Here is a 56988-nt window from a genome sequence, read left to right on the forward strand (position 1 = left end):
GTGGCGACCCGATACGACCGGTGCCCGAAGGTCTTCCTGTCAGCCATCGCTCTCGCCGCACTCGTCATTTACTGGCTATGAGTCCTGACCCTAGAAACGCAACGAACCCACCCAAGAAGACCCACCCCGGCAGAGAGAGGACTTCGGCTATCAGCTGCTGCCACCAAGCGGGATCGCTGGCGGAGCGAATATCATCGGCGGCCCCGACGAAACTCAAGACGCCGAAAACAGCCATGACCAGCAGGCCAAGAGTGGCCGATATGTATCTGAGGGGGCGGAACATTATCTTCATGCAAAGACCTTGCCCCAGTGTGGAGAAAAAGTGGAGTCCGCAAACAATCGGGCGCGGACAGCCGTTGAGCCTGTCGCCCTCCGGCCTTTCTGGGCGACGGTTCGTAGCCCAGAGGAACACGGTTCGCGCACAGAATATCGAGCGCAATCAAGGAGAAGATGGTGACCCCGGCAGGACTTGAACCTGCAACCTATCCCTTAGGAGGGGATTGCTCTATCCAGTTGAGCCACGGGGCCTAGTTTTCACCTTCATACGGTTCGGAACACGGTTCGCGCAAGGCTGCCTTTTCCCTAACCGCCTGTCTCTCCATCTTCTTTCGGCCCCGGACCCTCCGCTTAGGAGGGGGCTGCTCTATCCAGTTGAGCCACGGGGCCGTACAGCGCCTGACATAACCGCTCCGGCAGCCGCTGTCAGCCCGGAAAGCCACCGTTGGGAAAAGTCGCGGCGCGGTTGTGGCCGGCGGGTCGTTTGCGGCTTGGCGCCAGCCTGGGCCGGCGGCGGCGCATCGCGAGGCGGCGGCCGCATACTTTGCTTAGCCCGGCGTGCGCGCGAACTTGAACACCCTCGGCGGAGGGCCTAGTCTGGCCTCAGATCAATCGGGAATATCCAAGTGACCTCAGAGCATAACCGCCCGCTGACGCTTCGCGACGTGTCCGAAGCCTCGGGGGTTTCCGAGATGACGGTGAGCCGGGTGCTGCGCAACCGCGGCGACGTCAGCGCCGCCACCCGCGAAAAGGTGCTCGCCACCGCCAAGCAGCTGGGCTACGTGCCCAACAAGATCGCCGGCGCGCTGGCCAGCCAGCGGGTCAACCTGGTGGCGGTGATCATCCCCTCGCTCAGCAATATGGTCTTTCCCGAGGTGCTGAGCGCGATCAGCGCGGTGCTGGAAGAGACCGACTTGCAGCCGGTGGTGGGCGTCACCGACTACATGCCGGAAAAGGAAGAGCGGGTGCTCTTCGAGATGCTGTCCTGGCGGCCCTCGGGCGTGATCATCGCCGGGCTGGAACGTTCGGATGCCTCGCGCGCCATGCTCAAGGCCTCGGGCATTCCGGTGATCGAGATCATGGACACCGACGGCATTCCGATCGACGCCGCAGTGGGCATTTCGCACCGCCGGGCCGGACGCCAGATCGCCAAGGCGATCCTAAAGCAGGGCTATGAGAACATCGGCTTCATGGGCACCAAGATGCCGCTGGATCATCGCGCAAGGAAGCGCTTCGAAGGCTTTACCGAGGAACTGGCGCGCAATGGCGTCGAGATCATGGATCAGGAGTTCTATTCCGGCGGCTCGGCCCTGGCCAAGGGGCGCGAGATGACCAAGGCCATGATGGAGCGCTCACCGGATCTCGATTTCCTGTATTATTCCAATGACATGATCGGCGCTGGCGGGCTGTTGTGGCTGATGGAGGCGGGCTATGACATTCCCGGCCGCATCGGGCTGGCCGGCTTCAACGGGGTCGAGCTGTTGCAGGGGTTGCCGCGCCAGCTGGCTACGATGGACGCCTGCCGCCGCGACATTGGCACGCGGGCAGCGCAGATCCTGGTCGAACGGCTCGATGGTGGGGGCACCGAAGAGCGGGTCTTCGAGATGACGCCGACGATCAGTTTCGGCGACACCCTGAAGCGCTATTGACCGGACGCGGCGCAGGCCGGGCAGGGGGGCTCTGCCCCCGCCCTCGCAGGATTCCCCCGCGGTATCTTCGAACAGAAGAAGCCCCGGGCAGGTCTGTCACCTGCCGGGTCAGCGGGCCGCGATGCTGAGGCTCGACAACAGAACCGCCCGCCGGCTGTTTCTCGACCGGCACGGGCTGGCAGAGGCACCGGGCGGGCCGGGCCATGGCGCGGCGCTGGAAGCGGTGATCGGGCGGCTGGGTTTCGTGCAGCTCGATTCGATCAACACCGTCGCCCGCGCCCACGACCTGATCCTCTTTGCCCGGCGACCACGCTACCGGCCGGAAAACCTGGGCCGGCTGGTCGAGGGCCGGGCGTTGTTCGAGCATTGGACGCATGATGCGGCGGTCATCCCGATGGCGTTTTACCCGGCCTGGGCGCTGAAGCGCCGGCGCGATGCCGCGCGGCTGGCGCAGCGTTACCGGGTCTGGCAGCGGCATGAGTTTCAGACCGAGTTCGACCGGGTGCTGGCGATGATCCGCGAGCGCGGACCGGTGTGCAGCAACGATCTCGGCCCCGACACGCCGCGCAAGGCCGGCGGCTGGTGGGATTGGCATCCGGCCAAGACCGCGCTGGAATATCTCTGGCGCAGCGGCACGCTGGAGATCTGCCACCGGTCGGGGTTTCGCAAATTCTACGACCTGTCGGAGCGGGTGGTGCCCGAAGCGCTGCGCGCGGCGGCGTGGGACGAGGCGGAGACCGTGGCATGGCTGATGCGGGGGGCGCTGGCCCGGCTGGGCTTTGCCACCGCTGGCGAGCTGGCGGATTTCTGGGATATCGTGACCAAGGACGAGGCCCGGGCCTGGTGTGCCGCGGCCCTGGCGCGGGGCGAGATTGCCGAGGTGGCGATCACCGGCGCGGACGGGGCCGAGCGGGTGCATTTTGCCGCGCCGGAGGTGCAGGTCGAGGCCGCTGCCGCGCCCGAACCCGGCGGCCGCCTGCGGGTACTCAGCCCCTTCGACCCGGCGCTGCGCGACCGCAAGCGGGCCGAACGGCTGTTCGGCTTTCACTACCGGATCGAGGTCTTCGTGCCCGAGGCCAAGCGGCGCTATGGCTATTACGTCTTTCCCCTGCTTGAGGGCGACCGGCTGGTCGGGCGCATCGACATGAAGGCCGACCGCAAGGCCGGCGTGCTCAATGTCACCGCGCTCTGGCCGGAGCCGGGGGTGCGGTTCGGGGCCGGCCGCAGCGCCCGGCTCGAGGCAGAGCTGGCGCGGGTGGCACGCCTGGCCGGGGTCGCGCGGGTGGATTTCGCAGATGGTTGGCGGCGCGACAGCCAAGGGTGACCAGGCTGGCCGGTGTCATGCGCCTGTCACGCGGATCGGGTATCCGGGGCGTGTTATTGAGCCCATCCCCGGGACAAATTGTACTGGTCGTCATTTCGAGCATTTTCGGGTGGCCTATTCTGGCCCACCCCTTTCCCTGAGCCCTGTCAGCGCCTTGGCCCCGCAACGCTTTTACGGCAACCGGTCCCCTGACATCAAAACAGCCCCGCGAAAGAGGCTGTTTTGATCCCGCCTGCGGGCCGGCATTAGGCGGCCGAAACCGGCGCCTGGGGAGGAGACAAGAGCCGGGACAGGCGGGAAAGTTGATTTTACGTGGGTCTGCTATCCTCAAGTGTGCATGGGCGTGGCAGATCTGTCAAGAAAATCGCACCGGGCCACTGGCTTGGTGATTTATTTTCAAGCACTTGGCGCATTGGTGCCACAGAGGGGCCGCCCAAACCGGTTCAGGCTGCCATGTGGCGGGCGTCGGGCGCGCTATGCGCCGGTCGCAAGGCGGGGTTTCGGCGGTAACACTGGTCAAAATGCTGCACCTGCACAATATATCTTCCATGACAGCGTCACCCCGACGAGAAAAGGACAGATATCATGGCACAGCTCACGACCAATATCGCTGACACCCGGCCCGGCATCTTTGCGCGGATTCTGGATTTCCTGATCAGCATCAGCGAAAGCAACAGCCGCATGCGCCGCGTCAACTACCTCAACAGCCTGTCGGATGCAGAGCTCGAAGCCCGTGGCCTGCGCCGCGAGGACATCGTGCGTCACGTCTTTGCCGACGTCATGGCCTACTGAGCCGCGGGTCAGCTGACCGGTTTACTCAATGCACGGGCGCGTCCGAATGCCGGACGCGCCCGCATTTGTGAGAGATACGGGGCAAGTCGTTTGTCCGGGTCGGGGAACTTCGCCGAAATTGCCCAATTGCAGCAATGGGTCAGCACGATATCGGGCACGGTCATCCGCGCTCCCATCACAAACGGCCCGGCCACGCGGTCGGTCAGGCGGGCGAGATTGCGGGCATATTCGGCTTTCAGGCTTTCCTTGACGGCCGGCACGCGCTGATCTTCGGGCAGGACGAAACTGTGCCGGGCGGCGGTCCAGAGCAGGCTGTCCAATTCATCGAGCACGGCAAAGGTGACGGCATCCTGCCGGGCGCGCTCGAGGCTGCCGGCGGGGTAGGTGAGGGCGCCGTGTTTGTCGGCGAGATAGGTGAGGATGGCGGTGGAGTCGGTCAGCGCCGCATCACCGTCGAGCAGCACCGGGATCTTGCCCGAGGCTGAATGCGCCGTGACCTCTTCGGCATGCGGGCTGGCGGGCCGATGTTCATAATCCGCGCCCAGTTCCTCGAGCATCCAGAGCACGCGGAAGGTGCGGCTGGCGACGCCGCCGATCACGGTATACATGGCTGGGTCTCCCTCTGATCGTGGCGAGATTAGGCCCAGGCCCGACCGGGCCGCAACCGGTTTTCGCCCGGCCCGGGCAGGATGGGCCGCGCCAGGCTTCAGCGGCTGGCGCCGAGCATGGCAAGGCGGATCAGCATACGCTCGACCAGCGCCATGGCCGGCGCGTTCTGGCCGGCCGAGCGCAGTTGCAGATCGGTGTCGGTGAGCAGGGAGATCGCCTGATCCAGCCGGTGCGCGCCCCAGGCGCTGGCCTGGCGGGTCATCCGGTCGCGGCGCGGGCCAAAGATCGGCGGACGCATGGCGGCGATGCCGCGGGCGGCACCATCTGGATGGCTTGCGGCGGCATGCAGCGCGCGAAAGTGGCGCATCGCGGCGATCACCAGCCCCACGGGCTGGGTGCCCTGCGCCGCGAGCCGCGACAGCATCGGGCCGATTTCGCGGGTCTTGGCCTCGGCCACGATATTGAGCACATCGTCCAGTTCGGCCTCGGTCGAGGCCGGGGCGACGGCGGCCACATCCTCCGGTGTGACGGCGCTGCTGTCGCCGTGTTTGTAGAGCGCGAGCTTTTCCAGCGTCTGACGGAAATCGCCGGGATCGAGCGCGCGGGACAGCGTGGTGATATCTTCCATCGCGGCGCCTCCGACGGTCACGCCGGCGCGGTTCAGCTCGGCCTCGATCTCGGCGCGCGAAGGCGGATCATCATAGATCGCGGCGGCATAGGCGTTGGGATGGGCCTCGAAGGCCTTGCGGATTTTGGAGGTCGCCTTGAGCTGGCCGGCGGTGACGACGATCTGGGCATCGCCCTCGGCCCAATCCTCGAGCGCGGCCAGGATCGCCGGCGCGGCCACGTCGGTGGCCTCTTCGACAAAGGCGACGCGCGGGCCGGGAAAGAAGCCGATCGCCTTGACCGCATCGATCAGCAGCGTCGGTTCCTTGCGCAGATCGCCGCCGGGAATGCGGCTCAGGCGCATCTCGGCCTCACCTTCGGGGCCGATCAGCGCGGCGATCACCTCTTGCCGTTTCAGCGCCACGCGCATGCCGTCGGGGCCATAGATCAAAAGCCCGGTGCGGCGGGGATCGGGCTTGGCGAAATAGCCGGGGGCTTCGCGGGGCGAGAGTTTCATGGCTCAAAGATCAGGTGCAGCCAGCACCAGCTCCTGCACCACCCGATCGGCGAGGATCACCATCATCCGCTCTTCGGCGTCGCGCTTGGCCTGCAAGGTGGCAACGGTAGAGCCCGAGGCGGAATAGCCGGTGAAATGGCGCACGGTGTTGGTGTCGAGCACTTCGGTCTCGCCGGTGCGGCGCAGCGCATAGGTGACGCGGCCCAGCACCTGATAGCGGGTCAGCGCGCCATCGGAGGTGCTGGCCGAGCTCTCTTCGTTCAAACTGACGATCAGGTCGAGCTCATAGGGTGCCGACGCCCCGCCGGCGCCGAGACGTTCCTCGATCCGGCGGGTGACGAAATAGGCGTTCTGGCTGTCGGGTTCCTCGATGCGCAGGGCGTTCTGCAACCGGCTGGCGGCGCCGCTGGTGCCGTAGGCCGGCGCGAAACCGCAGCCCGCCAGCGTCACCGCGGCCGCCGCGCCGAAAAGCAGGCTGCGTCGGTCAGACAACCACATTCACGATCCGCCCCGGCACCACGATCACCTTCTTCGGCGCGCTGCCTTCCAGCGCCTTGACCACAGCGTGATGGCCGAGCGCGAGTTTTTCAACCTCTTCCTTCGAAGCATCGGTGGCAACGCTGATTTCCGCCCGCCGCTTGCCGTTGATCTGGATCGGCAGGGTGACGGCGTTTTCCACCAGCATCGCCTCGTCGGCCTGCGGCCATTCGGCCGCGATCACCAGCCCCTTGCCACCGAGCAGCGACCAGACCTCTTCGGACAGATGCGGCGTCATCGGCGCCATCAGCTGGGCCAGGGCGCGGGTCGACGCGCGTTTCGCCTCGCCGCCGGCCTTGGATTTGGCAAGCGTGTTGGTAAAGGCGTAAAGCCGGGCGATGGCGGCGTTGAAACCAAAGCTCTCGATGCCCAGGGTCACATCGCGGATCGCCTTGTGCATCTCTTTCAGCAGCGCCTCGTCCCCGGCCTGCGGGCCATCCTCGGAGGCGGCGGCGTCGCTGGCGATGCGGTGCACGCGGGACAGGTGGCGCGCGGCGGCCTCGGCGCCTGCGGCGGTCCATTCCACGTCGCGCTCGGGGGGTGAGTCTGACAGGACGAACCAGCGCGCGGTGTCGGCGCCGAAGTTGGCGACGATCTCGGCCGGATCGACGACGTTGTTCTTGGACTTCGACATCTTGGCCGACGGCACCACTTCGGCCTGCTCGCCGGTGGCGCGGACAACGACTGCGCCGTCACGCTCCTCCACATCCGCCGGGTAATGATACACCGGTCGGCCGTTGGCATCCCGGGTCTGATAGATCGCATGGGTCACCATGCCCTGGGTAAAGAGCGCGTTGAACGGCTCCTTGGCGCTTTCCGGCAGATGCCCGGTGATGTGCATGGCGCGGGCAAAGAAGCGCGAATAGAGCAGGTGCAGGATCGCATGCTCGATGCCGCCGATGTACTGATCGACGTTCATCCAGTATTGCGCCGCCGCCAGGTCGGTGGGCGTGTCGGCGTGCGGTGCGGTAAAACGGGCAAAATACCACGAGCTGTCGACGAAAGTATCCATCGTGTCGGTTTCGCGCTTGGCGGGCCGGCCACAGGCGGGGCAGGCGCAGTCGCGCCAGGTCGGGTGCCGGTCGAGCGGATTGCCCGGCGTGTCGAAACTGACGTCATAAGGCAGCTCGACGGGCAGGTTTTCCTTTTTCTCCGGCACCACGCCGCAGGCCTCGCAATGCACCACCGGAATCGGGCAGCCCCAGTAGCGCTGACGTGACAGGCCCCAGTCGCGCAGGCGGAACTTGGTCACGCCCTGGCCGACGCCGTTGTCCTCGCAAAAGGCGATGGCGGCGTCGATACCTTCTTCGCCGGTCTGTTCGGTCTCGCCTGCGAAGCCGCGCACATAGATCACCCGCTCCGATTTCGGCGGCACATAGGCCTCGCCGCCGTCTTCCGGCATGGTGCGGCCCTCGTCCTCGGCCGAGGCAAAGACCGAGGTCACCGGCAGCTCGTACTTGCGGGCGAACTCGAGATCGCGGGCGTCATGCGCCGGGCAGCCGAAGATCGCGCCGGTGCCGTAATCCATCAGGATGAAATTGGCGATATAGACCGGCAGATCCCAGGCGGTGTCGAACGGGTGGCGCACGGTCAGCCCGGTGTCAAAGCCCTTCTTCTCGGCCTTTTCCAACGCTTCCTCGGTGGTCGCGCCCTTGCGGCATTCGGCGCAGAAAGCAGCGATTTCGGGGTTGTCCTTTTCCAGCGCCCTGGCCAGCGGATGGTCGGGCGAAATGCCCAGGAAGGACGCGCCGAGCAGGGTGTCGGGGCGGGTCGTATAGACCTCGACCCGGTCGAAGCCCTCGGGGCCATCGGTGAGGCCAAAGGCAAACTGCAAGCCGCGCGAGCGACCGATCCAGTTCTGCTGCATCAGCTTGACCTTGGCCGGCCAGTCATCCAGCCCGTCGATGGCGTCAAGCAGCTCTTCGGCCATGTCGGAGATGCGGAAGAACCACTGCGTCAGCTCGCGCCGCTCGACCTCGGCGCCCGAGCGCCAGCCCTTGCCGTCCTCGACCTGTTCGTTGGCCAGCACCGTCATGTCGACCGGATCCCAGTTGACCACGGCGTTCTTGCGATAAACCAGACCCTGATCGAGGAAATCCAGGAACAGCGCCTGCTGCTGGCCGTAGTACTCGGGGTCGCAGGTGGCAAACATCCGCGACCAGTCGAGCGAGAGGCCCAGCGGCTTCATCTGTTCGACCATGTCGTCGATGTTGGAATAGGTCCAGTCCTTGGGGTGGCCGCCGCTGGCCATGGCGGCATTTTCGGCCGGCATGCCGAAGGCGTCGAAGCCCATCGGGTGCAGCACGTTGTGGCCGGTGGAAATCTTGTAGCGGGCGATCACGTCGCCCATGGTGTAGTTGCGCACATGGCCCATGTGCAGCTTGCCCGAGGGGTAGGGGAACATCTCGAGCACGTAGTATTTCGGCTTGCCGCCCTCCATCGTGGCGGTGAAGGATTCGGCCTCGGTCCAGGCCTCCTGCCATTTCGCCTCGATCGAGGCGGCATCATAGCGCGACATATGCGGGTTCCCTTGGGCGTCTTGCGGTCATCCGGGTGATATTGCCTGATCGGGCCAGCGTCCAGTGGGCGAGGGGAAAAAGGGCGCGAGGCCCCGGCGCGGCGGCCGGGGCGCGTGGCGGCAGGCCTCAGCGGCCGGCCAGCAGGAAGGCGGCGGTGCGCTTGCTGACATAGCCGCTGACAAAGATGCCACGGTCTTCCTGATACTGCCGGATCGCACGCCGCGTCTGATCGGTGAAATTGCCATCGGCCATCCCGAGGCTGTAGCCCAGCCCCATCAGGCGCTGTTCCACCAGCAGCCGGGTCACGGTGTTGGTGACGATCTCGCGCTCTTCGGCGCGGGCGGCCGCGACCTGCCGGTCGGTGTCGTCATTGCGCATCTCGGCGATGCGGCTGCGCGCGGCGTCGGCGAATTCCGAATTGCCGAACCGCTCGAGAAAGGCCTCGTAGCCCGCAAGGGTGTCCTGTTCGCGGGCATCGCGCCAGGCGCGCCTTGCGTCGCGTGCGCGCTCTTCCGCCTGCGCGGTCTCGATCTCATCGAGATGGCGGCGGGCATCGGCGGCATAGCGGCCCTCGGGATAGCGTTCGAGATAGGCGCGCAGGCCCGCCTCGGTGCCATCGGCACCGGTGTCCTGCCAGACACGGTCCTCTTCGCGGCGCATCGCTTCGGCCTGCTCGGCGCGGCGTTCGGCGGCCTGCTCGGTGATCTGGCGCAGCTGGCGGCGGTCGAGATAGCCGGTGACCTCCTGGCGCCGATCGCGCTGCCAGTGTTCGATGGCGCTGCGGCTGCCCCGGCCGAAGATGCCGTCGATGCCGCGGGTGTCATAGCCCAGGAGGGTCAGATCGCGCTGGATCTGGCGGCGGTCGTTGCGGGTGAGGTCCAGCCGCTCTTCCGCCGCCTGCCAGCGGTTCGCCTCTTCGGCGTCGAGCGCGGCAATCCGGCGCCTGGCCTCGCCGACATAGCGGCCCCGGGAATGGCGGTCGATGTAGAGATCGAAGGCCTCTTTTGTACCCAGCGCGCTGATCGCCGCCCAGAAACCTTCTTCTTCGGCCTCGCTGCGCAGCGCTTCGGTGTCGATGGCGGGCTGCGATGGCCCGATATTGCCTTCGGTGAAGCCCACGGTATCGCTGAGAAATCCGCGTGCCGAGAGCTGTGACAGCGCATCGTCGAGGCTCACACCTTCGCGCAGCAGCCCGGCAAAGATCGCATAGCGCATCCATTCCGTCGCGCCGCTGGCAAGGGTCACCCCCTGCGGCAGGGTCATTCCCTGGGTGCCGCTGCGCAACCCGGTCTCCTGCGGCGAGAGCCGGCCGGAGCGCCCGGCCAGAATGACGGAGCGGCCCGCCGCCGCCGCGCCGGCGATATCGGCCAGCGCGGTGAGCGAGACCCCCTGGGCCGAGAGATTGAGCGGGCCCACATCGCGCGCATCGGTGCCCAGCAGCCAGGCGTCGGTGCCGGTGCTGACGAAATGCCCGTCGAGCACGATGAGCACGCGGTCGGCCTCCGGGGCGCGGTCGCGAAAGCGGGCCGCGGCCTCGCGCAAGTCATCGGCATCGGCGTTGTAGTCGCTGATGACCTCGAACCCCACCTCTTCGAGCCGCTGGCCAATGGCGCGGATGTCGCGGGCGTCGCGCGCATCGTCGAGACGGCGATAGTCCCAATTGGCCAGAACCAGCGCCAGATCGGCGGCCGAGACCTGGCCCGCCACAAGCAGGGCGGCAAGCGCCACGGAACGCGTCAGCGCGCGCGTCAAGGACAGGGACATGGTGATTCCTCCCGGATCAGTCGTAGACGCGGGTATCTTCGATCACGATGCCATCCTTGGGAAGCTCACCCGGCCTCACAAGCTCGACAGCACCGCGCAGCTTGAGCACCTCGCGGATGGATGTCTCGTAAAGGCTAGGGTCGCCGGCGGCGCTTTCAAGCCGCACGATCATCTTGTCGGCCTCGCCCTCGCGGGCGGCGATCACCCGGGCGCGGGTCACCTCGTCGTGCCGCGCCACCAGTTCGGCCACCTGTTCGGGCCGCACGAACATGCCCTTTATCTTGGTGGTCTGATCGGCCCGGCCCATCCAGCCCTTGATCCGCATATTCGTGCGGCCACAAGGGCTTGCGCCTGGCAGAACGGCGCTCATGTCGCCGGTGGCAAAGCGGATCAGCGGGTAGTCGGGATTGAGTGTGGTGACCACGATCTCGCCGACGTCGCCCGCGGCAACCGGGTCGCCGGTGCCCGGGGTCACGATCTCGACGATCACCCCCTCATCGACGATCATGCCCTCCCGCGCGTCGCTCTCATAGGCGATATTTCCGATGTCGGCGGTGGCATAACATTGCAGGCAGGCGATGCCGCGATCGGCGTATTCCTGCCGGAGCGAGGGAAACAGCGCGCCGCCGCCGACCGCTGCCTTGGTGATCGTGAGCGGCAGGCCCAGCGCCTCGGCCTTGTCGAGGATCACCTTGAGGTAGTCCGGCGTGCCGGCATAGGCGGTGATGCCCAGATCATGTGCGGCGCGGGCTTGAAGCTCCGTTTGGCCGGTGCCGGCGGGCAGCACGGCGGCGCCCACCGCGCGGGCGCCGTTTTCAAAGATCATGCCGGCCGGGGTGAGGTGATAGCCGAAACAATTCTGCACGATATCGCCCGCGCCGATGCCGGCGGCGTGCAGGAACCGGCCCATCCGCCACCAGTCGTGGCTCACCCCGCCGGGCTCATAGATCGGGCCGGGCGACTGAAAGACATGCGCCAGGTTCGACACCGGCAACCCGCCAAAGGGCCGCTGCGCCTTCTGCCGGGCCACCAGGTCGGATTTGCGCAGCACCGGCAGGCGGGCCAGCCCCGAGAGGTCGCTCAGCGGGTCGATCCCGTGGCGGGCCAGCTGCGCATTGAGCGCGTCGCGCTGGGCGGCGTGGCGCACCTCGGGCGTCCGGGTTTCCAGGGCGTCGAAATGGCGGCTCATCGAAGGTATCCTTTGGTCAAATGCCGTGGTTCCGCAGGCCGGGCGTCGGCCCGGCATAGCGTCGGTGTGTCGTGCCGGCCTGCCGGGCCGAAGCCCGGCCTGCGGTCGTGAGTGGTGGTCAGGCCAGCCAGCGCTTGCGGCGGCGGTAAGAGCGTACGTCGCGGAACGATTTGCGGCCCTCGTCGGACATGCCGAGATAGAATTCCTTCACATCGGCATTCTCGCGCAGATCCTTTGCGGCACCGTCCATCACCACCCGGCCGCTCTCGAGAATGTAGCCGTAATGGGCAAAGCGCAGCGCCACGTTGGTGTTCTGCTCGGCCAGCAGGAAGGAGACGCCCTCGTTCTCGTTGACCGATTTCACGATCTCGAAGATCTGCTCCACCAGCTGCGGCGCCAGCCCCATCGAGGGCTCGTCCAGCAGGATGGTCTCGGGGCGGCTCATCAGCGCGCGGCCGATCGCCGTCATCTGCTGCTCGCCGCCCGAAGTATAGCCGGCCTGGCTGCGGCGCCGTTCCTTGAGGCGCGGGAAATAGGAATAGACCATCTCGAGATCGGCCTCGATCGCGCCCTTGCCGTCCCGCCGCGTATAGGCGCCGGTCAGCAGGTTTTCCTCGACGGTCAGATGTTCGAAGCAATGCCGGCCTTCCATCACCTGGATCACCCCGCGCTTGACCAGCGCGGCCGGGTCGAGCCCCTGCACCGTCTCGCCCTTGTAGTTGATCGAGCCTTTGGTGACCTCGCCGCGTTCGGAGTGCAGCAGGTTGGAAATGGCTTTGAGCGTGGTGGTCTTGCCGGCCCCGTTGCCGCCCAGAAGCGCGGTGATCCCGCCCTTGGGCACGGTGAGCGACACGCCTTTGAGCACCAGGATCACGTGATTGTAGATCACCTCGATATTGTTGACCTCTAGCAGGGCCTCTTCGGATTGGGCTGTGGTCGGTGCGGCGTCCAGCATCTTCTTCTCTTTCACAAATACGCAGATCCGGCGGCAGCGGTCGGCGCCGCCGCCGGAGAGGAGAGATTTACATCTCGCAGGCGTCGTTCACCGGCCAGGGCGCATTGGCCTCGGCGTATTCGGCGGCTTTTTCGGCCACCAGCGCCTCATAGGCCTCGGTGTTCGGTGTCAGGTGGTCCGAGACCTTGACGAATTTCTCGCCGTCCCATTCCAGCATCCAGCCACCCGACTTGCCGGTGTGGTCGGCGCAGGAGGTCTTGAATGGCGGCACCATGCCGTCGAGGCCCAGTTCGCTGATCCGCGCTTCGGTCATGTCGATGTTCTCGAGCCCCCAACGCAGCTGGCTGGCGTCGATCTCGCCGGTGTCGAATTCCTGCTGCGCCATGCGGATGCCTTCGGCGAGGATGGCCGAGATGATGATGCCGCGGTTGTAGAACACGCCGGCCATCTCTTCTTCGTTCGACTTGGAATTGCCGGCATCGACAACGTGGGTCTTGATGTCGGCCACCACCGGCGCGTCGAGGTTCGGGAAGGACCAGGAGATCGACTTGTAGCCCTTGCCGTCTTCGCCGACGATCTTGAGGTCGGCATCATGCCCGGCCCACCAGACACCCACCATGTTCTCCATCGGGAACTTGGTCTTGACGGCTTCGGTGATGGCGCCGGCGTTCATCGCGCCCCAGCCCCACATCACCACGTAATCGGGGCGTTCGCGGCGGATTTGCAGCCATTGCGCCGATTGGTTCTGCATCTCTTTCAGACCGACCGGGATCGGCACCAGCTCGAAACCCTTCTCCTCGGCCATGCGCTCGAGCAGCGGCAGCGGTTCCTTGCCGTAGGGGTGGTCGAGGTGCAGGAAGGCGATCTTCTTGCCGTCGAGCGAGCCCTGGCCCTCGAGGTACTGCACGATCATGTCGGCCGCATCCCAATAGCCCGCCGGCGTGTTGAAAGCCCACTGGAAGGTCTTGCCGTCCATCATCGGCGAAAAGCCGTAGCCCGGCGCCAGGATCGGGATTTCGTCGACATTGGTCTTGGGCAGCACCTGAAGCGTGATGCCGGTCGACCAGGGCTGGGTCACGATCGCCTTGCCCTTGGTCTTTTCATAGCATTCCACGCCCTTTTCGGTGGAATAGCCGGTCTCGCATTCCTCGAAGTCGATCATCACGCCGCCGATGCCGCCGTCGCGGGCATTGAGCATGTTCATGTAATCGGCCTGGCCGTTCATCAGCGGAATGCCGGTGGCTGCGAAGGGGCCGGTGCGGTAGCTGAGGTTCGGGGTAAAGAGCCCCTCGGCCAGCGCCGCGCTGCCCGCCGTGGCCAGCGCCGCCGCGGCGGCCCATTTGGTAAAGTGGTTCATCTGGTATCCTCCCATGGATTGCTTGTGTTTTTGGGTATTGGGCCGGCCCCTAGTGCGGGAACGGCCAGAGAATGAGTTTCTCGCGGATCAGCGCCCAGAGCCGGGCCAGCCCGTGCGGTTCGATGATCAGGAAGAAGATGATCAGCCCGCCGACGATCATGATGTTGAGGTGCTCGACCATGGCCGAGGACACCGGAAGGCCCAGGGCTTCGGGCACGATGCCCAGCACCACCGGCAACCCGACGATCAGGATCGCGCCAAGGTAGTTGCCGAGGATCGAGCCCAGCCCGCCGATGATGGCGATGAACAGGATGCGGAAGCTCAGCGGAATGTCGAACAGGTTGGGCTCGGCCGCGCCGCGCCACATGAAGACAAAGAGCGCTCCGGCCACGCCGACCACATAAGACGAGACTGCAAAGGCGGTGAGCTTGGATTTCATCAGGTTGATGCCGATCAGCTCGGCGGCGATGTCCATGTCGCGCGTCGCCTTCCAGGTCCGTCCGAGATTGCCGCGGGTCAGGTTGATGCAGAGCAGGGTGAGCAGGGTGACGATGCCCAGAACCACGAAATACTGTACCACCGAAGAGGCCTGCGGCCCGGCGACATAGATGCCGAAGATGTCGAGATTGGGCACCTGGATCGCGCCGGAGGCATTGTAGTTGTAGAGCCAGGCCCATTTCTCGAACAGCCAGACCAGAAAGAACTGCGCCGCCAACGTGGCAATCGCGAGGTAGAACCCCTTGATCCTCAGCGACGGGATGCCAAAGGCCACGCCGACCCCGGCCGAGAAGATGCCGGACAACAGGATCGCCAGGATCGGGTTCATCCAGGGCATCAGGGTGACCATCTTGTAGCAGGCATAGGCGCCCACCCCCATGAAGGCCGCGGTGCCGAGGCTGAGCTGGCCGGCATAGCCGGTCAGGATGTTGAGCCCCAGCGCCGCCAGCGCGTAGATCATGATCGGGATCAGCAGCGTCTGAAAGGCGAACTCGCTGGCGGTCAGCGGAAAGATCACCCAGGCAAAGAGCAGAATGATCGCCAGAAGCACGGCATCCTGCCTGACGGGAAACAGCGCCTGGTCGGCCTTGTAAGTCGTCTTGAACTGTCCTGCGGTTCTATAGAGCATGCGTCGTTTTCCGTTCTTTCCATTGAAGATGCGCGGCGCCCGCCCATCCTGCGTCCGTCCTGAAGACTGCGCGGGCCCCGCGCCTCTCCTGCTCTTGGTCCCCGGCGCTCACGGCCAGTCCGCCGCCGCGCCGGGAAAATCCTCGCCCTGTGGCCCGACGAGGCAGAACCGGTGGCCGGTGGGGGCCTGCATCACGGTCCAGCTCCTGACCGCGCCGATCCGCTCGGCGCCCAATGCGGCCAGCCGCGTGGCCTCGGCACCCTGATCGTCGGTTTCGATGTCCAGATGCACCCGCGGCGCATGGTCCACCGCCTGAAGCAGCACCTTGGGATATCCCTCATGCCCGTCGAACTGGGCGTATTTGCCGTCAGGGTCGATCTTGCCCTCCTTGCCCAGCGCGGCCGACCAGAAGGCGCAGGCCTGCGTCAGGTCGTCGGTCTGGCAGTCGATGACGATGCATCCGATGCGGGATTTGTGGCTCATGTCTGTCTCCGTGACGGGCCGGCGCCCGCTACACTCTCTCGATGATACGTTCGCCGAACAGCCCCTGCGGCCGGAACAGCAGCACGACAAGCGCCAGCACGAAGGCAAACCAGGTCTCGGTATTGCCGCCGAGCAGCGGCTGGCCCCAGTAGATCTCGAACAGTTTCTCCAGGATGCCGATCATCAGCCCGCCGATGATCGCCCCGGTGATGCTCTCCAGCCCGCCCAGCATAAGAACGGGCAGCGCCTTGTAGGCGATGACCTCGAGCGCGAAGCTCACCCCGGCGCGGGCGCCCCAGGCGATGCCGGTCACCAGCGCGATGATGCCGGCGATGAACCAGACCAGCACCCAGACCGTCTGAAGCGAGATACCGACCGACAGCGCCGCCTGGTGATCGTCGCCCAGGGCCCGGATCGCCCGGCCCATCTGGGTGTAGTTGAGAAAGGCCAGCAGCGCCGCCACCAGCAGGGTCGCCACGACAACCACCGTGATGTCGAGGTGTTGCAGGATCAGCAGCCCGTCCCAGGGCTCCAGCACCGTGTCGCCGGTGGGAATGCCGAGTTCCTCGGTGATCATCACCTTGTTCTCGCCGCCAAAGATGATCTCGCCCAGTCCGATCAGGAACAGCGTGATGCCGATGGTGGCCATGAACAGGATGATGTCGGGCTGGCCGACCAGCGGCCGCAGCACGATACGCTCGATGCTGACGGCCAGGATGAACATCACCACCAGCGTCAGCCCGACCGCGATCCAGGCCGGCACGCCCATGGCGTAGAGCCCGACCAGCGTCAGCGCGGCGAAGACCACCATGATGCCCTGCGCAAAGTTGAAAATGCGCGATGAGCGGAAGATGAGCACGAACCCCAGCGCGATCAGCGCATAGAGGATGCCGGAAACCAGCCCCTCCCAGAGCACCTGCATCAGGAAGTCGGGCGCCGCGACCATGTCGGCGAAGGGGGTGATGAAAATTTCTGTCAGCATGGGCGCGTCCCGGTCTGCAAGTGTCTCGCGCCCCGGGCCTGATCCGGGGCCTCTCGGCGTCTGTCATGAGGTCCCGGAGCAGGCCCGGGACGGGTCGGAATTTGTCTCAATGTGCCACCCCCAGATAAGCGTCGATCACGTCCTGGTTGCTGCGCACCTCTTCCGGCGTGCCGTCTCCGATCTTCTTGCCGTAATCCATCACCACCACCCGGTCGGAGATATCCATCACCACGCCCATGTCGTGTTCGATCAGGGCGATAGTGGTGCCGAACTCGTCGTTCACGTCGAGGATGAAGCGGCTCATGTCCTCTTTTTCCTCGACGTTCATCCCGGCCATCGGCTCGTCGAGCAGCAGGATCGACGGCTGCGCCGCCAGAGCGCGGGCCAGCTCGACCCGTTTCTTCAACCCGTAGGGCAGGGTGCCCACCGGCGTCTTGCGAATGTGCTGGATCTCGAGAAAATCGATCACCTCCTCGACCTTGCGCCGGTTGGCGATCTCTTCGTCGCGGGCCGTGCCCCACCACAGGGCCTGCGCCCCGATCCCGGCGTGCATATGCGTCAGCCGCCCGGTCATCACGTTGTCGAGCACCGACATGCCCTCGAAGAGCGCGATGTTCTGGAACGTCCGTGCCACGCCGAGGCGCGCCACCTCATAGGGTTTCATCGCCGGGCGGCGTTCGCCCTTGTACCAGACCTCGCCTTCCTGCGGGTGGTAGAAGCCGGAAATCACGTTCAACATCGACGACTTGCCGGCCCCGTTCGGCCCGATGATCGCCCGGATCTCGCCCTCGCGGACGTCGAACGAAATGTCCTGGATCGCCACCACGCCGCCGAAGCGCAGCGTGATGTTCTTCATCTCCATCAGCACGCCGCCGATCTGGCGGCCGTCTTCGGTCATGTAACCATCGGTATCCTTCACCGCGCCACCCCCTGCTTCTTCTCTTTCAAAATACGCAACCCGCCATCGGCCCCCTGCGCGCGCGTCTGACGTTCGGCACCCGGGGCGCTGACGGCCCGCCCGGGCCGGAAAAGCCCGCGTCTCATTCCGCCGCCACCGCGCGCGGGGCCACCGGCACCACTCTGGCGTCGCGGATCTCCAGCGTCGCCTTGATCTTGCCCTTGCGGCCATCCTCGTAGGTGACCTCGGTCTCGGTATAGATGCTGTCCGACCCGTCGTAGAGCGCGGTCACCAGGTCATCGAACTTCTCGCCGATGATCTTGCGGCGCACCTTGCGGGTCCGGGTCAGCTCGCCGTCGTCGGCATCGAGCTCCTTGTGCAGCACAAGGAAGCGGTGCACCTGACAGCCCGAGAGTATCTCGTCCTGCGCGACGCTTTCATTGGTCTCTTCCACGTGGTTCTGGATCATCTCCAGCACCCGCGGATGGCCGGCCAGCTCCTGATAGGAGGCATAGGCGATGTTGTTGCGCTCGGCCCAGTTGCCCACCGCCGTCAGATCGATGTTGATGAAGGCGCAGCACCGGTCGCGGCCGGCACCGAACACCACCGCCTCGAGGATGTTGGGATAGAACTTGAGCTTGTTCTCGACGTATTTCGGCGCGAACAGTCCGCCATCGGCCATCTGGCCCACGTCTTTGGCCCGGTCGATGATCCTGAGATGGCCGGTGCCCTCTTCGAAGAACCCGGCATCGCCGGTGGCGACCCAGCCTTCCGGGTCCTTGGTGTCGGCGGTGCTTTCGGCGTTCTTGTAGTATTCCACAAAGGTGCCGGGCGAGCGGTAGAAGACCTCGCCATTGTCGGCGATCTTGATCTCGACCCCGGGCGAGGGCACGCCCACGGTGTCCGAGCGCACCTCGCCATCCGGCTGCTGGGTGATGAACACGCTGGCCTCGGTCTGGCCGTATAGCTGTTTGAGGTTGATCCCCAGCGAACGGTAGAAATCGAAGATCTCGGGCCCGATCGCCTCACCCGCCGTATAGCCGACGCGCACCCGCGAAAAGCCCAGCGTGTCCTTCAGCGGCCCATAGACCAGCGCTTCGCCCAAGCGGTATTTTAACCGGTCGACAAGCCCCACCTTGCCGCCGTCGAGGATCGTCGGGCCGACCTTCTGGGCATGGCCCATGAAGTGGTGAAAGATCTGCCGCTTGAGTTTGCTGGCGTCTTCCATGCGGATCATGATCTGGGTCAGCTGGGTCTCGAAGACCCGCGGCGGCGCAAAGTAATACGACGGCGCGATCTCGCGCAGGTCGGTCATCATCGTGTCGGCGCTTTCCGGGCAGTTCACGCAGAAGCCCGTCCAATAGGCCTGACCGATGGAAAAGATGAAATCGCCGACCCAGGCCATCGGCAGATAGGCCAGCACCTCGTCGCCTTCGCGCAGGTGGTCGAATTCGGAAGAGTTCTTGGCCGTCTCGATGATATTGCGGTTCGAGAGCACCACGCCCTTGGGCTTGCCGGTGGTGCCCGAGGTATACAGCATGACGCAGGTGTCGTCATAATCGAGCGCGCCGCGGCGGCGGTCGAGTTCGGGCAGGAATTCCTCGCGCGCGGCCCGGCCCTGCTCCTGCACATGGCGAAACCGGTGCAGCTGGGAATGGTCGTATTTCCGCAGGCCGCGGGGATCGATATAGAGCATGTGCTCGAACTGGTGCAGGCCGTCCTGCACCTCGATCACCTTGTCGACCTGTTCCTGATCGGCGGCGATGACGAAACGCGCGCCGCAATGGCCGAGCACATATTCCATCTCTTCGGCGACCGCGTCCTGATAGAGCGGCACCGGCACCGCGCCGACCGATTGCGCGGCGACCATCGACCAGTAGAGATACGGCCGGTTGCGGCCGATGATGGCCACGAAATCGCCCTCGTTCACGCCGAGATTGAGTAGGCCCAGAGCCAGCGCCTCGATCTCCTGCGCGGTTTCGGCCCAGGTCCAGCTTTGCCAGATTCCGAGGTCTTTCTCGCGATAGGCGGGCTTGCCTGCGAACTGCGTCGCATTGCGCTTCAACAGCGCCGGAATAGAGCGCAGTCCTTCTGCGCCCCGAGACGTGTCAGTCAACCGATGTCCTCCCTTTGCCTCGTTTTTCGAGGCTGACCGCTGGTGCGATTCTGCTATCCATTTGGTCAACGTCGAGGCTGACGGTCAACTTTTTCCTTATCGTTTCCGAAATCTTACGAATTGTAACGGGGGGGCGCCGGCCGTCGGTGACCCGGCCGGCCGGCAAGGACGATCCCGGCCCGCGCGACGCAACGGCCGATCCGGCAAAGGTTGATCGGTCGCGGCGAAGCAAGTAACTCTCGAAAGCCACGCGCGCCGCCGGGACATCGCCTTCATGCCGCATTCCGACAGACATCTGTCAGCCATGACCCAAGCCGGGCTGAACCTGATCCAGCAGGCGCTGTCGATCTACGGCCGCAATCTGCGGCTGGTGCAGTGCAACCGCCGCTTTCAGGAGATGTTCGATCTGCCCGAGGCGCTGGTCACCGTCGGCGCCAGCTTCGAGGACACGATCCGCCATCTGGTGTCGCGCGGCGAATACGGCGAGGTTAGCGACCCCGAGGCCTTTGTCGCTGTCCGGGTCGAACAGGCCCGCGCCTTCGAACCGCATTACATGGAGCGCCCCCGCTCCAACGGCCGCTGGATCTCGGTCGAGGGGGCGCCGCTGCCGCAGGGCGGCTGGGTCACCGTCTACACCGACATCACCCGCACCAAGGAGCAGGAGCAGCTGCTGCGCACCCGCTCCGAGCTTTTGTCGGAAGAGGTGCTGCGGCGGTCGGAAGAGCTGGCCAGGACCAACCGGCAACTGGCCTCGACGATCAGCGCGCTGGAGGAAACCCAGCGCCAGCTGCGCGCCATCGAGGCCCGCACCCGGCTGACCACCGAGATGATGCCGGCGCATATCGCGCATGTGGATTCCAGCGGCCGCTACACCTATTCCAATCAGCGGCTGACCTCGGTCATCCCGGGCCGCCCCTCCGACATCGTCGGCATGTCGATCGCCGAGGCGCTGGGCCCGGATGCCTTTGCCAAGGTCCAGCCGCATCTCGCCGCCGCGCTGGCCGGCCAGCCCTCCACCTTTGAGTTTACCGATGCCCCCAGCCTGCGCCGCATCCGCGCCTCCTTTACCCCCGATCAGCACGAGAACGGTGTCTATATCCTGTCGATGGATGTTACCGAGGAAACCCAGACCCGCGTTGCCCTGCAACAGACCCGCCGCCGCGAGATCGCGGCGCAGCTCACCAGCGGGCTGGCGCATGATTTTTCCAACCTGCTGACGATCATCCTCGGCATGCAGTCCAAGCTGAGCCGGATGCCCGATCTGCCCGATGACGCCGCCCCGCTGATCAGCGCCACGCTGAGCGCCGCCCGGCGCGGCGGCACGCTGCTTGGCCGGATCGCCGACATGACCGCCAGCCGCCGTCACCGGCCGGTGGCGACGCGGATCGAGCCCTTTCTGCAAGAGCTTGCCGTGCTGGCCGGTCCCAGCCTGCCGCCGGGGGTCACGCTGCACCTGTCGGCGGATGTCCCGGGCGCCATCCTGTTCGATCCCGGCATGTTGCAGGATTCGCTGCTCAACCTGATCCTCAATGCCCGCGATGCCTGTGGCGAGGCCGGTGCCATCCATGTCGCCGCGCGGGTCGATGCCGCCACATGGCTCAGCTTCGAGGTGCGCGACACCGGTCCCGGTTTCACCGAAGCGGCGCTGCGTCACGGGGCCGAACCGTTCTTTACCACCAAGGGCGGCGAAGGCTCGGGCCTTGGCCTTGCCATGGTCTATGACGCCACCAAGCTGGCCGGTGGCGATCTCAAGCTGTGGAACACCGAGGCCGGCGCGCAGGTGCTGCTGCGCCTGCCGCTGCGCCCGGCGCCCGAGGTCGAAGAGGCCGACCCCGGCATGGTGCTGCTGGTCGAGGACAATGCCGATCTGCGCGGCGCGATCCGCGACATGCTGACCGGGCTGGGCTGGCGCGTGGTCGAGGCAGCCTCGGTCGCCGAGGCGCAGGCGCTGATCGACGGGCTGCCGGAAATCACCTCGGTGCTGACCGATATCCAGCTCGAAGGCGCCGAAACCGGTCTCGACCTCGCCACCGATTGCACGGTGCCGGTGGCGCTGATGACCTCGTTGCCCGCCGATCACGCGCTTTATGTCGCCGCCGCGGCGCTTGGTCCGGTGCTGCGCAAACCCTTCAGCGCCGCGCAGCTCGCCGCCGCGCTGGGCGAGAGCCAGGATGCCCCATGACCGATGCGCCGCTGATCACCATCCTCGATGACGAGCCCGAGATCCGCCGGCTTCTGGCCGAGACGCTGGAAGAGGCCGGTTTTCGTACCCTGAGCTTCGGCCGCGCCACCGAATTCGAGGCCGCGCTGCGCCGCACCGCGCCCGACGTCTGCCTTGTCGATCTCAGCCTGCCGGATCGCGACGGCCTGTCGCTGGTGCACCGTCTGGCGCTGGAGCAGGGGGCTTCGGTGATCATCATTTCCGGCCGGGCCGAGGTTCAGGACCGGGTGATCGGGCTTGAGCTGGGGGCCGACGATTACATCATCAAACCTTTCGACCCCTCCGAGGTGGTGGCCCGCATCCGCGCCCGGCTGCGCGCTGCGCGACCGGCGGTGCAGGCCGGCCGGATCGCCAGCTTCAGCGGCTGGCAGGCGGATTTCGACGCCTATACCCTGCGCAACGAGGCCGGCGACGTGGCGAGTTTCTCCCATGCCGAGGGGGCGGTGCTGCGGATGTTCCTCGAAAGCCCCGGACGGCTGATCACCCGCCAGCAGATGCAGGAGACGCTGGGCGGTGCCGCCGGCGAGAGTTTCGACCGGGCGATGGATGTGCGGATCTCGCGGCTGCGCACCAAGCTGGGCGAGGATCCCAAGAACCCGCGGCTGATCAAGACGATCTATGGCGCCGGCTACATCTTTCTCGGCGAGGTCGACTGGCGCTGAGCTCAGAGGCCGAGGCCAAGCCGCACCGTCGGCAGCAGCGTCGCGGCCAGGATGCCGACGATCCCGCCAATGCCCAGCCGGATCAGCGGCCGTCCCAGTCGCGGCCCGGCAAGCCCGAGCGCGCCGCAGACCAAGGCATAGTATGAGACCGTGATGATATCCATCGGTCCAGCCTAGCATGAAAATCGCGCGAATTCAGCCTTTTGCCACCAACCGGGCAGCGAATTTCATGTGCGATGTGATATGCTGCGCCGAGACTGGTTCACACAGAGGGAGATTCAGATGACCACCTTGGAAATCTACACCGCGCTCAGCGCGCTCTGGATCGCGATAGCCTGGGTGCCCTATATCCTCGACCGGATGGCCGTGCGCGGCCTGATGGGGGCCATGGGCAATTACGATCCGCAGGCGGTGCCGCAATCGGACTGGGCGCAGCGGGCAATGCGCGCCCACACCGTCGCGGTCGAAAGCTTCGTGGCCTTTGCGCCGCTGGCCGTGCTGGCGATGATCCGCCTGCCCGAAGACGGCTATCCCGGCCTGCTGGCAATGACCTATTTCATCGGCATCGTGGCGCATTACATCATCTACTGCCTCGGCATTCCGGTGCTGCGCACCCTGGCCTTTGCGCTGGCGGCGCTGTCGACGGTCGGGCTTGGGCTGCGGGTGCTGGGCGTCTATTGACCGGACGCGGCGTGGTGCCGATGTCACGCCGCGAAACCTTCATTGATGTTTTAACCGTGTTCGCGTATTGTTCGCTTGCTTCACGGGGGCAGGATACGCAACATGTTCGGCATGCAAAACGAAGCTGCTCAAGATCTGGAGAAATTTCTGGACGGCCAGAAATTCGGCACCGTATTGGCCGACCCGCCCTGGCGGTTCACCAACCGCACCGGCAAGGTCGCGCCCGAGCACAAGCGCCTCGCGCGGTATCCGACGCTGGATCTCGACGCGATCTGTGATTTGCCGGTGGCCGAACATCTGATGGATGCGGCACATTGCTATCTCTGGGTGCCGAACGCGCTCCTGCCCGACGGGCTCCGGGTGCTCGAGGCTTGGGGGTTCGAGTACAAGTCGAACCTGATCTGGCACAAGATTCGCAAGGACGGCGGCTCTGACGGCCGCGGCGTGGGCTTCTATTTCCGCAACGTGACCGAGATCGTGCTGTTTGGCGTGCGCGGCAAGAACGCCCGCACCCTGCCGCCCGGACGGCGCCAGGTGAACATGATCCAGACCCGCAAACGCGAGCATTCGCGCAAGCCCGATGAGCAATACGCGCTGATCCAGGAATGCAGCTGGGGGCCGTATCTCGAGCTGTTCGGTCGTGGCGTGCGCGAGGGCTGGACGGTCTGGGGCAACCAGGCGAGCGACGATTACAAGCCCGACTGGAAGACTTACTCCTACAATTCCTCGGTCGCTGCCGAGTGACCCCCGTCCCGGACATGCTCCGGGACCTCTTGGCCGTGGTGGAGGCCCCGGGTCAGGCCCGGGGCGCGGTTGCCGTAAACCGGCTGTTACGCTTCATCCTCCGGCCAGAGCCAGCCCTGGTCGATCTGGCGGGCCGGTTCGTCGAAGGTCACCCGCTCCACCCCGATGCCGATCAGGATCAGCGGGCAGGGATTGCCCACGCCGCGCCGCACCCGGTCCTGAAGCTTGTCCCAATGGGTGCTGGCGGTGCCGAACTTGTCGGCGACAAAGGCCTTGGCAAAGGCCGCGCGATAACCCAAGCCGGAGGCCATCACCCGCGCCACGATCTCGCGCTGGCGGGCGGTGCGTTCCTTGATGTCAAAGACCGCCAGCCCGTCCTCGCTGTCCACCCCTTCGGCGGCCAGCCCGGCGATCACCAGATCGGTCATCCCGTCCTGAAGCGAGGCGCCGCGGGTCACCACCACGCCGAAGCTGATCGCCGAGAGCGCATGCAGCCGCTGGAAGTTTTCGAGATCACGGTCGAAGAACGGATCCTTGTTGTTCCACTCGATTTCGAGCGCGATGGTGCCGTTTCGGCCGCGCCGCACATGGTCGATCTCGTGGCTGATCGCCTCGCGTTCGATGCCGTCGATGGTGGCGCGCTGGATGAAGTTGTGCTTGTGCCAGCCCTTGGCCGCCAGATCGCGACGCAGCCGCTGGGTCGAGCCGGCTTCGCCGCCGCCGCTGGCGATCAGATCCTGCGCCGAGATCCGAAAATCCTCGAGCGCGCCGCAAAGCTCGGCGATCTCCTCCGGAAAATCATGCGCGACGATGGCCTCCGCATGGTTGGTGGCGGCGATCTGGTAGCCGATTTCCCTCAAGTTCTTGAACATAGCTCAGGTCTTACCAGCATCGCTCCAAAATACTATGCCGCATTGCCAAAGATGTTTTCGCGGTGAAATCGAATGTAGTCGGGGTGTGGATAGTGCCGCCGATCTTCTGGGAGATGCAGGCGACCTGTCGGCGAAATCAATCTTTGGCGGACTTCGAATGGAACCTTGTTTTCTGAAACGAGAATTTCATAATTTTCACCTATGCCGATCAACCCTCGGTCGAACATCCAATGAAGTGTACCTGATAAAGCAAGGCCATTGATGACAATATCCGGCCCGTCATGCTGCACTGGACGGATATGCGCCGCTTGTACTTCAGCTCTTCCGCCGCCGTTGCGTAGATCGAGACCGGAAATAGCGCAACGTCCGCGATACGCTGCCTTCACCATTCTTGCAAAAGATTGGGCTCGCGCGGCGCGAGAGCTCAGGATTTTCTCACGAATGTTGCTAATTGGGGCGCCGTGGAAGGGCATTTGGCCTTCCGAGAACTCATAGGCAATCTCGCTGGCGTTTCTCGGCAGTGCCTCCGGGCCGTTTTGAGGTTGCAGGCCTGCCATCACGATTTCGGAAAATTCGTCAAATGACAGTCGGCGAACAGCAGATGTGTTTGCTCCTCCGGACATGGCTCTTCCGTTTGAGCTACGCAAAGAACGCTCGTAAGCGACTCCCGCACCGTTGTTTCGTGGTACGACACACTCGAATTCCCACTGAGTGGCAGGATCAAGCCAAGCATAATGGTGGTCTTCTTGGTGCGGGTCGGGGCCTACAGACCTCACCTTCTGAACTGATACGTAACCGAAGGCGCCTTTTCTTCCCTCATAGAAGATGACCCAATCGCCCACACACTCCTGCACTACGTTCAAGTACTGCTTTGGGAAATGATAGGCTTCTCCCGGGCGATCTTTGTAAATACTTTGTGGGTTTTGAATGAAAACAGCATTTACCATGGCGGCAATAAAGACTGTGTTTCTTCGGTTAGGCAAGAGAAACTCGCGGACTGAGTTTGGAGTTCAAAAACCTCCAGCCTTCACCGTCTGTAGAGACGCGTTAGACAATCCATAGTTTGCCTAACGCATGCGTTCAATGGACGGTACAGCGGCTATTCCGCCGCCAGCGCATCCCCGGCCTTTTCCACCCGCACCGCCGAGAACTTGAACTCGGGGATCTTGCCGTAGGGATCGAGCGCCGGGTTGGTCAGGATATTCGCCGCCGCCTCGACATAGGCGAAGGGCAGGAACACCATGTCCGGCGCGATCGCCCGGTCGGCCCGCGCCATGACGGTGATCGCGCCGCGCTTGGTGGTCAGCCGCACCATGCCGCCGGGCTCCACCCCCAGCTTGCGCAGGGTCGCGGGATGCAGCGAGCAATTCGCCTCCGGCTCCACTGCGTCCAGCACGAGGCTGCGCCGGGTCATCGAACCGGTGTGCCAATGCTCGAGCTGCCGCCCGGTCGTCAGGATCATCGGATAGTCCGCATCGGGCACATCATCCGGCGCCACGATGCTGGCCGGGGTGAACTTGGCCCGGCCCTCGGCGCGCGGGAAGCCGTCGCCAAAGACCACGGGCTGGCCGGGATCGGTTTCGGACAGGGCCGGATACATCACGACATTCTCGGCCTCGAGCCGCTCCCAGGTGATATTGGCCAGCGAGTTCATGTTGAGCTTCATCTCGTCGAACACGTCGCGCGGGCTCTCGTAGTGCCAGTTCAACCCGCAACGTTTCGCCAGCGCGACAGTAATCTCCCAATCCTCGCGGGCCTCACCCGGCGGGGTGACGGCAGGGCGGCCCATCTGCACCTGGCGGTTGGTGTTGGTCACGGTGCCGGTCTTTTCGTAGAACGCCGAGGCCGGCAGGATCACATCGGCGTAATTCGCCGTCTCGGTCAGGAAAATATCCTGCACCACCAGATGATCGAGCTTGGCCAGGGCATCGCGGGCATGTTCCACATCCGGGTCGGACATCGCCGGGTTTTCGCCGAGGATATACATCGCCTTGATCTGGCCGTCGTGCACCGCGTCCATGATCTCGACCACGGTCAGCCCCTTCTGGCCGGAAATCTCGCCGTCGCGCCAGACCTCGTGGAAAGCCGAGCGCACGCCGTCATCCTCGACGCTCTGGTAATCCGGCAGGAACATCGGGATAAGCCCGGCATCCGAGGCGCCCTGCACGTTGTTCTGGCCGCGCAGGGGGTGCAGCCCGGTGCCGGGACGGCCGATATGTCCGGTCATCAGCGCCAGCGAAATCAGGCAGCGCGAATTGTCGGTGCCGTGGATGTGCTGGCTGATGCCCATGCCCCAGAAGATCATTGCCGCCTTGGCCCTGGCAAAGGTCCGGGCCACGTCGCGCAGCACCTCGGCCTCGATGCCGCAGACCTCGGCCATCTTCTCGGGCGGGAAATTCGCCAGATGCGCCTTCTCGGCGTCCCAGTTCTCGGTGAAGGCCTCGATATACTGCCGGTCGTAGAGCTCTTCCTCGACGATCACATGCATGATCGCATTCAGCATCGAGACATCGGTGCCGGGGCGGAACTGCAAGCGATGGCTGGCGTGGCGTTTCAGCCCGACGCCGCGCGGATCCATCACGATCAGCTTGCCGCCGCGCTTGGTGAACTGCTTGAAGAAGGTGGCGGCGACGGGATGGTTCTCGACCGGGTTGGCGCCGATGACAATGGCGACGTCGGCGTTCTCGATCTCGTTGAAGGTGGCCGTCACCGCGCCGGAGCCGACGTTCTCCATCAACGCCGCGACCGAGGAGGCATGGCAGAGCCGGGTGCAATGGTCGACATTGTTATGGCCGAACCCCTGGCGGATGAACTTCTGGAACAGATAGGCCTCTTCATTGGTGCATTTGGCCGAGCCGAAGCCCGCCACCTCGCGGCCGCGGCCCTTGAGACCGTTGGCCGCCGCGTCCAGAGCCTCATCCCAGGTTGCCTCGCGGAAATGCGACGCGAGATCGCCGGGGTCGACATTCAGCCCCTTCGCCGGCGCATCCTCGCGGCGGATCAGCGGCTTGGTCAGCCGGTGCGGGTGGTGGATATAGTCGAAGCCGAAGCGGCCCTTGACGCAGAGCCGCCCTTCGTTGGCCGGGCCGTTCACCCCGTCAACGTATTTGACCTTGTTGTCCTTGACCTTGAGCGAGACCTGACAGCCGACGCCGCAGAACGGGCAGACCGAGCGCACCTCTTCGTCGAAATCCTTGCTGTCGCCGACCTGCGCTGCATCGACGACCGAGGCCTCGATCAATGCCCCGGTGGGGCAGGCCTGCACGCATTCGCCGCAGGCGACGCAGGTGCTTTCGCCCATCGGATCGTCGAAATCGAACACCGGATAGGCATCATGGCCGCGCCCAGCCATGCCGATCACGTCATTGACCTGCACTTCGCGGCAGGCGCGGACGCAGAGGTTGCACTGGATGCAGGCATCGAGGTTGACCCGCATCGCCACATGGCTGTCGTCGAGCAGCGGAATGCGCCCGGCCTCCAGCGTCGGCAGGCGGCTTTCGCGAACGCCGGCCTGGTCGGCCATGTCCCAGAGATGCGACGCGCTGTCATGCGCGACATCGCGTTCGGGCTGATCGGCGACCAGCATCTCGATCACCATCTTGCGGGCCGATTTGGCGCGGGCGCTGTCGGTGGTGACCTTCATGCCCTCGGAAGGTTCGCGGATGCAGGAGGCGACCAGCGTGCGCTCGCCCTCGACCTCGACCATGCAGGCGCGGCAGTTGCCGTCGGGGCGGTAGCCCGGCGCCGGCTTGTGGCACAGGTGCGGAATCACCAGCCCACGGCCATGGGCCACCTCCCAGATGGTTTCGCCGGGCTGCGCCTCGACCTCGCGGCCATCCAGCGTGAATCGGATCGTGTCGGACATGCGTATTCCTCCCGTGTCAGGGTGGAATACAGCATGATCGCTGCCTGGGGTCAGGGTCAATCCCGACACCTGCACGGGAATATGCGGCGCCGAGGTTTCCGATAGCGGACGCCTGCCGCCTTTTGCCTCCGGCCGCACTTTCCACCCGCGCCAAGGCCCGGTAACTAGGGGAAAACCGCGAAAAGGCCCCGCATGACCCATATCACCCTCATTCGCCATGGACAGGCCAACACCCACGCCACCACGGCCGAGGATTACGACCGGCTCTCGGAGCTTGGCCAGCAGCAGGCGGCCTGGCTCGGCCAGTACCTGCACGAGACGCAGGCGCAGTTCGATCACGTCTGGGCCGGCGACATGTCGCGCCATCTGGCGACCGCGCGCGGCATGGGCCACGACGCGCCGCAGATCGACGCGCGGCTGAACGAGTTCGACTATTTCACCATCGCCCGGCTGGCCGAGCTGGAAAAGGACCTGCCGGCACCGCAAAGCCCCGAGGAGTTTGCCCGCAACATCCCGCAGCTGATGGAATTCTGGCGCGAGGATGCCTTTGCCGACGCGCCGGAGCGGTTTGCCGATTTCGAGGACCGGGCGCAGGGCGCGGTGGATGACATCCTGCGCGCCGGCGGCCGGTCACTAGTGATCACCTCGGGCGGGCTGATCTCGATGGTGCTGCGTCAGGTGCTGCGGCTGGACATCCCGGAAATGACCCGGCTGATGTTCCTGCTGCGCAATTCCTCGGTGACCGAGATCGAATATGTGCACGGCCACCTGATGCTTTCGGTCTACAATGCGGTGCCGCATCTGGCGGCCCCCGACCGCGCCCATGCGCGGACATTCATCTGAGGAAAGCGGCATGACACATCTCTGGGTCCGCGCCGAACAGCGCGCCAACGAGGAACGAGTGGGCCTCACCCCCGAGGGCGCGGCGGCATTGCTGGCGGCGGGGGTGCGGGTGACGGTCGAGCAAAGCTCGGTCCGGGCCATTGGCCTTGAGGGCTACCGCGCGGCGGGCTGCGAGATCGCGGCCGAAAACAGCTGGCCCGAGGCGCCGGACGACGCGGTGATCTTCGGTCTGAAGGAGCTGCCCGAGGATGGCACGCCGCTGCATCATCGTCACATCCTGTTCGGCCATGCCTACAAGGGCCAGCCGGCGGGCCAGGTGCTCTTGCGGCGGTTCAGGGCCGGCGGCGGCACGCTCTATGATCTCGAATACCTGGTTGATGACGCCGGCCGGCGGGTCGCGGCCTTTGGCTATTGGGCGGGCTTTGCCGGAGCGGCGGTGGCGCTGCGCTGCTGGGCGGCGCAGCAGGACGGCGGCATTTGCGGTCCGGTCGCAACCCACCCCTCGGCCGCGCATCTCAGGGCCGAGCTGGAAGAGAGGCTTTCGACCACCGGCAGGCCGCGCCCCGATGCCATGGTGATCGGCGCGCTGGGCCGGGTAGGGTCCGGCGCGGCGGATCTCTGCGATGCCATGGGCGTGCGGGTCACCGCCTGGGACATGGCGGAAACCGCTCATGGCGGGCCGTTTCCCGAGGTGCTCGACCATGACATCTTTCTCAACTGCATCCTGGCCCGCCCCGGCACGCCGGTCTTTGTACCCGCCAGCGCCCGGACCGCGCCGCGCCGGTTGCGGGTGATCGGCGATATCGCCTGCGATCCCGACAGCGATTTTTCCCCGATCAAGGTCTATGACCGCACCACGACCTGGGACAGACCGGCGCTGCGGGTGCAGGACGCCCCGCCGCTGGATGTCACCGCGATCGACAATCTGCCGTCGATGCTGCCGGTGGAAAGTTCGCAGGATTACGCCGCGCAACTGCTGCCCTCGCTGCTGACGCTGGGCGATCTCGAGGCTGGTGTCTGGGGCCGTGCCAAGGCAGAGTTCGACCGGCATATCAGCGAGGTGTAAGGCATGACGATCCATTGGTGCGGCACCGGCCTCTCGGCCATTCCGGGCCTGCGGCGGCTGATCGAGGCCGGACACGAAGTCACCGTCTGGAACCGCACGGCGGACAAGGCGCAGGATGCGGTGGGCGACCTGACCGACCGGATCAAGACCTTCGATCAGCAGGCTCTCGACGCCGAGGTTCAGCCCGAGGATGTGATCGTCTCGATGCTCCCCGTCGACTGGCATGTGCCGCTGGCCGAGCTGGCGCTGGCCCGGGGCGCGCATTTCGTCTCGTCGAGCTATATTTCGCCGCAGATGCGGGCGCTGCATGCCAAGGCGCAGATCAAGGGGGTGAGCCTTGTGGGCGAGGTCGGCCTCGATCCCGGGATCGATCACCTGATGGCCCATGCGTTGGTTGCCGACTACCGCGCCAGCCCGCGCTGCGACGCCTCCAATGCGCTGAATTTCCACAGCTATTGCGGCGGTGTTCCGAAGCATCCGAACCCCTTCCGCTACAAGTTTTCCTGGTCGCCGCTGGGCGTGCTCAAGGCGCTGAAAAGCCCGTCGAAATCGATCCGCAATTATCGGCCTTACGAGGTCGCGCGGCCCTGGGACGCGCTGGGCCATTACCAAGCGCCGCTGCCCAGCCCCGAGACCTTCGAGGTCTATCCCAACCGCGATTCGCTGCCCTTTGTCGAGGAATACCGGTTTGATCCGACCTGGCGGCTCGAAACCTTCGTGCGCGGCACCCTGCGGCTCAACGGCTGGGCCGAGGCCTGGGCGCCGGTGTTCGACGAGATCGAAAGTGCGAGCGGGGCGCGGCTGCGCGAGATGTCGGATGCCTTCTGGGCCGAGAATGCCTATGGCGAGGATGAGCCCGACCGGGTGGTCATGTGCGTCTCGCTCTCGGCCTCGGACAGCTCCGGGCCGGTCTGGCACAAGACCTATGTGATGGACGCCTGGGGCGACGCGCGCGGCAGCGCCATGGCGCGACTGGTCTCGGTGCCGGTGTCACTGGCTGTCGAAGCGGCGCAGGCGGGAGCCTTGCCGGCCGGAGTGCAGGCCGCGCCCTCCGACCCGGTGACCGTGGCGCAATGGTTGGGCGAGATCGACCGGCTGGCGCAGCATCTGGCGGTGGTCGATCACAGCTGATCCCGCCGGGTGGTCAGCTCAGGGTGGCGCGGCCGAATTCGGACAGCGTATAGACCGTATCGCCTTCGAAAACGCCCACGGTGAGCGGCCGGCCATAACCGGCCCCGGTATCGAGGTTGACCCGGTTGCCGTAATGCGTGGCGGCCTCGATGGCGGTATGGCCATGCACCACCAACGCCTCGAAAGGCCGGGTCTCGTTGAGAAAGGTCTCTCGAATCCAGACCAGATCATCCTCGTCCTGCTGATCGACCGGCACCCCGGGGCGCAGGCCGGCATGGACAAAGATCAGCCCGGGCTCGCGGTGCAGGGTCTTGCGGTCGTTCAGAAAGCGGCGGTGAGCCTCCGGCACGCGGGCGCGGGCTTCGGCCAGAATCGCGTCATCCGGCCGGTCCTCGCCGGTCTCGACGCCGTAGGACGCCAGCGTCATAGGCCCGCCAAGAGCCGGATGCAGCCAGCCCCGGCCCGACAGGATGCGGGCGTCATGTCGGGTGCCGTCCTCGAGAAAGCGGCGGAACATGCGGTCGTGATTGCCCAGGAGCGGCACCCAGTCGCGGCCTTCCTCCATGCCCCGGATCAGAAGTTCGATGACGCCGAAGGAATCCGGCCCCCGGTCGACCAGATCGCCGAGAAACACCACGCGGGCCTCGGGCCCGCCATCGGCATCGATCCATTCGAGCGCCCGACAGAGCATGTCGAATTGTCCGTGTATATCGCCAATGGCATAGATCGGTTTCATCGCGCGCCCCCTTTTCCGCGAGGCTTAACAGCTTGCCGGGGGCGCTGCATCCGGCTTTTCAATTGCCGCCGAACCAGGCTACGGCGAGCGGCACCGGGGCAACCGCCAGCATTGTCATGAGTAAAAAGAGCGGCGGCGAGAAAACCCGGCTGAGCCCGGCCATCATGGCGATGCCGCCACCGCCGCCGAGGACGAAATTGCCCGGCATGTTGAGCAACAACGCCAGCGCCAGGTAGCGCTGGCGCAGCAGGACGGCCGCAAAACGATTGGGCGCGGCCGCCACCAGGGTGGGAAAGACTTCGTCTCGTGGCAGCGCCGCGAAGCGGGTGAGAAACGCCTCGGCGCGGCGCAGGCCGAATTCTCCGGCCAGGCGCGCCAGCACCAGAGGCGGCACAAGCCGACCGGCAACGAAGGCGATGCAGAGGCCGATGACGGTGCAGAGATAGACCAGATAGCCCATTTCGGGTCCGGCGGCCGCCATCAGCATCAGCCCGATCTCGACGCCCGGAACGAAGGGCAGGGCAAGAGACAGCGCATAAAGCAGCAGCGCGGTGATCGCCAGCCGGCGCAGCATGCGCGGATCGGCCGAGGCGAAATCCTCCTCGAGCATGGCGAAGAAACCTTGCAGGTAGCGGTTGGCCAGTACCAGCAGGGCGATCAGGACAACGAGTCGGATGATCGTGGCAGGTCGTGGACGCGGCAAGTGGCCCCCTTTACGGGACCAGAGTAGCAGAGCCCAATGCAAAACGCCGCCCGGAAAGGGCGGCGTCGCGATTTTTTGCGCGGGTGCCGGCTCAGGCGACGTCGAAGGCCAGCGGTTTGACCTGCCGGAACATGCCGGTGGCGGTCAGCTTGTCGAGCACCGGGCCCGGAACCGCATCATCGACATAGAGCAGCGCGATGGCTTCGCCGCCCTTGTCGTGACGGCCAAGGGTGAAGTTGGCGATGTTGACGCCGTTCTCGCCCATGGTTGCGCCCAGGGTGCCGATGATGCCCGGCATGTCCTCGTTCGAGGTATAGAGCATGTGCTCGCCGATCTCGGCGTCGATGTTGATGCCCTTGATCTGGATGAACCGCGGCTTGCCGTCCGAGAAGACGGTGCCGGCGATCGAGCGCTCGCGCTTGTCGGTCACCACGGTCACCTTGACATAGCCGTCGAAGGCGCCCGACTTGTGCTGGTTGGTGGTGGAGATCTTGACGCCCCGCTCTTCGGCGATCACCGGCGCCGAGACCATGTTCACCTCGGGGTTGGCGCGTTTCATGATGCCGGCGATGGTGGCGCAGTTCAGCGCCGCCAGGTTCATCTCGGCGACCGAGCCGTCGTAGAGGATGTTGATCGCCTTGATCGGCTCGTCCGTCATCTGGCCGATGAACGAACCCAGGTGGCCGGCCAGCTTGACCCAGGGGCCCATGACCTTGGCTTCCTCGGCGGTCACCGACGGCATGTTGAGCGCATTCTCGACCGCGCCGGTCAGCAGGTAGTTCGACATCTGCTCGGCCACTTGCAGCGCCACATTCTCCTGCGCTTCGGTGGTTGCCGCGCCAAGGTGCGGGGTGCAGACCACATTCGGCAGGTTGAACAGCGGGTTTTCCTTGGCCGGCTCTTCCGAAAAGACGTCAAAGGCCGCGCCGGCGACATGGCCGTCCTTGAGCGCATCGGCCAGCGCCTCTTCGTCGACCAGGCCGCCACGGGCACAATTGATGATCCGCACGCCCCTCTTGGTCTTGGCGAGGTTTTCGCGGCTCAGGATGTTGCGGGTGCCATCGGTCAGCGGCACGTGCAGGGTGATGAAATCGGCGCGCTTGAGAAGCTCGTCCAGTTCCACCTTCTCGACACCCATCTTGTCGGCCTTTTCCTGGCTCAGATAGGGGTCGAAGGCCACGACCTTCATCTTCAGGCCGCGGGCGCGGTCGCAGACGATGCCGCCGATGTTGCCGGCGCCGATCACGCCCAGGGTCTTGTTTGTCAGCTCGACGCCCATGAACTTGGACTTTTCCCATTTGCCGGCATGGGTCGAATCGCTGGCCTCGGGGATCTGGCGGGCGACGGCGAACATCATCGCAATGGCATGTTCGGCGGTGGTGATCATGTTGCCGAAAGGCGTGTTCATCACGATCACGCCCTTTTTCGAGGCGGCGGGTTTGTCGATATTGTCGGTGCCAATACCGGCGCGGCCGATCACCTTGAGGTTGGTGGCGTTTTCGAGGATTTTCTCGGTCACCTTGGTGGCCGAACGGATGGCGAGGCCGTCATACTGGCCGATCACCTCGGCGAGCTTGTCCTTGTCTTTGCCGAGATCGGGCTGGAAATCGACGTCGATGCCCCGGTCGCGGAAGATCTGGACGGCGGCTTCCGAGAGTTTGTCGGAGATGAGAACTTTGGGTGCGGTCATGGTGTAAACCCTTCTAGGAACCGGCGCTGCCGGTATGTGAGCTGTGTGGTGAAAAGGCCGCCCGGCGGGGCGGGCCGTGATGTCTCAGCGCAACCAGCGATCCATTAGCGGATAGGGCTGCGTGGCGGTGCCGGGTTGCTGGCCATGCGGGTCGGCGGTGACGCCGAACCAGATCAGCAGGGGCAGTCCGGGGCCGGTGCCGTTCGAGAAGGCGGTGATCAGCGCCTCGGCGCCGTCCTGATAGCCATGCTCGTGAAACACTACCTCGACCGGCAGGTTCAGGTGGCGCGCCGCGGCAAAGGACCATGCGGCGGCCGCCATCTCCTCGGCCTTGGTGGGCTTCAGGACCGGCTGCATGCGGCGCTCTTTATCGGCGACTGCGATATGACCGGCCTCGTGGAGAATGTCTCCGGGATAGGCCAGACGATCAAGATCGACGAGCAATGCGCCGCCCTGGATGTCGAGACCGGGAAGAAAGGTCTCGTGCTCCAGGGTGCGGGTCCGAACCTCGATCCCGATGCTGCGCACGAACTCGAGGAGCCGTGGAACAACGGGATCGACGCCCATGGTCAGGCCGCCTCGGTCTGCGCGGCGAGCGTTTCCTCGTAGGCCCAGGCCAGCCAGGGCAGCATCGCCTCGATGTCCGCTGTCTCGACCGTGCCACCGCACCAGATGCGCAGCCCGGCCGGGGCATCGCGATAGGCGCCGACGTCAAGCGCCACGCCTTCGGCCTCGAGCCGCTTGGCCACGGCCTTGGCGAAGGCCGCGCCGTCGGTGATGCGGTCATCGGTGAACTTCAGGCAGACCGAGGTGTTCGAGCGGGTGGCCGCATCCTCTGCCAGATCGGCGATCCAGTCGTTGGCGTCGCAGAAATCGAAGATCGCCCGGGCATTGGCATCCGCCCGCGCGATGAGCCCCTTGAGCCCGCCGACCGAGCGCGCCCAGTCGAGCGCCACCAGGTAATCCTCGACCGCAAGCATCGACGGGGTGTTGATCGTGGCGCCCTCGAAGATGCCGTCGATCAGCTTGCCGCCCTTGGTCAGGCGGAAAATCTTGGGAAGGGGCCAGGCCGGGGTGTAGCTTTCCAGCCGTTCGACGGCGCGCGGGCTGAGGATCAGCATGCCATGCGCCGCTTCGCCGCCCAGTACCTTCTGCCATGAGAAGGTGGTCACATCCAGCTTGTCCCAGGGCAGGTCCTGGGCAAAAGCGGCCGAGGTGGCGTCGCAGATGGTCAGGCCTTCGCGGTCGGCCGGGATCGCATCGCCGTTCGGCATGCGCACGCCCGAGGTGGTGCCGTTCCAGGTAAAGACGACGTCGGTGTCGTAATCCACTGCGGCCATGTCGACGATCTCGCCATAGTCGGCGGTCTTCACCTCGGCGTCGATCTTGAGCTGCTTGACCACATCGGTGACCCAGCCGGCGCCAAAGCTTTCCCAGGCGCACATGGTGGCCTTGCGTGCGCCCAAGAGCGACCACAACGCCATTTCGACGGCGCCGGTGTCAGAGGCGGGCACGATGCCGATCTTGTAGTCGGCCGGAATGCCAAGAATGTCGCGGGTTTCCTCGATGGCGGCTTTCAGCTTCGCCTTGCCCACGGCGGCCCGGTGCGAGCGGCCCAGAGGCGCGTCGGACAGGTTTGCCAGATCGAATGTGGGGATTTTGGCGCAGGGGCCCGAGGAGAAACGCGGATTCGTCGGCCGCGCGGCCGGTTTTTGCATAGCCATGTAGCTACCCTTCCAGATAAGCGCCCCTCGTTGGGGAGGGGTGTCCCGCCGCCGGACATACGGCCAGAAAGATCATCCGGCAACAGGTATTTTGCGCGCACGCGACGGATTTGGTGCCGGAAGCGGCGCGCGCACGTTCCGATCGGAAACGCGGATCAATGGAAATTAGTTTACGCGCGTAAAAAATTTGTTTTACGAATCGCTACGGTGCCTGTACATCGCGTTAGCGCTATCAAGACGTGGCCACGGCCCGGCACCCGGGCCCGGCGCGACCGGCCCCTGACGTGGAGAACGCCCCAATGGCACCGTCCCCGACCCAACGCATTCTCATTCTCGGCGGTGGATTCGCCGGTATGTTCGCGGCACGAGAGCTGTCGCGCAGCCTTGGCAAGGGTGCCGAGATCGAGCTTATCAACGAGGTGAATTTCTTTACCTTTCAGCCGCTTCTGCCAGAGGTGGCGGCCGGCAGCATTTCGGTCAGGGATGCGGTGGCGCCGTTGCGCCGGCTCTTGCCGGGCGTGCGGGTGCGGCAGGCGCAGATCCACGACATCGACACCGCGCGCAAGGTGGTGATCATCTTCCAGGGCTTGCAGCGGCGTTACACCGAGGTGCCCTACGATCACCTCGTACTGGCGCTGGGGCAGGTGTCGGATCTGTCGCGGGTGCCCGGCCTCGCGGCGCATGCGCTGACGATGAAGACGCTGAGCGACGCGCTGACCCTGCGCAACCACGTGATCGACAAGCTCGAGCATGCCGACATCACCGCGTTGCCCGAGGTGAAGAAGGAACTTTTGACCTTTACCGTGATCGGCGGCGGTTTTTCCGGTGTCGAAACCGCAGGCGAGATGCTGGAGCTGATCCACAAGTCGCTGGTGTTCTATCCGAATATCGACAAGCGCGAGATCAACGTGCAGGTCGTCGAATTCGCCGACCGACTGCTGGGCGAATTGCCGGCGTCGCTGGCCGCCTATGCGACGAAACAGCTGCAAAAGCGCGGTGCTCGGGTCCTGCTGAACACCGGCATCACCGAGGCCACGGGCACCGCCATGGTCACCACCTCGGGCGAGGTGATCGGAACCCGCACCATCGTGGCCACCATCGGCAATGCGCCCTCGCCGCTGATCCGGGGGCTGGGCCTGCCGAATGACCGGGGCCGGCTGCGCGTCGACCGAAGGCTGCGCATCGAGGGCCATGAGAATATCTGGTCGCTGGGTGACGCGGCGCAGATTCCGCTGGTCGAGAATGCCCGCGACCGCGCCGATTTTGCCCCGCCCACCGCGCAATTCGCGGTGCGGGAAGCGCGAACGCTGGCACGCAATCTCAAGGCGGCGCTGCACGGCCTCGAGCTGGCGCCCTTTGTCTATCGCTCCAAAGGGGCGCTGGCCTCGCTCGGCGGCCATCGCGGAGTGGCCGAGGTATATGGCCTGCGTTTTGCTGGCCTGCCCGCCTGGCTGTTGTGGCGCGCCTATTACCTCGGTTTCCTGCCCGGGTTCGCCACCAAGGTGCGGGTCGGCATGCAGTGGCTGCTGGATTCCATGGTCGGCCGTTCGACGGTGCAGACTGGCATCCGCCAGGGGCCGGGCACGCGCTATCTGCGCTACCGCGCCGGGGACCGGGTGTTCGAAGAGGGCAACCGCGCGGATGGATTTTATGCCGTGCTCGAAGGCGCCTTCGAGCTGCGGTACCGCAACGACGACGGCACCGAGGCGCTGCACCATATCGCGCCGGGCGGGCATTTCGGCGACCGGGTGCTTTTTGGCAACGGGCTGCGCACCGGCACGGTGCGGGCGCTCGAGGATTCGCTGGTGTTGATGATCGGGGCCGAGGATTTCCGCCGCCTGCACGAAGCGATGCCGCCGGTGCGCGAGTATTTCGAACGCCGCCGGGCCGGGCCCGCACAAGAGGAATCCGCGGCCTGACAGGCGCAAGGGCAGTGGCGTTTCGCCGCGCGCTGGGGTAGGGGCAGGCGCAAGCAAGGAGTGCCGCCATGTATGTCACCACTTTGATCGCCAGACCCGGCCAGCTGGACCCCGCCGCCGCCGAGGCCCTGCGCAATGCCTGGGGGGGCGGCGCGCTGCAATGGCTCGCCCCCGACGAGGCGGCGGAATTCCCGCTCGAGACCCTGCCGGAGAACCGCTGGCAGGTCTGGGAGGACATGCAGGCGCTTGGCATCGACATGGTGGTCCAGCCCGAGGCGGGGCGGCGCAAGAAGATGCTCCTGGCCGACATGGACAGTACCATGATCCAGCAGGAATGCATCGACGAGCTGGCCGACGAGGCCGGCGTCGGTGCGCGGGTCAAGGAGATCACCGCGCGGGCGATGAACGGCGAGCTGGATTTCGAAGGTGCGCTGACCGAACGGGTCGGCCTTCTGAAAGGTCTGCCCGAGGCGATCATCGCGCAGGTTCTGGACAGCCGGATCACCCTGATGCCCGGCGGCCCGGCGTTGATCGCGACGATGAAGGCCAATGGCGCCTATTGCGCGCTGGTCTCCGGCGGGTTCACCGCCTTCACCGCCCGGGTGGCCGAACAGCTCGGCTTTGATGAGAACCGCGCCAACACGCTGATCGTGGCCGATGCCGCGCTCTCCGGCGAGGTCGGTCGGCCGATCCTCGGCCGCGAGGCCAAGGTCCAGGCGCTGGAAGAGATCACCGCGCGGCTGGAGATTTCCGAGGCGGATGTGATCGCCGTCGGCGACGGCGCCAACGATCTGGGCATGCTGCATCGCGCCGGCGCCGGGGTGGCGCTGCATGCCAAGCCGGTGGTGGCGGCGGAATGCGACATTCGCATCAATCATGGCGACCTGACCGCGCTGCTTTTTGTGCAGGGCTATGCCAAGACAGAGTTTGCCGGCTGAATTGCATCGCCCCCGGAAGCGATCCGCGGCCTAACGCGGGGGCGGGTTGAGCGCCTTGTTGTAGGGGCGCCAGTCCTCGATTTCGGGATAGAAGGTCTGGCGCCAGAGGCGCACGCGGGGGTTCATCACCCGGCGCCAGAGCGGCGGGATCAGGGCAGCGATGGTCATCACCGGATAGCCGTAGGGCAGCTGCGGCGCCTCGTCTTCGCCATAGGTTTGCAGCAGCGGAAATCGCCGGTCGGGCTTGTAGTGGTGGTCCGAATGCCGTTGCAGGTTGATCAGCAGCCAGTTCGACGCCTTCTGCGCCGCGTTCCAGCTGTGGCGGGGCTGGACATGTTCGTATTTGCCCGCGCCCAGATGTTTGCGCGTCAGCCCGTAGTGTTCGACGTAGTTCACCAGTTCGAGCTGCCAGATCGCGGTGAAGGCCTGGAGCACGAAGAGGCCGAGGCCGACCCAGCCGGAGAGCAGCACGGCAAGACCCAGCATCAGCGCTTGCAGCGCCCAGTAGCGCCAGAACGGGTTGGCGCGGTCCTGCCAGGGCTTGCCCTTGCGGGCGAGCATGGCGGCCTCGGCCTTGAAGGCGGATTTCAGCGATTGCCGCAGCACGCGCGGAAAGAAGCGGTGGAAATTCTCGTTGTAGCGCGCCGTCACCGGGTCGCGCGGGGTGCCGACATAGCGGTGGTGCACCAGCAGATGCTCCGAGCGGAAGTGCGAATAAAGCACCATGGCAAGAAGGATGTCGCCCAGCCAGCGCTCCAGCCGGCTGCGCTGGTGCATCAGTTCGTGGCTGTAGTTGATGCCGATGGTGCCGGTGAGCACGCCGACGCCGACAAAGAGCCCGATCAGCTCGAGCGTGCCCAGGTGGTCGGCGCGGGGGGCATACCAGATCAGCCCGTAGAGGGTGAGAAATTGCACCGGCACCCAGAGCAGGGTGAGGCGCTTGTACCAGCCCAGCGCCGCCTCCGGCGTGGCGGGATCGGCATTGTCGAGGTTCAGCCCGGTGAGCGCGTCGAGCGCCGAGAACAGATACCAGGTGCAGAGCGGCAACAAGAACACCGCCCATCCGCCCCAGAGGGCCGAGACCCAGGCCAGCGGGACCAGCAGAAAAGAGGCCCAGAAGGGCAGGGCGGCACGCAGGCCGGTTGGGGTCTTGGTCGGTGTCATCGGCGCGGTCATCACTGTCGGCGCGGTTCTGTCACGCCATTGCGGCAACTATAGGGCGCCGCCCCCCGCCGGGGCCAGAGCGGCGGGGCCGGCGGCCGGCTTTCGTTGCGTCACGGCTCCACCCCCCACCAGCGCATGGTCTGGTGCAGGTGTTGGCGGATCGCTTCTGTCGCCCGGCCGATGTCGCCGGCCTCGAGCGCGGCGATGATCCGCAGATGTTCCTCCATCGCCGGCACGATCCGGTCGGGCAGAAAGGGGCGGACGTTCTGGATGATGGCGATGCGGCTGCGGTTGTCGGCATAGAGCTGCGTCATCAGCGCCGAATCGAGCCAGCCCGACAGGCGGTCGTGCAACGACAGATCGACGGCGATGGCCTGGCGCGGCAGGCCGTTGGCCAGGCTCTGGCGGGCGCGGGCCAGCATCTCTTCATGCTGCCGGCGCAATTCGGTCAGGTCGGGCGGACCGGCGCACAGCAACCGCCGCCGCGCGCCCTCGGTCTCGAGCACGGCCCGCAGGTCGAGGCATTCGCGGGTGGTGTCGGCGTCGGCCTCCATCACCGCGATGCCGCGTTTCGGCACCACGGTCACCAGGCCCGCTGCCTCGGCTCGTTTGACCGCCTCGCGCACCGCCGCAAGCGGCAGCCCGAGGGTCTCGACCAGCATCGGCATCGACAGGAAGGCGCCGGCACGAAGCCGGCCATCGTGCAGATGCGCACGCAGCGTTTCATGGGCCGCGCGGGTGAGGGCGCCGCTGCCATTGCGGGCCGGGGTCGAAACTGCCGTTTTCATGGGCAGGAGGTCCAGATTCCGAGCGCCGCATTTTCAAACATAGGCTGAAAGTCCCTTCGTGATTGTCATGGTGCCCTTGGGGAAGCATTCTATCTAACATGTTATATGCGGTATTTGCTGAATCAACAGCTTTGCCGAAAGAAAAGTCCGAACAGGGCGACACGGGGTCTCCAGGCCCGGCACAGCAACAGGGAACACGCTGATGGACACAATCGCACACACCGAAATGATCGCCGACGAGGACGCGCTGCGCCCGGTCACGGCAGAGGAAAAGAGCTGGGGCTGGTTCGCCATCTTCAACGTCTGGGCCAACGACATCCAGTCGCTGTTCGGCTATTCGCTGGTGGCCTCGCTGTTCATCTCATACGGGGTCAGCGGCTGGACCGCCTTTGCCGCGCTGATCACCGCCGGGCTGATGGTGATGTTCCTCGTCAACCTGTCGGGCGCGGCGGGCGAGAAATACGGCATCCCCTATCCGGTCTTTGCCCGCGCCAGCATGGGCACCCAGGGTGCCAAGCTGCCGGCGGTGCTGCGCGCCGTGGTGGCCGTGTTCTGGTACGGGGTGCAGGTCTATTTCGCCTCGACCGCCCTGGCGCTGCTGATCCGCTCGCTGACCGGGATCACCGGCGGGGCCGAGATGCTGGGGCTGACGGCCGTAGACTGGCTGTCCTTTGTGCTGGTCTGGGGGTTCCACATCGTCATCTTCTGGCGCGGCATGGGCTGGGTCGAAGGTTTCCTGAACATTGCCGGCCCCTTTGTCTATGCGGTGATGATCGGGCTTGTGGTGGTCCTCTGGATCAAGTCCGACGGCCAGCTGCTGAGCCAGGCGCAGACCATTTTCGCCAACCCCGAAGGCACCTGGGGCACCGAGTTCGCCGGCTTTGTCGCCATTATCGGCACCATGGTGGCCTATTTCGCGGCGGTGATGATCAACTTCTCGGACTTTTCGCGCTATGCCAAGGACAAGCGGGCCATGGTCAAGGGCAACCTCGCCGGGCTGCCGTTCAACATGATCCTGTTTTCGGCGCTGGCCCTGCTGACGACCGCCGGTGCCGCCGTGGTCTATGGCGAGGCGATCATCAACCCGACCGAGATCGTCGGGCGTACCGATAGCGTGATTCTGGGGATCATCGCGGCGGTGACCTTCTTTGCCGCCACCGTGGGCATCAACCTCGTGGCCAACTTCATTCCGGCGGTGAACGGCATTGCCAACCTGGCGCCCGAGACCATCGGGTTCCGCAAGGCCGGGCTCATCACTTCGGGCTTTGCCCTGGTGATCGGCGGGCTCTGGACCGCAGTGATCAGCGAGATCGGCATCTCCGGCTTCGTCAACACCCTGGGCGCGACGCTGGCACCGCTCTATGGCATCCTGGTGGTCGACTACTACCTGATCCGCCGGCAGAAGCTGAACCGCGACGAACTCTACAACATGTCGGGTGGTGCCTATCACTACGGCAACGGCTGGCATGACAATGCGCTGGTGGCCTTTGGCATCGGCGCGGTGTTCTCGGTGGCCACGGTCTGGGTGCCGGCGCTGGGTGCGCTCACCGGCTATGCCTGGATCATCGGCGCGGCGCTGGGCGGTGCGATCTACTGGTGGCGCTGCAAGTAAGCCGCCTGACGTGAATTGAAATCCGGGCCCTCGCGAGGCATCGCGGGGGCCTTTTCGTTTCGGGTCCGAGCGGCCCTTTGCAGAGCTTCAAGCGCGCGAGCGCGGCCGAAGGCCGCCACGCATCGCCGCTCGAGGAGCATTTCACAGCTCTCCCGGATGCCTCACTTCTGCGCCAGATCAAAGGCCTTGCGCATGACGGTTGGCAGGTCGCCGGGCCGAAACTCTTCGTGAAACTCGCCGCGGGCCGGGGCGCGGTCCATCGGCACCAGCGCGGTCTTGACCGTCAGGCGCAGGTGGAAATGGGTGAAGGTATGGCGCGCCTCGGTGTTGAGCGCCTTCCACTCGGCGCGGATCGGCGGGTCTTCGCCCGGGGCTTCGTTCCAGTCCGATCCCGGCCAGCCGAGCATTCCGCCCAGAAGGCCGCTGTCGGGGCGGCGTTCGAGCAGATAGGCACCATCGACGCGGCGGGCGATATAGGCGATGCCGTGGCGGATGGGCTTGGGTTTTTTCGGGGTCTTTTTCGGCAGGTCGGTGGCGCTGCCCGCCAACCGCCCGGCGCAATCGTCGCGCCAGGGGCAGAGGCCGCAGGCCGGATTGCGCGGCGTGCAAATGGTGGCGCCGAGGTCCATGATCGCCTGCGCGTAATCGCCGGGCCGGGCCTGCGGCGTGAGGGTCCGGGCCAGCGCGGTGATCTCGAGCTTGGCCTGAGGCAGCGGCGTGTGAACGTCGTGCAGCCGCGTGATGACCCGCTCGACATTTCCGTCCACCACGGTTTCCGGCAGGTCAAAGGCGATGGCGGCGACGGCGGCGGCGGTATAGGGGCCGACGCCGGGCAGCGCGAGCAGGGCGGCGTGATCGGCCGGAAACCGTCCGTCATGTTCGGCAACGACGGCGCGGGCGCATTTCAGCAGGTTGCGGGCGCGGGCGTAATATCCGAGACCGGCCCATTCCGCCATCACATCGGCGTCCGCGGCGGCGGCCAGATCGGTGACCTCGGGCCAGCGCGCGGTGAAACGGTGGAAATAGTCGCGCACCGCGGCAACGGTGGTCTGTTGCAGCATGACCTCGGAGAGCCAGACGCGATAGGGATCGGGCCGGGTGCCGGCCTGGCGCGCGGCGGGGGGCACGCGCCAGGGCATGGCGCGGGCATGACGGTCGTACCAGGAAAGCAGATCGGCGCTCAGGGTCGCGGGATCACGCATGGCGGGCACCCGATCTTCGGCGGTCTTTTCCGGCCAGGAGAGCTCGGCCTTCCGCTGGGATTGCAGGCATCTTCGCGCAAAGCGATTGCGACGACCTGTGCCGCTTGGCGGCACCTCCCGTCCGAGGTCGGGCCGGGCGCTTGCGCGCCTCGTGCCGGGGCGCGGGGCATTGACGGAGAGGGCGGCTGTTCACGAATATCTCAGGAAGCTGTGCATAAGTCGGGTTTTGCTGGCGCAGGGCGCGCGGGACACTAGAATAGCCCCAGCGAGAGGGAGTCAATCGTGCCGCAGCGAAGAGCGACGACAAGGGGCTTTGCCCGCACATCCAAGCTTTTGAGCCAGCGTATCCAGCGCGCCAGCGAAAGCCGGGGCTTTGCCGAAACCCGGCTGCTCACGCATTGGCCCGAGGTCGCCGGCGCGGATATCGCGAAAATCGCCCGGCCGGTGAATGTCTCTTTCGGGCGCGGCGGCATCGGCGCCACGCTGACCCTGCTGACCACCGGCGCCAATGCGCCGATGCTTGAGATGCAGAAAGACCGGCTGCGCGAGCGGGTCAACGCGGTCTATGGCTACAACGCCATCGCGCGCATCAAGATCACCCAGACCGCGCCCACCGGATTTGCCGAGGGGCAGGCGCAGTTCACCTATGGCGAGCCGGCCAAGACGCCACCGCCGCCGGACCCGAAAATCGCCGCCGAAGCGCAGTCCTATGCCGAAAATGTGACCGACGAAGGCCTTCGCGGGGCGCTTGAAGCCCTCGCCCGGAACGTTCTATCCAAGGCCAAGACATGAAAAATCCCGAGAGGAAACAAGATATGAAGCGTATGATCCCTGCCTCCCTTCTGGCGCTTGTGCTGCTGGCCGGTGGCGGCTGGTGGCTGCTCAATCAGGGCGCTGGCAGCACGGCCATCCCGGCCGGTGCGCTCGACGCGCAGGAAGCCTCCGAGGATGTCGATACCTCGACCATCAAGGAGATGGTGCTGGGGGCCGAGGATGCGCCGGTGACGGTGATCGAATATGCCAGCTACACCTGCCCGCATTGCGCCAATTTCCACGCCGGCCCCTACAAGAACCTCAAGGCCGATTACATCGACACCGGCAAGATCAAGTTCGTCTACCGCGAGGTCTATTTCGACCGCTACGGGCTCTGGGCCTCGATGGTGGCGCGCTGCGGCGGTGAAGAGCGGTTCTTTGGCATCACCGATCTGATCTACAAGGGACAGAGCGATTGGGTGGCTTCGGGCGATCCTGCGACCATCGTCGGCGAGCTGCGCAAGATCGGCCGCCTGGCCGGGCTGAACGACGAGGCGCTGGAAAGCTGTCTTCAGGACGGCGACAAGGCCCGCACCCTGGTGGCCTGGTTCGAAGAGAACGCCAAGGCGGATGACATCAGCAGCACCCCCTCTTTCGTGATCGACGGCGAGCTCTACACCAACATGCCCTATTCCGAGTTCCAGGCGATCCTGGACGAGAAACTGGGCGACGCATGAGCCCACTTGCCGGGCTCAAGGTCATCGAGCTTGCACGCATTCTGGCCGGCCCCTGGGCCGGTCAGACCCTTGCCGATCTCGGTGCCGAGGTGCTCAAGCTGGAAAGCCCCGAGGGCGACGACACCCGCCGCTGGGGCCCGCCCTTCATCGAGCGCGACGGCGAAAGATCGGCGGCCTATTTCCACGCCTGCAATCGCGGCAAGACCAGCGAGATCGTCGATTTCCGCACCGAAGAGGGCCAGGCCCGGGTGCGCGAGCTGGTGGCCGAAGCCGATATCGTCATCGAGAACTTCAAGGTCGGCGGGCTGAAGAAATACGGGCTGGATTATGAGGCGCTGCGGGCGGTCAATCCCGGCCTGATCTACTGTTCGATCACTGGTTTCGGGCAGGATGGGCCTTATGCCCATCGGGCCGGGTATGACTACATCATCCAGGGCATGTCCGGGCTGATGTCGATCACCGGCGAAAAGGGCGGCCAGCCGCAAAAGACCGGGGTGGCGATCACCGATATCTTCACCGGCGTCTATGCCACCACCGCCATTCTGGCGGCGCTGCACCAGCGCGGGCAGACCGGCGCGGGCCAGTGGATCGACATGAGCCTGCTGGATTGCGCGGTGGCGGTGACGGCCAATCAGGCGATGAACTACCTCAGCACCGGCCGGGCGCCGGGGCTGATGGGCAACGCGCATGTGAACCTGGCGCCCTATCAAGTGTTTGACTGCGCCGACGGCTATATCATCATCGCCACCGGCAATGACGCGCAATACCGCCGGCTCTGCGATCTGCTGGCGCTGCCCGAGCTGGGGCCCGACCCGCGCTTTGCCACCAATGCCGACCGGCTCGATCATCGCGAAACCCTGACCGCACTTCTGGGCGCCGCGACGGCGCGCTGGGCCAAGGCCGATCTTCTGGCCGCCTGCGAAGCGCAGGGCGTGCCGGCCGGGCCGATCAATGACATGGCGGAGGTCATGGCCGACCCGCAGGTTCAGGCCCGCGGCATGCAGATCGAGGCGGATGGCGTGCCGGGTGTACGCTCGCCGTTCCGGTTCTCCGGCGCGGACCTCGCGCTGGGCAAGGGCGCGCCGAAGCTGGGCGAGAGCTAGGCCTCGGAGACCGGCGCCTTGGCGGCGGGTTCCGGCGGCGCCACCGCCCGGCGATAGAGATGCCAGGTGGCGTGGCCGAGGATCGGCAGCACGAAGATCAGCCCGACGAAGAGGGTGACAAAGCCCAGCGTCAGGAGCGCCGCGACGATCATGCCCCAGACGGCGACCGTGATCGGATTGCGCCAGGCCACTTCGACCGAGGTGGCGACCGCCAGCGGCAGGCCGACCCGCCGGTCAACCAGCATCGGAAAGGAGATCAGTGCGGTGATCAGCACCAGGGCGGCAAAGACAAACCCCAGCGCCAGGCCAAAGCCCAGCATCTGAAGCCCTGCCGTGGTCGTGAATACATCCGTGACGAAGGCGCTGGCAGAGGTTGGTGCCGCCGGCCCGAGCGTCGCGTTGTACAGCACCAGCGCGGTCATCATCCAGGCGACGAAAAGCGCCATCAGATAGCCGCCCAGCACCACCATGGGCGCCGCGGCAGGGGAAAAGGCGACACCGAAGCCGTCGCGCCAGCGCGGCGTCATCCCGGCCTCGCGCCGCCGGCTCATCTCGTAGAGTCCGACGCCGGCCACCGGGCCGAGCAGCGCAAAGCCCGACACCAGCGGGAAGAGCAGCGGCAGAAGGCTCTCGGTCGCGGCGAACCACGCCAGGACAAAGCCCATCACCGGATAGACCAGCACGATCCACATCACATCCGTGCGCATGGCGAGGAAATCCTCGTACCCCTTGGACAAGGCGATGCGCAGGTCGCCAATGTCGATATCGCGGATCACGATGGGGCTCGTTTCGTGTGGATGCAGCTCCTCGACGATCTCGCCGGTCGATGTGAGGCCCTTGCCAAGGGCCTGGGCCGACCAGGAGAGCGGGTTGCCGATTGTCTCAGTCATGATGTCGTCCTTCCGCCAGTTGCTAACAGGAGGGTCCGGACAGGGTGGTTTCGGTGTCCGAAACCCTGAGGCAGATTCAGTGTAGCAGCTTCGCGGGCACTTGTCCGGTGTTTAGGCTGAGGTCACAAAGGTTTGCATGGCTGTGTGCTGGCGGCGCCCGGACCGGAGGCGCGGCCCGCCGCTGGCCGGCTCAGCCGGCAGGCGGCGTCAGCCGGTCGCGCAGCAGCGCCAGGGGGTGGGCGCGCAGGGTCAGGCGCAGGGCGACGTAATCCTCCACCACCTCCTCGCCCAGGGTCATCGCCGGCAGGCGGGCCTCGGGCTCGTCGATCGCCTCGCCGTCGAGATCGCCGTCGAACAGCGGCAGCGCCTTGGCGGCGGTCAGCGCCTTGGCCTCCCAGAGCGCCTCGCGCCGGCGCATCAGCTCGGCAAAACAATCCGCCTCGGCCAACCGCGCCAGCACCGGCGCGGTCAGCCCGGCGCGGCGCCAGACATCGCGCACCGACCGATACCCATTGCCGCGTGCGGCGGTGATCCAGCCGGCATCCTCCTCGGCCAGCCCCTTGATCTGGCGAAACCCCAGCCGCAGTGCCAACCCGCCGCGGCCGTCGGGTTCCATCACGTTGTCCCAGTAGCTCGACTGGATGCAGACCGGCCGCACCACCACCCCGTGTTCGCGGGCATCGCGGACGATCTGCGATGGCGCATAGAACCCCATCGGCTGGGAGTTGAGCAGGGCGCAGGCAAAGATGCCGGGGTGGTGGCACTTGATCCAGGCCGAGGCATAGACCAGCAGCGCGAAACTGGCGGCATGGCTTTCGGGGAAACCGTAAGAGCCGAAGCCCTCGATCTGGGAAAAGCAGCGTTCGGAGAAATCCGCGTCATAGCCGTTCCGCTTCATGCCGCGCATGAAGCGGCTGCGGAAATCGCCGACATTGCCGTTCTTCTTGAAGGTGGCGAGCGCCCGGCGCAGCCGGTCGGCCTCTTCCGGGGTAAACCCGGCGCCGACGATGGCGATCTGCATCGCCTGCTCCTGAAACAGCGGCACGCCCAGCGTCTTGCCCAGCACCTCGCCCAGGGCGTCGGAGGGGAAGGAGACGGTTTCCTCGCCGTTCCTGCGGCGGATGTAGGGATGCACCATGTCGCCCTGGATCGGCCCCGGGCGGATAATCGCCACCTCGATCACCAGGTCGTAGAAACAGCGCGGTTTCATCCGCGGCAGAAAGTTCATCTGCGCCCGGCTTTCCACCTGAAAGACGCCGATGCTGTCGGCGCGGCAGAGCATGTCGTAGACCCTGGAATCCTCGGGCGGCAGGGTGGCGAGCTCCCAGCCCTGCCCCGTGTGGGTCTGCAACAGGTCGAAGGCCTTGCGGATGCAGGTGAGCATGCCGAGGCTGAGCACGTCGACCTTGAGGATGCCGAGGCTGTCGATATCGTCCTTGTCCCAGCAGATGACGGTGCGGTCCTCCATGCTGGCGTTCTCGATCGGCACCAGCTCGTCGAGCCGCCCCTCGGTGACGATGAAGCCGCCGACATGCTGGCTCAGATGCCGGGGAAAGCCGATGATTTCCTGCATCAGCGAGAGGGTCAGGCGGATCTGCGGATCGGTCGGATCGAGCCCGATCTCGCGCAGCCGCTGGTCCTGCAAGCCATCGGCGCCCCAGAACCCCCAGAGCTGCGAGGACATGGCGCCGATGGTGTCCTGGCTGAGCCCCATGGCGGCGCCGACCTCGCGGATGGCGCGTTTGCCACGATAGTGGATCACGGTGGCGCAGAGCCCGGCGCGGTGGCGGCCGTAACGGTCGTAGATGTGCTGGATCACCTCTTCGCGGCGCTCATGCTCGAAATCGACGTCGATGTCGGGCGGCTCGTCGCGCGCCTCGGAGACAAACCGCTCGAAGACCATGGTGCCGATCTCGGGGCTGACCGAGGTGATGCCGAGACAGAAGCAGACCACGGAATTGGCGGCGGAACCGCGGCCCTGGCAGAGGATGTTTCGTTCGCGGGCGAAAGCCACGATGTCGCGGACGGTGAGGAAATAGGGCGCGTAGTTCAGTTTCGAGATCAGCTGAAGTTCGTGCGACAGCATGGTCCGCACCTTGTCGGGCGCGCCTTCGGGATAGCGCCAGCGCAGCCCCTGGTGGGCCAGCCGCGACAGCCGCCCGGCCGGGGTTTCACCCGCGGCGATCTCTGACGGATATTCATAGCGCAGCGCGTCGAGCGAGAAGGTGCAGGCCGCCGCCAGCCGGTCGGCGCGGGCGACGGCGGCCTCATGGCCGCGGAACAGCCGCAGCATCTCGGCTTCCGAGCGCAGCCGGCGTTCGCCGTTGGGTTGGGCGCGGGCGCCGAGCGCCTCGACCGTGGTGCCTTCGCGGATCGCGCTGAGCACATCGGCCAGCCGGCGGCGCGGCCCGGCATGCATCAGCGGCGTGGCAGAGGCGAGCGTGGGCAGGCCCAGTTCCGCGGCGAGGCTGGCGAGATGGTCGAAGCGGGCGGCATCGGCGCCGTCATAGGCCGGCGCCATCAGCAGCGACATCTGCCCGCCGAAGCGGCGCGTCAGCTGCTGCGCCTGTGGCCACCACGCGCCCGCGCCGGGCGGTGCGACCTGCGCCCCAGGCGGGCCATGGAGCGCCAGGTGGAGACCTTCGGCGCCCATCTCCAGTAGGTCGGCGAGATGCAGGATGCAGCTGCCCTTTTCCGCCCTGAGCCGGCCGCGCGAGAGCAGCCGGCAGAGCCCGGCCCAGCCCCGGCGGCTCTGCACCAGGGCGGTGATCGGCGGGGCATCGGTAAAGACCAGCCGCGCGGCGGGGATCAGTCGCGGCAGGGCGCGGCGCAGCGGGTCTGGCGGGGCCGGTTCGGGCGCCGGCGGGCCGATCAGGCCGTGGGCGGCGTCGAAGGCCTGGCGTTGCCTGACTGCGCGGGCGATCTCGCGCGCCTCGGTATGGGCGCGGACGATGCCGGCGACGGAATTGTCATCGGCGATGGCAATCGCCGAGAGCGCGCAGCGCGCGGCACGCTGCATGAACTCCTCGGGGTGGGATGCCCCGGTGAGAAAGGTGAAATTCGAAGTGATCGACAGCTCGGCGAACATGGGATGGGGCGAATCTTTGGCAGGCTGGCAGTATATTCACCTTTTGTTCCTGGGTGGAGTCCAGAATGCCCCGGGGTCGCGCCGTTTGATTCGGGGTCGGAGGTTGCGTGCGGGCGCGGGCCCATCCCGGGGGCGCCGGGCCGGCAGTGGGGGCTCTGCCCCCGTCCTTGCAGGACTCCCCCGGCGGTATTTGTGAAAAGAAGAAGCTGCGGGGGAGGGCGTGTGGCTTATGCCGGGGGCCCGGGCCCGGCGCGGGATCGCGATCAGAGGTCGCGCAGGATGAGCCTGGTCGAGAGCGCGCGCGGGTCGGTCCTGAGCTCGATCAGCGCCGGGGTATCGGCGGCCAGGGCCTGCGCCATGGCCGCGGGGAAACCGGCATCCTCGGTCACGGTCAGGCCCAGGGCGCCGTAGCTCCGGGCCCAGGCGGCGAAATCGGGGTTTTTCAGCCGGGTGCCGGAGACCCGGCCGGGGTATTTGGCCTGCTGGTGCATGCGGATGGTGCCATACATGCCGTTGTTGACCAGCAGGACGATCACCTTGGCGCCATGGTCGCAGGCGGTGCCGAATTCCTGCGCCGTCATCTGGAAACAGCCGTCGCCGGCGAAACAGATCACCGGGCGGTCGGGGTGATGCAGCGCGGCGGCCACCGCGGCGGGCAATCCGTAGCCCATCGAGCCCGAGGTCGGCGCCAGCTGGGTGCGGAAGCGGTGCCAGCGGTAGTAGCGGTGCAGCCAGCCGCAGTAATTGCCGGCGCCATTGGTCAGGATCGCGGTGTCGGGCAGGGTGTCGCGCAGATGCACAAGGACCTGTTCCATATGCAGGTCGCCGGGGGTGTCCTCGGGCGCCTGCCAGTCCTGATAGGCGGCATGGGCCTCGGCGACCAGCGCGCCGCGGCCCCGCGCCGGGGCCTCTGCCGTGGCAGCCAGTTGCCGCGCGACCTGGCCGGCCTGGGCGGCGACGGCCAGCGCCGGATGGTAGACATGGCCGGGCTCGCTCGGGTCGGGGTGGACGTGAAGGAGCTTTTGTTCCGGCACCGGCGGGGTGACCAGCGTGTAGCCGGCGGTTGTCATCTCGCCCAGACGGGCGCCGAGGCAGAGCAGCACATCGGCCGCGCGCAGACGCTCGGCCAGCGCCGGATTGGCGGCGATGCCCATGTCGCCGGCGTAATTTGGGTGGCTGTTGTCGAAATAATCCTGGCAGCGCAGCGAGGTGGCGACGGGGATCTGCGCCGTTTCGGCAAAGTCTTGCAGCGCAAGCCGGGCCTCTTCGGACCAGAGCGGGCCGCCGGCGAGGATCAGCGGCCGTTCCGCCCCGTTCAGCGCCGCGAGAATGGCGGTGATGTCGCTGTCGGCGGCGCGGCCCGAGGGCGGGTTGGCGGCGGGCACCACGGCGGCCTCGCAGGCGGCCGAGAGCATGTCTTCCGGCAGGGCGAGCACCACCGGGCCGGGGCGGCCCGATTGCGCCACGTGGAAGGCGCGCGAGATATATTCCGGGATGCGCTCGGTGCGGTCGATCTCGGCCACCCATTTCGCCAGCGGCGCGAACATGGCGCGGTAGTCGACTTCCTGAAAGGCCTCGCGGTCGCGCTGGTCGCTGGCGACCTGGCCGATGAAGAGCACCATCGGCGTGCTGTCCTGCATCGCCACATGCACGCCGGCGCTGGCATTGGTGGCGCCGGGTCCGCGGGTGACAAAGCAGATGCCGGGGGTGCCGGTGAGCTTGCCATGGGCCTCGGCCATCATCGCCGCGCCGCCTTCCTGGCGGGCGACCACGGTGTCGATGCCCGACAGGTAGAGGCCGTCGAGCGCGGCGAGATAGCTTTCGCCGGGAACGCAGAAGACGCGGGTGGTGCCCTGGGCCTTGAGGGCGTCGACGAGGATTTGGCCGCCGTGGGGCATGGGAGGCTCCTTGGGATGCGCTGCGGCAGGACCGGGGCGACGCCCGGCCTGCCGGGGATGTGGGTTACATGTCTTTCATGGCGGCGAGGAAGGCGGCGACCTCGGCGAGGCTGTTGTAGTGGCACATCGAGACTCGGATACAGGAGGGCTGGCCCAGCGGGTCGAGGATGTTGCCGGAGTAATGGTCGGCCTTGCGGGTGTGGGTGCGGATGCCCTGGGCGTTCAGCGCGGCGACAATCTCTTCCGAGGGCACGCCTTCGCGCCAGAAGCTGACCAGGCCTTCGCGCGCGGGGTTGTCCACGCCGCCGACAATCTCGACGCCGGGCAGTTCCGCCAGGCCGGGCAGGTTGCCGGTGCCGTGCAGCATTGCCCGGGTCAGCGCCTGTTCGTGGTCGTGGATAGCCTGGCCGGCGGCGAGGATGCGGGCGCGGCGATCGGATGCGTCGGAGACCTGTGCCCCGAGCCAGTCGAAATAGCCCACCACGTCGGAGAAGGTGGCATAGGCGCCGGTGTCGCGGGTGCCGAATTCCCAGTTCTCTTCGGGCCCGCCTTGCAGCCCTTCGAGGCGGAGCCTGGAGAACCGGTCGGACACCCAGGCGATGCCGTAGCCATGCCGCGAGAAGACCTTGTAAGGCGAGATCACATAACCGTCGATGTCATAGCTGTCGATGTCGATGCGTCCGTGGCTGGCGTGCTGGATGCCGTCGACGAAGATCAGGCAATCGGGCGATTTGGCGCGGATGGCGCGGGTGATCGCCGGCAGGTCCATCGCCATGCCGGTCACCGGCGAGGTGTGCAGGATCGTGGCGACGGCGGTGTCGGCGGTGATCTGCGCGGCATAGGCTTCGGCGGTGACCAGGCCGGTGGCATCGTCATGCGCCACGGCGATATAGTCACGGCCCGCCACATGCGCCCATTTGCGCGCCGCCGAGCGCGAGGCCGGGTGTTCGACGGTGGCGCCGATAACCGGACCGGGCCGCGCGCCGAGGATCATCGCCCGCAGCAGGCGAAAGGTCAGCTCGGTGCCCGACTCGCCGACAAAAAACTGCCCCGACCCGGCGCCGAAGAAGGTGGCCATATCGGATTTGGCGGTGTCGATCGCCGCCACAAGCGCATGGGCGGCGGGGTTGTCGCGGCCCTGATTGTCGGGAATGGCGGCGAATTTCGTCGAGGTCTCGACCACCGAGTTCAGCGTCAGCGCGCCGCCGGCGTTTTCAAAGAACACGCGGGGGCCCTGGAAGGGGCAGCTTTCGACATGGGCAAAGCGGGCGCGGATGTCGGTCAGGAGGGGATCGGAAAACATAGGGCCTCGATAACTGGGAATGGGGCTCAGGCAGCCTGGGTGAGAGCGTCGGCCCGGGCAGCGACGGCGGCGATGGCGGCGTCGATGTCCTCGGGGGTGGTGCGGTGATTGGCAATGGCGGCCCGCAGACAGGTGATGCCTCGGGCCTCGGTGGTGGAGAAGACGGCGGTGCCGTCGAGTTGCAGGCTGGCGGCAATGGCCTTGTTGAGCGCGGTCTGCGCCTTGGGCGGCAGGCTGGCGTCGGCGGTAAAGACGCAAAGGTTGGAAATCACCGGGGCCATGAGCGCCATGGCGGGCTGGGCGGTAACGGCCGCGCCCATGCGGGCGGCGGCCCGGCAATTGCCGGTGATGGCGGCGCCGAGCCCGGAGGCGCCATAGCTTTCGACCGCGCACCAGACCTTGAGCGCCCGGGCGCCGCGCGACAGGTCGGTGCCGAAATCGCAGAACCAGGGGTCTCCGCCCGACAGCCCCTCGCCGTGGCTGGCAAGATAGGCGGGCCGGGCGGCGAAGGTGGCGAAATGTTCGTCACCGTTGCGGATCAGGCAGAGGCCGCAGTCATAAGGCACATACATCCACTTGTGGAAGTCGCAGGCCAGGCTGTCGGCGCGTTCGATACCGTCGGTGAGCGCCCGCCAGGGGGCGTCGGCAAGCCGGGCCCAGGCCCCGAAGGCGCCATCGATATGCAGCCAGAGCGCTTCGTCACGGGCGATGTCGGCCAGCGCGTTCAGATCGTCGAAACGGCCGAAATCGACCGATCCGGCGGTGCCGACGATGACAAAGGGCGTGGCACCCTGGGCGCGGTCCTCGGCGATGGCGGCGCGCAGGGCATCGCAATCCATGCCACGGTCGTCTTCGGGGATGCGGCGCAGGTTGTCGGCGCCGATGCCCAGCAGTTCGATCGCCTTGCGGGTGGCATTGTGCACGCCCGCGCCGGCATAGGCGGTGAGACGGCCCCGCACGCCCGTGCTGCGCACCGCGGGCCCCAGCGCGCGCTGGCGGGCGGTGGCCAGCGCCAGGACGGTGGCCTGGGAGGTGCCGGTGACCAGAACGCCCGAGGCGGTCTCGGGGAAGCCCATGATGCGCCGCGACCAGTCGATCACCGCGCGTTCGACGTGGATCATGCCGTGATCGCGGCCGCCGCAATTGGCGTTCACCGTCGCCGCTGCCATTTCCGACAGCAGCCCCGAGGCCAGCCCGGTGCCGTGCACCCAGCCCCAAAATCGCGGATGGGTGTTGCCGGTGCCGAAGGGCAGCACGTCGTCGATCAACCGTTGCGCGGTAGCAGCCTCGCCCCGGGCGGTGCCGTCAAGCGCATAGCTCTGGCGGGTCGCCTCTGGCAGTGGCTGCCAGGGATGGGCGCGGGCCTCGGCCAGCCGGTCGATGCAGGCATCGAGCAGCACATGCGCGGTCTTGCGGAAATCGTCCCAGTCCTCGGGGTCGAGCGTATCGGTCATTGTGTCGTCTCGTGGTTTCCTGCGGAGCATAGGGCCGCCGCCGCGCCGTGCAAGCCAGGATCCGGGAACTCATGGCAGAGCACGAGGCGGGAGCGGCCCCGGATCGAGGTCCGGGGCGCAATGCGCCGGGTTCGCCGGGGCGGGGGGCGAAAGGAGGGGCAATCTAAAATGAGAATGGTTCTCAATTTCATTGACATCCGGTCAAGGGCGCGCATATTGGCGCAAAGACACGTCAATTCAGGAGGATTGCATGCTGCGAGGGATAATGGCCGCGATGGCGCTGGCCGCCTCAGGGCCGGTGGCGGCCCAGGAGTTCAAGGTTGTCACCACCTTTACCGTGATTGCCGACATGGCACAGAACGTGGCCGGCGAGGCGGCCGAGGTGGTCTCGGTCACCAAGCCGGGGGCGGAAATCCATGGCTACGAGCCGACGCCGCGCGATCTGGTCAATGCGGTGGATGCCGATCTGGTGTTGTGGAACGGCATGAACCTCGAGCTCTGGTTCGAACAATTCCTCGCCAACCTCGGCGAGAAACCCTCGGCGGTGGTCAGCACCGGTGTGGCCGAGATCCCGATTTCCGAAGGCGCCTATGAAGGCAAGCCCAATCCCCATGCCTGGATGTCGCTGGACAACGCGCTGATCTATGTCGACAACATCCGCGACGCCCTGTCCGCGCACGACCCGGAAAATGCCGAGACCTATGCCGCCAATGCCGAGCGCTACAAGGCGGAGATCTCCGCCGCCATCGGTCCGCTGCGCGATCTCATCGACGAGGTGCCCGAGGGCCAGCGCTGGCTGGCGACCTGCGAGGGGGCGTTTTCCTATCTGGCGCGGGATTTCGGGCTGCAAGAGGTCTATCTCTGGCCGATGAACGCCGATCAGACCGGCACGCCGCAGCAGGTGCGGCGGATGATCGACACCATCCGCGACCGCGAGATTCCGGTGGTGTTCTGCGAAAGTACGGTGAACACCGACCCCGCCAAACAGGTCGCCCGTGAAACCGGCGTGCGCTATGGCGGCGAGCTCTATGTGGATTCGCTGTCCGAGGCGGACGGGCCGGTGCCGACCTATCTCGACCTGCTGCGGGTCACCACCGAGACCGTGGTCGAGGGCTTGACCGGTGGCTAGAATCGGCATCAAGGATTTCGACACGGCCGGGCTTTGGGTGCGCGATCTGGCGGTGACCTATCGCAACGGTGTCACCGCGTTGAAATCGGCCAGTTTCGCCGTGCCCAAAGGCTCTATCGCTGCCCTGGTGGGGGTGAACGGCGCCGGAAAATCCACCCTGTTCAAGGCGATCATGGGGTTTCTGCCCGCCGCGAAAGGCGAGATCGGCATTCTGGGGCAGGGGGTGAAAGCCTCTTTGAAACAGGGGCTTGTGGCCTATGTGCCGCAGGCCGAAGAGGTCGACTGGAGCTTTCCTGTCCTGGTCGAGGACGTGGTGATGATGGGCCGCTTCGGCCGCATGGGCCTGTTGCGCATCCCCTCGGCCGGAGACAAG

At 66.0% G+C, this 56988-nt stretch carries 48 protein-coding genes, 1 tRNA gene and 1 pseudogene (1 of these 50 only partly in view); 19 read left to right on the forward strand and 31 right to left on the reverse strand.

The window, feature by feature from the left end; genetic code table 11:
• Nucleotides 1–81, forward strand: a pseudogene (locus BMW90_RS26400) (IS5/IS1182 family transposase); the annotation flags it as partial.
• 370 nt (nt 82–451) lie between these two features.
• On the opposite strand, the gene BMW90_RS15875 reads toward BMW90_RS26400, so the two are convergent.
• Nucleotides 452–528 (reverse strand) — tRNA-Arg (locus tag BMW90_RS15875).
• A gap of 374 nt (nt 529–902) precedes the next feature.
• On the opposite strand from BMW90_RS15875, the gene BMW90_RS15880 reads away from it, so the two are divergent.
• The 3 genes from BMW90_RS15880 to BMW90_RS15890 all read left to right on the forward strand — a co-directional run bounded on the left by BMW90_RS15880 (nt 903) and on the right by BMW90_RS15890 (nt 4041).
• Entirely contained in the window at nt 903–1925 is a 1023-nt protein-coding gene (locus BMW90_RS15880; RefSeq protein WP_048529004.1) for a LacI family DNA-binding transcriptional regulator, read from the forward strand.
• Between the two features lie 121 nt (nt 1926–2046).
• Entirely contained in the window at nt 2047–3249 is a 1203-nt protein-coding gene (locus BMW90_RS15885; RefSeq protein WP_074837441.1) for a winged helix-turn-helix domain-containing protein, read from the forward strand.
• 585 nt (nt 3250–3834) lie between these two features.
• A complete protein-coding gene (locus BMW90_RS15890; protein ID WP_048529008.1) occupies nt 3835–4041 on the forward strand; it encodes a hypothetical protein in 207 nt (68 codons plus the stop codon).
• A gap of 8 nt (nt 4042–4049) precedes the next feature.
• Here BMW90_RS15890 and BMW90_RS15895 read toward each other — a convergent pair whose 3' ends face one another.
• From BMW90_RS15895 to BMW90_RS15955, 13 genes are all read right to left on the reverse strand, one after another.
• On the reverse strand, nt 4050–4649 hold the full coding sequence (locus BMW90_RS15895; protein ID WP_074837442.1) for a glutathione S-transferase family protein: 600 nt from the start codon (nt 4647–4649) through the stop codon (nt 4050–4052).
• A gap of 98 nt (nt 4650–4747) precedes the next feature.
• Nucleotides 4748–5773 (reverse strand): DNA polymerase III subunit delta, encoded by a 1026-nt coding sequence (holA, locus tag BMW90_RS15900; protein ID WP_074837443.1) that lies wholly within the window; start codon nt 5771–5773, stop codon nt 4748–4750.
• 3 nt (nt 5774–5776) lie between these two features.
• On the reverse strand, nt 5777–6271 hold the full coding sequence (gene lptE / locus BMW90_RS15905) for an LPS assembly lipoprotein LptE (protein WP_074837444.1): 495 nt from the start codon (nt 6269–6271) through the stop codon (nt 5777–5779).
• Nucleotides 6258–8828: a leucine--tRNA ligase gene (gene leuS / locus BMW90_RS15910; protein ID WP_074837445.1), complete on the reverse strand. Its 2571-nt coding sequence runs from the start codon at nt 8826–8828 to the stop codon at nt 6258–6260. Before leuS ends, lptE begins: the two co-directional genes overlap by 14 nt.
• 127 nt (nt 8829–8955) lie before the next feature.
• A complete protein-coding gene (locus BMW90_RS15915) occupies nt 8956–10593 on the reverse strand; it encodes a peptidoglycan-binding protein (protein ID WP_074837446.1) in 1638 nt (545 codons plus the stop codon).
• Between the two features lie 16 nt (nt 10594–10609).
• The gene (locus BMW90_RS15920) at nt 10610–11782 is read right to left on the reverse strand and encodes a phenylacetate--CoA ligase family protein (RefSeq protein WP_074837447.1); all 1173 of its coding nucleotides are present in this window, start codon (nt 11780–11782) and stop codon (nt 10610–10612) included.
• Between the two features lie 118 nt (nt 11783–11900).
• Nucleotides 11901–12737, reverse strand: coding sequence for an ABC transporter ATP-binding protein (locus BMW90_RS15925; protein WP_048529021.1), 837 nt, complete (start codon nt 12735–12737; stop codon nt 11901–11903).
• A 67-nt stretch (nt 12738–12804) separates the two neighbouring features.
• Complete coding sequence (locus BMW90_RS15930) at nt 12805–14094, reverse strand: ABC transporter substrate-binding protein (protein WP_048529023.1); 1290 nt, start codon at nt 14092–14094, stop codon at nt 12805–12807.
• Nucleotides 14095–14143: 49 nt separating this feature from the next.
• Entirely contained in the window at nt 14144–15220 is a 1077-nt protein-coding gene (locus BMW90_RS15935; protein ID WP_048529025.1) for a branched-chain amino acid ABC transporter permease, read from the reverse strand.
• A 108-nt stretch (nt 15221–15328) separates the two neighbouring features.
• Nucleotides 15329–15703 (reverse strand): VOC family protein, encoded by a 375-nt coding sequence (locus BMW90_RS15940; protein WP_074837448.1) that lies wholly within the window; start codon nt 15701–15703, stop codon nt 15329–15331.
• 28 nt (nt 15704–15731) lie between these two features.
• A complete protein-coding gene (locus BMW90_RS15945) occupies nt 15732–16685 on the reverse strand; it encodes a branched-chain amino acid ABC transporter permease (protein ID WP_048529027.1) in 954 nt (317 codons plus the stop codon).
• Between the two features lie 106 nt (nt 16686–16791).
• Nucleotides 16792–17583: an ABC transporter ATP-binding protein gene (locus BMW90_RS15950; protein ID WP_074837527.1), complete on the reverse strand. Its 792-nt coding sequence runs from the start codon at nt 17581–17583 to the stop codon at nt 16792–16794.
• 142 nt (nt 17584–17725) lie between these two features.
• Nucleotides 17726–19699, reverse strand: a complete 1974-nt coding sequence (locus tag BMW90_RS15955; protein WP_244526533.1) for an AMP-binding protein — start codon at nt 19697–19699, stop codon at nt 17726–17728.
• 274 nt (nt 19700–19973) lie between these two features.
• Here BMW90_RS15955 and BMW90_RS15960 point away from each other — a divergent pair, with 274 nt between their 5' ends.
• Both BMW90_RS15960 and BMW90_RS15965 read left to right on the forward strand, forming a co-directional pair.
• Nucleotides 19974–21881 carry a PAS-domain containing protein gene (locus tag BMW90_RS15960; protein ID WP_074837449.1) on the forward strand — a complete coding sequence of 636 codons (1908 nt, stop codon included), beginning with the start codon at nt 19974–19976 and terminating at the stop codon, nt 21879–21881.
• Complete coding sequence (locus BMW90_RS15965; protein ID WP_048529031.1) at nt 21878–22582, forward strand: response regulator transcription factor; 705 nt, start codon at nt 21878–21880, stop codon at nt 22580–22582. The genes BMW90_RS15960 and BMW90_RS15965 overlap by 4 nt, the downstream gene beginning before the upstream one ends.
• 2 nt (nt 22583–22584) lie before the next feature.
• On the opposite strand, the gene BMW90_RS26715 is transcribed toward BMW90_RS15965, so the two are convergent.
• Complete coding sequence (locus BMW90_RS26715; RefSeq protein WP_170850563.1) at nt 22585–22746, reverse strand: hypothetical protein; 162 nt, start codon at nt 22744–22746, stop codon at nt 22585–22587.
• Nucleotides 22747–22864: 118 nt separating this feature from the next.
• On the opposite strand from BMW90_RS26715, the gene BMW90_RS15970 reads away from it, so the two are divergent.
• Together BMW90_RS15970 and BMW90_RS15975 are read left to right on the forward strand one after the other, a co-directional pair.
• Nucleotides 22865–23263 carry an MAPEG family protein gene (locus BMW90_RS15970; protein WP_048533624.1) on the forward strand — a complete coding sequence of 133 codons (399 nt, stop codon included), beginning with the start codon at nt 22865–22867 and terminating at the stop codon, nt 23261–23263.
• 111 nt (nt 23264–23374) lie between these two features.
• Complete coding sequence (locus tag BMW90_RS15975) at nt 23375–24007, forward strand: MT-A70 family methyltransferase (protein WP_048533625.1); 633 nt, start codon at nt 23375–23377, stop codon at nt 24005–24007.
• 86 nt (nt 24008–24093) lie between these two features.
• On the opposite strand, the gene BMW90_RS15980 is transcribed toward BMW90_RS15975, so the two are convergent.
• From BMW90_RS15980 to fdhF, 3 genes are all read right to left on the reverse strand, one after another.
• Entirely contained in the window at nt 24094–24879 is a 786-nt protein-coding gene (locus BMW90_RS15980; protein ID WP_074837450.1) for a BglII/BstYI family type II restriction endonuclease, read from the reverse strand.
• A 32-nt stretch (nt 24880–24911) separates the two neighbouring features.
• A complete protein-coding gene (locus BMW90_RS15985) occupies nt 24912–25862 on the reverse strand; it encodes an HNH endonuclease (RefSeq protein WP_244526534.1) in 951 nt (316 codons plus the stop codon).
• 116 nt (nt 25863–25978) lie between these two features.
• On the reverse strand, nt 25979–28744 hold the full coding sequence (gene fdhF / locus BMW90_RS15990) for a formate dehydrogenase subunit alpha (protein WP_074837452.1): 2766 nt from the start codon (nt 28742–28744) through the stop codon (nt 25979–25981).
• 192 nt (nt 28745–28936) lie between these two features.
• Here fdhF and BMW90_RS15995 point away from each other — a divergent pair, with 192 nt between their 5' ends.
• Genes BMW90_RS15995 through BMW90_RS16005 form a run of 3 tightly spaced genes read left to right on the forward strand, consistent with a single transcriptional unit; the run spans nt 28937 to nt 31784 of the window.
• A complete protein-coding gene (locus BMW90_RS15995; RefSeq protein WP_048529038.1) occupies nt 28937–29587 on the forward strand; it encodes a histidine phosphatase family protein in 651 nt (216 codons plus the stop codon).
• A 10-nt stretch (nt 29588–29597) separates the two neighbouring features.
• On the forward strand, nt 29598–30653 hold the full coding sequence (locus BMW90_RS16000) for a saccharopine dehydrogenase (RefSeq protein ID WP_074837453.1): 1056 nt from the start codon (nt 29598–29600) through the stop codon (nt 30651–30653).
• 3 nt (nt 30654–30656) lie between these two features.
• Nucleotides 30657–31784, forward strand: coding sequence for a saccharopine dehydrogenase family protein (locus tag BMW90_RS16005; protein WP_074837454.1), 1128 nt, complete (start codon nt 30657–30659; stop codon nt 31782–31784).
• 13 nt (nt 31785–31797) lie between these two features.
• On the opposite strand, the gene BMW90_RS16010 is transcribed toward BMW90_RS16005, so the two are convergent.
• The 5 genes from BMW90_RS16010 to BMW90_RS16030 form a co-directional block, all read right to left on the reverse strand.
• A complete protein-coding gene (locus tag BMW90_RS16010) occupies nt 31798–32520 on the reverse strand; it encodes a metallophosphoesterase family protein (protein WP_074837455.1) in 723 nt (240 codons plus the stop codon).
• A gap of 58 nt (nt 32521–32578) precedes the next feature.
• Nucleotides 32579–33223 (reverse strand): hypothetical protein, encoded by a 645-nt coding sequence (locus BMW90_RS16015; RefSeq protein WP_074837456.1) that lies wholly within the window; start codon nt 33221–33223, stop codon nt 32579–32581.
• A gap of 91 nt (nt 33224–33314) precedes the next feature.
• Entirely contained in the window at nt 33315–34913 is a 1599-nt protein-coding gene (serA, locus tag BMW90_RS16020; RefSeq protein WP_074837457.1) for a phosphoglycerate dehydrogenase, read from the reverse strand.
• Between the two features lie 84 nt (nt 34914–34997).
• Complete coding sequence (locus tag BMW90_RS16025; RefSeq protein ID WP_074837458.1) at nt 34998–35480, reverse strand: hypothetical protein; 483 nt, start codon at nt 35478–35480, stop codon at nt 34998–35000.
• A 2-nt stretch (nt 35481–35482) separates the two neighbouring features.
• Nucleotides 35483–36637, reverse strand: coding sequence for a phosphoserine transaminase (locus BMW90_RS16030; RefSeq protein WP_074837459.1), 1155 nt, complete (start codon nt 36635–36637; stop codon nt 35483–35485).
• A 299-nt stretch (nt 36638–36936) separates the two neighbouring features.
• Between BMW90_RS16030 and BMW90_RS16035 the strand changes: the two genes are divergently transcribed.
• Nucleotides 36937–38556 carry an FAD-dependent oxidoreductase gene (locus tag BMW90_RS16035; RefSeq protein ID WP_074837460.1) on the forward strand — a complete coding sequence of 540 codons (1620 nt, stop codon included), beginning with the start codon at nt 36937–36939 and terminating at the stop codon, nt 38554–38556.
• Between the two features lie 68 nt (nt 38557–38624).
• Nucleotides 38625–39494, forward strand: a complete 870-nt coding sequence (serB, locus tag BMW90_RS16040; protein ID WP_074837461.1) for a phosphoserine phosphatase SerB — start codon at nt 38625–38627, stop codon at nt 39492–39494.
• A 30-nt stretch (nt 39495–39524) separates the two neighbouring features.
• On the opposite strand, the gene BMW90_RS16045 is transcribed toward serB, so the two are convergent.
• Both BMW90_RS16045 and BMW90_RS16050 read right to left on the reverse strand, forming a co-directional pair.
• Nucleotides 39525–40658, reverse strand: coding sequence for an alkane 1-monooxygenase (locus BMW90_RS16045; protein ID WP_170850564.1), 1134 nt, complete (start codon nt 40656–40658; stop codon nt 39525–39527).
• Between the two features lie 110 nt (nt 40659–40768).
• On the reverse strand, nt 40769–41446 hold the full coding sequence (locus BMW90_RS16050; protein ID WP_074837463.1) for a GntR family transcriptional regulator: 678 nt from the start codon (nt 41444–41446) through the stop codon (nt 40769–40771).
• A gap of 202 nt (nt 41447–41648) precedes the next feature.
• Here BMW90_RS16050 and BMW90_RS16055 point away from each other — a divergent pair, with 202 nt between their 5' ends.
• Nucleotides 41649–43058, forward strand: coding sequence for an NCS1 family nucleobase:cation symporter-1 (locus BMW90_RS16055; protein WP_048529058.1), 1410 nt, complete (start codon nt 41649–41651; stop codon nt 43056–43058).
• Between the two features lie 161 nt (nt 43059–43219).
• Here BMW90_RS16055 and mutY read toward each other — a convergent pair whose 3' ends face one another.
• Nucleotides 43220–44260, reverse strand: a complete 1041-nt coding sequence (gene mutY / locus BMW90_RS16060; RefSeq protein WP_074837464.1) for an A/G-specific adenine glycosylase — start codon at nt 44258–44260, stop codon at nt 43220–43222.
• A 282-nt stretch (nt 44261–44542) separates the two neighbouring features.
• On the opposite strand from mutY, the gene BMW90_RS16065 reads away from it, so the two are divergent.
• Genes BMW90_RS16065 through BMW90_RS16075 form a run of 3 tightly spaced genes read left to right on the forward strand, consistent with a single transcriptional unit; the run spans nt 44543 to nt 46853 of the window.
• Nucleotides 44543–45052: a DUF721 domain-containing protein gene (locus tag BMW90_RS16065; RefSeq protein WP_074837465.1), complete on the forward strand. Its 510-nt coding sequence runs from the start codon at nt 44543–44545 to the stop codon at nt 45050–45052.
• 23 nt (nt 45053–45075) lie between these two features.
• Entirely contained in the window at nt 45076–45750 is a 675-nt protein-coding gene (locus tag BMW90_RS16070) for a DsbA family protein (RefSeq protein ID WP_074837466.1), read from the forward strand.
• Nucleotides 45747–46853 (forward strand): CaiB/BaiF CoA transferase family protein, encoded by a 1107-nt coding sequence (locus tag BMW90_RS16075; protein WP_074837467.1) that lies wholly within the window; start codon nt 45747–45749, stop codon nt 46851–46853. Before BMW90_RS16070 ends, BMW90_RS16075 begins: the two co-directional genes overlap by 4 nt.
• Here the strand turns inward: BMW90_RS16075 and BMW90_RS16080 are convergent.
• From BMW90_RS16080 to BMW90_RS16100, 5 genes are all read right to left on the reverse strand, one after another.
• Nucleotides 46850–47743, reverse strand: a complete 894-nt coding sequence (locus BMW90_RS16080) for a DUF2189 domain-containing protein (RefSeq protein ID WP_048529067.1) — start codon at nt 47741–47743, stop codon at nt 46850–46852. The two genes, BMW90_RS16075 and BMW90_RS16080, sit on opposite strands and share 4 nt — an antisense overlap.
• Nucleotides 47744–47933: 190 nt before the next feature.
• A complete protein-coding gene (locus BMW90_RS16085) occupies nt 47934–50831 on the reverse strand; it encodes an error-prone DNA polymerase (RefSeq protein WP_074837468.1) in 2898 nt (965 codons plus the stop codon).
• Between the two features lie 263 nt (nt 50832–51094).
• A complete protein-coding gene (locus tag BMW90_RS16090; protein ID WP_074837469.1) occupies nt 51095–52729 on the reverse strand; it encodes a thiamine pyrophosphate-binding protein in 1635 nt (544 codons plus the stop codon).
• Between the two features lie 64 nt (nt 52730–52793).
• Nucleotides 52794–54032: an aminotransferase class V-fold PLP-dependent enzyme gene (locus tag BMW90_RS16095; RefSeq protein WP_074837470.1), complete on the reverse strand. Its 1239-nt coding sequence runs from the start codon at nt 54030–54032 to the stop codon at nt 52794–52796.
• Between the two features lie 26 nt (nt 54033–54058).
• Nucleotides 54059–55486 (reverse strand): pyridoxal phosphate-dependent decarboxylase family protein, encoded by a 1428-nt coding sequence (locus tag BMW90_RS16100; protein ID WP_074837471.1) that lies wholly within the window; start codon nt 55484–55486, stop codon nt 54059–54061.
• Between the two features lie 250 nt (nt 55487–55736).
• Between BMW90_RS16100 and BMW90_RS16105 the strand changes: the two genes are divergently transcribed.
• Nucleotides 55737–56615, forward strand: coding sequence for a metal ABC transporter substrate-binding protein (locus BMW90_RS16105; protein WP_074837472.1), 879 nt, complete (start codon nt 55737–55739; stop codon nt 56613–56615).
• Nucleotides 56608–56988, forward strand: the beginning of a protein-coding gene (locus BMW90_RS16110; protein WP_275937327.1) for a manganese/iron ABC transporter ATP-binding protein. The gene runs 510 nt beyond the window's last position; the window shows 381 of its 891 coding nt (coding positions 1–381); the start codon lies at nt 56608–56610; its stop codon lies off the right edge, out of view. Before BMW90_RS16105 ends, BMW90_RS16110 begins: the two co-directional genes overlap by 8 nt.

It is taken from the genome of Marinovum algicola (assembly GCF_900109145.1).
GTDB lineage: Bacteria > Pseudomonadota > Alphaproteobacteria > Rhodobacterales > Rhodobacteraceae > Marinovum > Marinovum algicola.

Coding starts and splice junctions, on each gene's coding strand:
- BMW90_RS15885 (WP_074837441.1), top strand. CDS start 2,047: ATGCTGAGGCTCGACAACAGAACCGCCCGCCGGCTGTTTCTCGACCGG.
- BMW90_RS15890 (WP_048529008.1), top strand. CDS start 3,835: ATGGCACAGCTCACGACCAATATCGCTGACACCCGGCCCGGCATCTTT.
- BMW90_RS15895 (WP_074837442.1), bottom strand. CDS start 4,649: ATGTATACCGTGATCGGCGGCGTCGCCAGCCGCACCTTCCGCGTGCTC.
- holA (WP_074837443.1), bottom strand. CDS start 5,773: ATGAAACTCTCGCCCCGCGAAGCCCCCGGCTATTTCGCCAAGCCCGAT.
- lptE (WP_074837444.1), bottom strand. CDS start 6,271: ATGTGGTTGTCTGACCGACGCAGCCTGCTTTTCGGCGCGGCGGCCGCG.
- leuS (WP_074837445.1), bottom strand. CDS start 8,828: ATGTCGCGCTATGATGCCGCCTCGATCGAGGCGAAATGGCAGGAGGCC.
- BMW90_RS15915 (WP_074837446.1), bottom strand. CDS start 10,593: ATGTCCCTGTCCTTGACGCGCGCGCTGACGCGTTCCGTGGCGCTTGCC.
- BMW90_RS15920 (WP_074837447.1), bottom strand. CDS start 11,782: ATGAGCCGCCATTTCGACGCCCTGGAAACCCGGACGCCCGAGGTGCGC.
- BMW90_RS15925 (WP_048529021.1), bottom strand. CDS start 12,737: ATGCTGGACGCCGCACCGACCACAGCCCAATCCGAAGAGGCCCTGCTA.
- BMW90_RS15930 (WP_048529023.1), bottom strand. CDS start 14,094: ATGAACCACTTTACCAAATGGGCCGCCGCGGCGGCGCTGGCCACGGCG.
- BMW90_RS15935 (WP_048529025.1), bottom strand. CDS start 15,220: ATGCTCTATAGAACCGCAGGACAGTTCAAGACGACTTACAAGGCCGAC.
- BMW90_RS15940 (WP_074837448.1), bottom strand. CDS start 15,703: ATGAGCCACAAATCCCGCATCGGATGCATCGTCATCGACTGCCAGACC.
- BMW90_RS15945 (WP_048529027.1), bottom strand. CDS start 16,685: ATGCTGACAGAAATTTTCATCACCCCCTTCGCCGACATGGTCGCGGCG.
- BMW90_RS15950 (WP_074837527.1), bottom strand. CDS start 17,583: ATGACCGAAGACGGCCGCCAGATCGGCGGCGTGCTGATGGAGATGAAG.
- BMW90_RS15960 (WP_074837449.1), top strand. CDS start 19,974: ATGCCGCATTCCGACAGACATCTGTCAGCCATGACCCAAGCCGGGCTG.
- BMW90_RS15965 (WP_048529031.1), top strand. CDS start 21,878: ATGACCGATGCGCCGCTGATCACCATCCTCGATGACGAGCCCGAGATC.
- BMW90_RS26715 (WP_170850563.1), bottom strand. CDS start 22,746: ATGGATATCATCACGGTCTCATACTATGCCTTGGTCTGCGGCGCGCTC.
- BMW90_RS15970 (WP_048533624.1), top strand. CDS start 22,865: ATGACCACCTTGGAAATCTACACCGCGCTCAGCGCGCTCTGGATCGCG.
- BMW90_RS15975 (WP_048533625.1), top strand. CDS start 23,375: ATGCAAAACGAAGCTGCTCAAGATCTGGAGAAATTTCTGGACGGCCAG.
- BMW90_RS15980 (WP_074837450.1), bottom strand. CDS start 24,879: ATGTTCAAGAACTTGAGGGAAATCGGCTACCAGATCGCCGCCACCAAC.
- fdhF (WP_074837452.1), bottom strand. CDS start 28,744: ATGTCCGACACGATCCGATTCACGCTGGATGGCCGCGAGGTCGAGGCG.
- BMW90_RS15995 (WP_048529038.1), top strand. CDS start 28,937: ATGACCCATATCACCCTCATTCGCCATGGACAGGCCAACACCCACGCC.
- BMW90_RS16000 (WP_074837453.1), top strand. CDS start 29,598: ATGACACATCTCTGGGTCCGCGCCGAACAGCGCGCCAACGAGGAACGA.
- BMW90_RS16005 (WP_074837454.1), top strand. CDS start 30,657: ATGACGATCCATTGGTGCGGCACCGGCCTCTCGGCCATTCCGGGCCTG.
- BMW90_RS16010 (WP_074837455.1), bottom strand. CDS start 32,520: ATGAAACCGATCTATGCCATTGGCGATATACACGGACAATTCGACATG.
- serA (WP_074837457.1), bottom strand. CDS start 34,913: ATGACCGCACCCAAAGTTCTCATCTCCGACAAACTCTCGGAAGCCGCC.
- BMW90_RS16025 (WP_074837458.1), bottom strand. CDS start 35,480: ATGGGCGTCGATCCCGTTGTTCCACGGCTCCTCGAGTTCGTGCGCAGC.
- BMW90_RS16030 (WP_074837459.1), bottom strand. CDS start 36,637: ATGGCTATGCAAAAACCGGCCGCGCGGCCGACGAATCCGCGTTTCTCC.
- BMW90_RS16035 (WP_074837460.1), top strand. CDS start 36,937: ATGGCACCGTCCCCGACCCAACGCATTCTCATTCTCGGCGGTGGATTC.
- serB (WP_074837461.1), top strand. CDS start 38,625: ATGTATGTCACCACTTTGATCGCCAGACCCGGCCAGCTGGACCCCGCC.
- BMW90_RS16045 (WP_170850564.1), bottom strand. CDS start 40,658: ATGACACCGACCAAGACCCCAACCGGCCTGCGTGCCGCCCTGCCCTTC.
- BMW90_RS16050 (WP_074837463.1), bottom strand. CDS start 41,446: ATGAAAACGGCAGTTTCGACCCCGGCCCGCAATGGCAGCGGCGCCCTC.
- BMW90_RS16055 (WP_048529058.1), top strand. CDS start 41,649: ATGGACACAATCGCACACACCGAAATGATCGCCGACGAGGACGCGCTG.
- mutY (WP_074837464.1), bottom strand. CDS start 44,260: ATGCGTGATCCCGCGACCCTGAGCGCCGATCTGCTTTCCTGGTACGAC.
- BMW90_RS16070 (WP_074837466.1), top strand. CDS start 45,076: ATGAAGCGTATGATCCCTGCCTCCCTTCTGGCGCTTGTGCTGCTGGCC.
- BMW90_RS16075 (WP_074837467.1), top strand. CDS start 45,747: ATGAGCCCACTTGCCGGGCTCAAGGTCATCGAGCTTGCACGCATTCTG.
- BMW90_RS16080 (WP_048529067.1), bottom strand. CDS start 47,743: ATGACTGAGACAATCGGCAACCCGCTCTCCTGGTCGGCCCAGGCCCTT.
- BMW90_RS16085 (WP_074837468.1), bottom strand. CDS start 50,831: ATGTTCGCCGAGCTGTCGATCACTTCGAATTTCACCTTTCTCACCGGG.
- BMW90_RS16090 (WP_074837469.1), bottom strand. CDS start 52,729: ATGCCCCACGGCGGCCAAATCCTCGTCGACGCCCTCAAGGCCCAGGGC.
- BMW90_RS16095 (WP_074837470.1), bottom strand. CDS start 54,032: ATGTTTTCCGATCCCCTCCTGACCGACATCCGCGCCCGCTTTGCCCAT.
- BMW90_RS16100 (WP_074837471.1), bottom strand. CDS start 55,486: ATGACCGATACGCTCGACCCCGAGGACTGGGACGATTTCCGCAAGACC.
- BMW90_RS16105 (WP_074837472.1), top strand. CDS start 55,737: ATGCTGCGAGGGATAATGGCCGCGATGGCGCTGGCCGCCTCAGGGCCG.